Annotated in this window: 52 protein-coding genes and 3 tRNA genes (1 of these 55 cut by a window edge); 21 read left to right on the top strand and 34 right to left on the bottom strand. The window is 68.9% G+C overall.

Annotated elements, in window-relative coordinates; all coding sequences use genetic code 11:
• Together ftsE and prfB are read right to left on the bottom strand one after the other, a co-directional pair.
• A protein-coding gene (gene ftsE / locus VB080_RS09520) for a cell division ATP-binding protein FtsE (RefSeq protein ID WP_323418200.1) crosses the window boundary here: on the bottom strand, positions 1 to 238 show its 5' end (the start). The gene continues 449 nt to the left of window position 1, outside the view; 238 of the gene's 687 nt are visible here — the first part of the coding sequence; the start codon lies at positions 236 to 238; the stop codon falls past the left edge of the window.
• Between the two features lie 127 nt (positions 239 to 365).
• The gene (prfB, locus tag VB080_RS09515; RefSeq protein ID WP_323418199.1) at positions 366 to 1,475 is read right to left on the bottom strand and encodes a peptide chain release factor 2; all 1,110 of its coding nucleotides are present in this window, start codon (positions 1,473 to 1,475) and stop codon (positions 366 to 368) included.
• Between the two features lie 105 nt (positions 1,476 to 1,580).
• Here prfB and VB080_RS09510 point away from each other — a divergent pair, with 105 nt between their 5' ends.
• Positions 1,581 to 2,291, top strand: a complete 711-nt coding sequence (locus VB080_RS09510; RefSeq protein ID WP_323418198.1) for a histidine phosphatase family protein — start codon at positions 1,581 to 1,583, stop codon at positions 2,289 to 2,291.
• A gap of 6 nt (positions 2,292 to 2,297) precedes the next feature.
• Here the strand turns inward: VB080_RS09510 and VB080_RS09505 are convergent, their stop codons facing one another.
• Positions 2,298 to 3,077 (bottom strand): glycyl-radical enzyme activating protein, encoded by a 780-nt coding sequence (locus tag VB080_RS09505; RefSeq protein ID WP_323418197.1) that lies wholly within the window; start codon positions 3,075 to 3,077, stop codon positions 2,298 to 2,300.
• A 116-nt stretch (positions 3,078 to 3,193) separates the two neighbouring features.
• Between VB080_RS09505 and VB080_RS09500 the strand changes: the two genes are divergently transcribed.
• Genes VB080_RS09500 through ppgK form a run of 3 tightly spaced genes read left to right on the top strand, consistent with a single transcriptional unit; the run spans position 3,194 to position 7,260 of the window.
• Positions 3,194 to 3,976, top strand: coding sequence for a DeoR/GlpR family DNA-binding transcription regulator (locus VB080_RS09500; RefSeq protein WP_323418196.1), 783 nt, complete (start codon positions 3,194 to 3,196; stop codon positions 3,974 to 3,976).
• On the top strand, positions 3,976 to 6,414 hold the full coding sequence (locus VB080_RS09495; RefSeq protein WP_323418195.1) for a glycyl radical protein: 2,439 nt from the start codon (positions 3,976 to 3,978) through the stop codon (positions 6,412 to 6,414). The genes VB080_RS09500 and VB080_RS09495 overlap by 1 nt, the downstream gene beginning before the upstream one ends.
• Before the next feature lie 30 nt (positions 6,415 to 6,444).
• Positions 6,445 to 7,260 carry a polyphosphate--glucose phosphotransferase gene (ppgK, locus tag VB080_RS09490; protein WP_323418194.1) on the top strand — a complete coding sequence of 272 codons (816 nt, stop codon included), beginning with the start codon at positions 6,445 to 6,447 and terminating at the stop codon, positions 7,258 to 7,260.
• 14 nt (positions 7,261 to 7,274) lie between these two features.
• Here ppgK and VB080_RS09485 read toward each other — a convergent pair whose 3' ends face one another.
• The 7 genes from VB080_RS09485 to VB080_RS09455 all read right to left on the bottom strand — a co-directional run bounded on the left by VB080_RS09485 (position 7,275) and on the right by VB080_RS09455 (position 16,414).
• Positions 7,275 to 8,288 carry a LacI family DNA-binding transcriptional regulator gene (locus VB080_RS09485; RefSeq protein ID WP_323418193.1) on the bottom strand — a complete coding sequence of 338 codons (1,014 nt, stop codon included), beginning with the start codon at positions 8,286 to 8,288 and terminating at the stop codon, positions 7,275 to 7,277.
• Positions 8,289 to 8,360: 72 nt separating this feature from the next.
• A complete protein-coding gene (locus VB080_RS09480; RefSeq protein ID WP_323418192.1) occupies positions 8,361 to 10,838 on the bottom strand; it encodes a GH116 family glycosyl-hydrolase in 2,478 nt (825 codons plus the stop codon).
• Entirely contained in the window at positions 10,835 to 11,713 is an 879-nt protein-coding gene (locus VB080_RS09475; protein WP_323418191.1) for a carbohydrate ABC transporter permease, read from the bottom strand. The genes VB080_RS09480 and VB080_RS09475 overlap by 4 nt, the downstream gene beginning before the upstream one ends.
• A gap of 1 nt (position 11,714) precedes the next feature.
• Entirely contained in the window at positions 11,715 to 12,665 is a 951-nt protein-coding gene (locus tag VB080_RS09470; RefSeq protein ID WP_323418190.1) for a sugar ABC transporter permease, read from the bottom strand.
• Positions 12,666 to 12,746: 81 nt separating this feature from the next.
• The gene (locus tag VB080_RS09465; protein ID WP_323418189.1) at positions 12,747 to 14,129 is read right to left on the bottom strand and encodes an ABC transporter substrate-binding protein; all 1,383 of its coding nucleotides are present in this window, start codon (positions 14,127 to 14,129) and stop codon (positions 12,747 to 12,749) included.
• Positions 14,130 to 14,168: 39 nt separating this feature from the next.
• On the bottom strand, positions 14,169 to 15,329 hold the full coding sequence (locus VB080_RS09460; RefSeq protein ID WP_323418188.1) for a DUF4185 domain-containing protein: 1,161 nt from the start codon (positions 15,327 to 15,329) through the stop codon (positions 14,169 to 14,171).
• A 5-nt stretch (positions 15,330 to 15,334) separates the two neighbouring features.
• A complete protein-coding gene (locus VB080_RS09455; protein ID WP_323418187.1) occupies positions 15,335 to 16,414 on the bottom strand; it encodes a glycoside hydrolase family 172 protein in 1,080 nt (359 codons plus the stop codon).
• Positions 16,415 to 16,617: 203 nt separating this feature from the next.
• On the opposite strand from VB080_RS09455, the gene VB080_RS09450 reads away from it, so the two are divergent.
• Positions 16,618 to 16,690 (top strand) — tRNA-Val (locus VB080_RS09450).
• Between the two features lie 41 nt (positions 16,691 to 16,731).
• Here VB080_RS09450 and VB080_RS09445 read toward each other — a convergent pair.
• From VB080_RS09445 to VB080_RS09435, 3 genes are read right to left on the bottom strand one after another with little or no spacing between them, the layout of a single operon-like run.
• Positions 16,732 to 17,874, bottom strand: coding sequence for a lipocalin-like domain-containing protein (locus VB080_RS09445; protein ID WP_323418186.1), 1,143 nt, complete (start codon positions 17,872 to 17,874; stop codon positions 16,732 to 16,734).
• Positions 17,875 to 17,914: 40 nt separating this feature from the next.
• Positions 17,915 to 18,478: a TetR-like C-terminal domain-containing protein gene (locus VB080_RS09440; RefSeq protein WP_323418185.1), complete on the bottom strand. Its 564-nt coding sequence runs from the start codon at positions 18,476 to 18,478 to the stop codon at positions 17,915 to 17,917.
• Positions 18,479 to 18,507: 29 nt separating this feature from the next.
• Positions 18,508 to 19,662: a lipocalin-like domain-containing protein gene (locus tag VB080_RS09435; protein WP_323418184.1), complete on the bottom strand. Its 1,155-nt coding sequence runs from the start codon at positions 19,660 to 19,662 to the stop codon at positions 18,508 to 18,510.
• A gap of 140 nt (positions 19,663 to 19,802) precedes the next feature.
• On the opposite strand from VB080_RS09435, the gene VB080_RS09430 reads away from it, so the two are divergent.
• Complete coding sequence (locus tag VB080_RS09430; protein ID WP_323418183.1) at positions 19,803 to 20,177, top strand: hypothetical protein; 375 nt, start codon at positions 19,803 to 19,805, stop codon at positions 20,175 to 20,177.
• Between the two features lie 285 nt (positions 20,178 to 20,462).
• Here VB080_RS09430 and VB080_RS09425 read toward each other — a convergent pair whose 3' ends face one another.
• Positions 20,463 to 21,173 (bottom strand): type IV toxin-antitoxin system AbiEi family antitoxin domain-containing protein, encoded by a 711-nt coding sequence (locus VB080_RS09425; protein ID WP_323418182.1) that lies wholly within the window; start codon positions 21,171 to 21,173, stop codon positions 20,463 to 20,465.
• Between the two features lie 153 nt (positions 21,174 to 21,326).
• Here VB080_RS09425 and VB080_RS09420 point away from each other — a divergent pair, with 153 nt between their 5' ends.
• The 4 genes from VB080_RS09420 (at position 21,327) to VB080_RS09405 (ending at position 30,273) form a co-directional block, all read left to right on the top strand.
• Complete coding sequence (locus tag VB080_RS09420; RefSeq protein ID WP_323418181.1) at positions 21,327 to 21,902, top strand: hypothetical protein; 576 nt, start codon at positions 21,327 to 21,329, stop codon at positions 21,900 to 21,902.
• Between the two features lie 62 nt (positions 21,903 to 21,964).
• On the top strand, positions 21,965 to 22,522 hold the full coding sequence (locus VB080_RS09415; RefSeq protein WP_323418180.1) for a dihydrofolate reductase family protein: 558 nt from the start codon (positions 21,965 to 21,967) through the stop codon (positions 22,520 to 22,522).
• A 37-nt stretch (positions 22,523 to 22,559) separates the two neighbouring features.
• Positions 22,560 to 25,319 (top strand): helix-turn-helix transcriptional regulator, encoded by a 2,760-nt coding sequence (locus tag VB080_RS09410; protein ID WP_323418179.1) that lies wholly within the window; start codon positions 22,560 to 22,562, stop codon positions 25,317 to 25,319.
• Between the two features lie 145 nt (positions 25,320 to 25,464).
• Complete coding sequence (locus VB080_RS09405) at positions 25,465 to 30,273, top strand: DUF5979 domain-containing protein (protein WP_323418178.1); 4,809 nt, start codon at positions 25,465 to 25,467, stop codon at positions 30,271 to 30,273.
• A gap of 39 nt (positions 30,274 to 30,312) precedes the next feature.
• On the opposite strand, the gene VB080_RS09400 is transcribed toward VB080_RS09405, so the two are convergent.
• From VB080_RS09400 to aceE, 5 genes are all read right to left on the bottom strand, one after another.
• Positions 30,313 to 30,726, bottom strand: a complete 414-nt coding sequence (locus tag VB080_RS09400) for a VOC family protein (protein ID WP_323418177.1) — start codon at positions 30,724 to 30,726, stop codon at positions 30,313 to 30,315.
• A gap of 52 nt (positions 30,727 to 30,778) precedes the next feature.
• Positions 30,779 to 31,126: a helix-turn-helix transcriptional regulator gene (locus VB080_RS09395; protein WP_323418253.1), complete on the bottom strand. Its 348-nt coding sequence runs from the start codon at positions 31,124 to 31,126 to the stop codon at positions 30,779 to 30,781.
• A gap of 81 nt (positions 31,127 to 31,207) precedes the next feature.
• Positions 31,208 to 32,143, bottom strand: a complete 936-nt coding sequence (locus VB080_RS09390) for a tyrosine-protein phosphatase (RefSeq protein ID WP_323418176.1) — start codon at positions 32,141 to 32,143, stop codon at positions 31,208 to 31,210.
• A 25-nt stretch (positions 32,144 to 32,168) separates the two neighbouring features.
• Entirely contained in the window at positions 32,169 to 32,546 is a 378-nt protein-coding gene (locus tag VB080_RS09385) for a DUF3052 domain-containing protein (protein ID WP_323418252.1), read from the bottom strand.
• A gap of 131 nt (positions 32,547 to 32,677) precedes the next feature.
• A complete protein-coding gene (gene aceE / locus VB080_RS09380) occupies positions 32,678 to 35,440 on the bottom strand; it encodes a pyruvate dehydrogenase (acetyl-transferring), homodimeric type (RefSeq protein WP_323418175.1) in 2,763 nt (920 codons plus the stop codon).
• A gap of 341 nt (positions 35,441 to 35,781) precedes the next feature.
• On the opposite strand from aceE, the gene VB080_RS09375 reads away from it, so the two are divergent.
• From VB080_RS09375 to VB080_RS09355, 5 genes are all read left to right on the top strand, one after another.
• Entirely contained in the window at positions 35,782 to 36,864 is a 1,083-nt protein-coding gene (locus VB080_RS09375; RefSeq protein ID WP_323418251.1) for a helix-turn-helix domain-containing protein, read from the top strand.
• 177 nt (positions 36,865 to 37,041) lie between these two features.
• On the top strand, positions 37,042 to 38,022 hold the full coding sequence (locus VB080_RS09370) for an ACP S-malonyltransferase (protein ID WP_323418174.1): 981 nt from the start codon (positions 37,042 to 37,044) through the stop codon (positions 38,020 to 38,022).
• The gene (locus VB080_RS09365; protein ID WP_323418173.1) at positions 38,019 to 39,014 is read left to right on the top strand and encodes a beta-ketoacyl-ACP synthase III; all 996 of its coding nucleotides are present in this window, start codon (positions 38,019 to 38,021) and stop codon (positions 39,012 to 39,014) included. The genes VB080_RS09370 and VB080_RS09365 overlap by 4 nt, the downstream gene beginning before the upstream one ends.
• Positions 39,015 to 39,070: 56 nt before the next feature.
• Positions 39,071 to 39,313, top strand: a complete 243-nt coding sequence (locus VB080_RS09360) for an acyl carrier protein (protein ID WP_323418172.1) — start codon at positions 39,071 to 39,073, stop codon at positions 39,311 to 39,313.
• A gap of 143 nt (positions 39,314 to 39,456) precedes the next feature.
• Positions 39,457 to 40,713, top strand: a complete 1,257-nt coding sequence (locus VB080_RS09355) for a beta-ketoacyl-ACP synthase II (RefSeq protein ID WP_323418171.1) — start codon at positions 39,457 to 39,459, stop codon at positions 40,711 to 40,713.
• Positions 40,714 to 40,755: 42 nt separating this feature from the next.
• Here VB080_RS09355 and VB080_RS09350 read toward each other — a convergent pair whose 3' ends face one another.
• The 6 genes from VB080_RS09350 to VB080_RS09325 form a co-directional block, all read right to left on the bottom strand.
• Complete coding sequence (locus VB080_RS09350; RefSeq protein ID WP_323418170.1) at positions 40,756 to 42,819, bottom strand: 3-hydroxyacyl-CoA dehydrogenase NAD-binding domain-containing protein; 2,064 nt, start codon at positions 42,817 to 42,819, stop codon at positions 40,756 to 40,758.
• Between the two features lie 84 nt (positions 42,820 to 42,903).
• Positions 42,904 to 43,401: a DUF3145 domain-containing protein gene (locus tag VB080_RS09345; protein ID WP_323418169.1), complete on the bottom strand. Its 498-nt coding sequence runs from the start codon at positions 43,399 to 43,401 to the stop codon at positions 42,904 to 42,906.
• Between the two features lie 145 nt (positions 43,402 to 43,546).
• Entirely contained in the window at positions 43,547 to 44,509 is a 963-nt protein-coding gene (locus VB080_RS09340) for a VWA domain-containing protein (RefSeq protein WP_323418168.1), read from the bottom strand.
• Complete coding sequence (locus tag VB080_RS09335; protein ID WP_323418167.1) at positions 44,509 to 45,465, bottom strand: VWA domain-containing protein; 957 nt, start codon at positions 45,463 to 45,465, stop codon at positions 44,509 to 44,511. Before VB080_RS09335 ends, VB080_RS09340 begins: the two co-directional genes overlap by 1 nt.
• Positions 45,465 to 46,466, bottom strand: a complete 1,002-nt coding sequence (locus tag VB080_RS09330) for a DUF58 domain-containing protein (RefSeq protein WP_323418250.1) — start codon at positions 46,464 to 46,466, stop codon at positions 45,465 to 45,467. The genes VB080_RS09335 and VB080_RS09330 overlap by 1 nt, the downstream gene beginning before the upstream one ends.
• Positions 46,467 to 46,524: 58 nt before the next feature.
• A complete protein-coding gene (locus VB080_RS09325; RefSeq protein WP_416339631.1) occupies positions 46,525 to 47,787 on the bottom strand; it encodes an AAA family ATPase in 1,263 nt (420 codons plus the stop codon).
• A gap of 225 nt (positions 47,788 to 48,012) precedes the next feature.
• On the opposite strand from VB080_RS09325, the gene VB080_RS09320 reads away from it, so the two are divergent.
• The 5 genes from VB080_RS09320 to VB080_RS09300 all read left to right on the top strand — a co-directional run bounded on the left by VB080_RS09320 (position 48,013) and on the right by VB080_RS09300 (position 51,185).
• Complete coding sequence (locus VB080_RS09320) at positions 48,013 to 48,972, top strand: hypothetical protein (RefSeq protein ID WP_416339630.1); 960 nt, start codon at positions 48,013 to 48,015, stop codon at positions 48,970 to 48,972.
• A complete protein-coding gene (locus VB080_RS09315; RefSeq protein WP_323418166.1) occupies positions 48,969 to 49,763 on the top strand; it encodes an HAD family hydrolase in 795 nt (264 codons plus the stop codon). Before VB080_RS09320 ends, VB080_RS09315 begins: the two co-directional genes overlap by 4 nt.
• Before the next feature lie 74 nt (positions 49,764 to 49,837).
• Complete coding sequence (locus VB080_RS09310; protein WP_323418165.1) at positions 49,838 to 50,485, top strand: cytidylate kinase-like family protein; 648 nt, start codon at positions 49,838 to 49,840, stop codon at positions 50,483 to 50,485.
• 84 nt (positions 50,486 to 50,569) lie between these two features.
• Entirely contained in the window at positions 50,570 to 51,076 is a 507-nt protein-coding gene (locus VB080_RS09305) for a hypothetical protein (RefSeq protein ID WP_323418164.1), read from the top strand.
• Positions 51,077 to 51,112: 36 nt separating this feature from the next.
• Positions 51,113 to 51,185: transfer RNA gene (locus VB080_RS09300), tRNA-Asn, on the top strand.
• A gap of 21 nt (positions 51,186 to 51,206) precedes the next feature.
• On the opposite strand, the gene VB080_RS09295 is transcribed toward VB080_RS09300, so the two are convergent.
• Genes VB080_RS09295 through VB080_RS09280 form a run of 4 tightly spaced genes read right to left on the bottom strand, consistent with a single transcriptional unit; the run spans position 51,207 to position 54,746 of the window.
• Positions 51,207 to 52,325: a sodium ion-translocating decarboxylase subunit beta gene (locus tag VB080_RS09295; RefSeq protein WP_323418163.1), complete on the bottom strand. Its 1,119-nt coding sequence runs from the start codon at positions 52,323 to 52,325 to the stop codon at positions 51,207 to 51,209.
• Between the two features lie 2 nt (positions 52,326 to 52,327).
• Positions 52,328 to 52,810 carry a biotin/lipoyl-containing protein gene (locus tag VB080_RS09290; protein WP_323418162.1) on the bottom strand — a complete coding sequence of 161 codons (483 nt, stop codon included), beginning with the start codon at positions 52,808 to 52,810 and terminating at the stop codon, positions 52,328 to 52,330.
• Between the two features lie 10 nt (positions 52,811 to 52,820).
• On the bottom strand, positions 52,821 to 53,192 hold the full coding sequence (locus VB080_RS09285) for an OadG family transporter subunit (RefSeq protein WP_323418161.1): 372 nt from the start codon (positions 53,190 to 53,192) through the stop codon (positions 52,821 to 52,823).
• Between the two features lie 9 nt (positions 53,193 to 53,201).
• A complete protein-coding gene (locus VB080_RS09280) occupies positions 53,202 to 54,746 on the bottom strand; it encodes an acyl-CoA carboxylase subunit beta (RefSeq protein ID WP_323418160.1) in 1,545 nt (514 codons plus the stop codon).
• Between the two features lie 177 nt (positions 54,747 to 54,923).
• Here VB080_RS09280 and VB080_RS09275 point away from each other — a divergent pair.
• Positions 54,924 to 54,997 (top strand) — tRNA-Ile (locus VB080_RS09275).
• Between the two features lie 352 nt (positions 54,998 to 55,349).
• Here the strand turns inward: VB080_RS09275 and VB080_RS09270 are convergent.
• From VB080_RS09270 to VB080_RS09250, 5 genes are all read right to left on the bottom strand, one after another.
• Complete coding sequence (locus VB080_RS09270; protein ID WP_323418159.1) at positions 55,350 to 55,547, bottom strand: DUF3039 domain-containing protein; 198 nt, start codon at positions 55,545 to 55,547, stop codon at positions 55,350 to 55,352.
• Between the two features lie 494 nt (positions 55,548 to 56,041).
• The gene (locus VB080_RS09265) at positions 56,042 to 56,440 is read right to left on the bottom strand and encodes a helix-turn-helix domain-containing protein (RefSeq protein ID WP_323418248.1); all 399 of its coding nucleotides are present in this window, start codon (positions 56,438 to 56,440) and stop codon (positions 56,042 to 56,044) included.
• A gap of 291 nt (positions 56,441 to 56,731) precedes the next feature.
• Complete coding sequence (locus tag VB080_RS09260) at positions 56,732 to 56,890, bottom strand: type II toxin-antitoxin system YoeB family toxin (RefSeq protein WP_323418158.1); 159 nt, start codon at positions 56,888 to 56,890, stop codon at positions 56,732 to 56,734.
• Entirely contained in the window at positions 56,887 to 57,060 is a 174-nt protein-coding gene (locus VB080_RS09255) for a hypothetical protein (RefSeq protein ID WP_323418157.1), read from the bottom strand. The genes VB080_RS09260 and VB080_RS09255 overlap by 4 nt, the downstream gene beginning before the upstream one ends.
• A 71-nt stretch (positions 57,061 to 57,131) precedes the next feature.
• The coding region (locus VB080_RS09250) for a hypothetical protein (protein WP_416339629.1) at positions 57,132 to 57,400 on the bottom strand (269 nt) is incomplete at its 5' end.

Raw genomic sequence — 57,400 nt, 5'->3', positions numbered from 1 at the left:
GGCGCAGGCCGGGTACCTTCCAGCTGCGCAGCTTCGTCAGGTCCTTCCCGGCGACGTAGAGATGGCCGTCTGAGGGCAGGTACTCACGCAGGATCAACCGCAGGAAGGTCGACTTCCCCGAGCCGGACTGGCCGACCAGGAAGGCGAACTCGCCCTTGGCGATCTCCACGTTGACATTGCGCAACGCCGGCCTCGACTGGCCGGGGTAGGTCTTGGAGACGTCCTCGAATCTGATCACGATGCAGGGTGTGGCCGGGTTGACGATGCGGGAGTTTCCTGAGGATCTCTCAGGCCGACCTCATCTGGGAGTGTATGCGCTCGGTCGCCGTCGCCCCGAATCGCCACGCCGTGGGCGGCCTACCCGCTCACCTCGAGCCGGTCTGCCGGCGCCAGCGGATGCCCGCGTCGATGAAACCGTCGATGTCACCGTCGAAGACCGCCTCGGGGTTGCCCACCTCGTAGTCAGTACGCAGGTCCTTCACCATCTGGTAGGGGTGCAGCACGTAGGAGCGCATCTGGGCACCCCAGGAGTTGCCGGCGTCTCCCTTCAGCCCGCGCATCTCGGCCTCCTTCTCGGCCCGTGCCCGCTCCAGCAGCCGGGACTGCAGCACCTTCATGCCGGCCACCTTGTTCTGCAGCTGCGACTTCTCGTTCTGCATCGACACCACGATGCCGGTCGGGATGTGGGTCAGCCGGACGGCGGAGTCGGTCGTGTTCACGCTCTGACCGCCCGGGCCGGAGGACCGGAACACGTCCACCCGCAGATCCTGTTCGGGGATGTCGATGTGGTCGATCTCCTCGGTGACCGGGAAGACGTCCACCCCGGCGAAGGAGGTCTGCCGGCGGCCCTGGTTGTCGAAGGGCGAGATCCTGACCAGCCGGTGGGTGCCCTGCTCGACCGAGAGCATGCCGTAGGCGAACGGCTCCTTGACGGTGAAGGTCGCCGACTTGATGCCTGCCTCCTCGGCCTCGGAGGTCTCGTAGACCTCGGTGGCATAGCCGTGACGTTCGGCCCAGCGCAGGTACATCCGCAGCAGCATGGCGGCGAAGTCAGCGGCGTCCACTCCCCCGGCCTCGGACCGGATCGTGACCAGGGCCTCGCGTTCGTCGTACTCGCCGGACAGCAGGGTGCGGATCTCCAGCGCGTCGATGTCGGCCTTGAGCGACTTGAAGTCCTTCTGCGCCTCGGCCAGGGTGTCGGCGTCGTTCTCCTCCTGGGCGAGTTCGGCCAGCACCTGCAGGTCGTCGATCCGGCCATGCAGCCGCGACAGCCGGTCGACCTCGGCCTGCAGTCGCGACAGCCGCGAGGTCACGCGCTGGGCGTTCTCCTGGTCGTCCCACAGGTCGGGGGCTGACACCTGCTCCTCCAACCCGGCGATCTCCGCCCGGGAGGCGTCGGGATCGAGCACCGCCTCGATGGAGGTGAGGGTGCGATCGATGTCGGCAAGTTCGGCGAGCAGGTCAGCGGCAGTCACGGGCGATGATTCTACCGTTCGCCGGACGACCGGGCGACGCCGGCATCCGGCCCCGGCTGGCCGAACTCCGCCCGGGCACCGACCCCCTCATGCCATGATCGGGGGGTGTATCTGCTGCTCATCCGCCATGGCGAATCGCTGAACAACCGGGTCGAGGCCGAGACCGGTGTCGGCAGCAATCGGGTCCCCGATCCGGAGCTGACCGAGCTGGGGATCCAGCAGGCGGCCCGGCTCGCCGACCATTTCGCGGCGGGAGCGTTGCCCCGTCCGGACGTGCTGCTCAGCTCCCTGATGTACCGCGCGGTGGCGACCTCAGCGCCGATCGCCGAAGCCCTCGACCTGCCGGTGGAGGGCCACACCCTGCTGCACGAGGTGAACGGCGTCTATGAGGGCACCTTCACCGGCCACAGCACCAGGGGCGTCCCGCGACCGGGGACCGCGGCCTCCGTGCTGCAACGGGCGAATCCTCGTCTCGTGCTGCCTCCCCAGGCTGACGAGACCGGCTGGTACCGGCGTCCTTTCGAGACCCCGGGCGTGGCCGCCGAACGCGCCCGCGTGGTGCTGGCCGAACTTTCCGGACGGTTCGGCACCACCGAGCAGGTGATCGCGATCGTCAGCCATGCCTGGTTCATCCAGTACCTGCTGCGGGCGGCGATCGGCTGGGAGGTCGGCCCGGACGGCGAACTGGGCACCTGGCTGGAGTTCAGCAATACCGGGCACACCCTGCTGCGGTCGGTCCACAACCCGGACTTCTCCCAGGTCGTGGAGTGGACCAACCGGCTCGACCACCTGCCGGCGGACCTGGTCAGCCGCTGACCGGGATCAGCAGAAGGCGTGGATGCCGCCGTCGGCGAACGCCCGCCGGTAGTCGTCCAGGTCCTCGGCGTGCAGCGCCGGGACGCCGGCCATCGCGTACCCGCGGTCGAGCAACTCGTACTTGCGTTCGCCGAACTGGTGGAACGGCAGCAACTGGAGTTCGGTGACGCCCAGCGGCTTCAGCAACCGGCAGAACGCCGCAGCGTCAGCGAGACTGTCGTTGGCGCCGGGGATCACCGGGATCCTGACCAGCAGCGGTGTGCCGGCCGCGAGCGCCGCGGCCAGGTTGGCCAGCGGAAGATCGTTGCCGACACCGGTCCAGCGCCGGTGGAGCTCGGGGTCGTGGTGCTTGACGTCGATCAGCAGCAGGTCGACCTCGGCCAGTACCCGCTGGAAGACGGCGGGCGCGGCGTAGCCGGTGGTCTCCAGCGCGGTGTGGACGCCCTCCTGCCGCAACGCGTGCAGCAGGGTGCGGGCGAACCGGTGCTGGACCAGGGCCTCACCGCCGGACAGTGTCACCCCGCCGCCCGATTCCTGGTAGAACGGACGATCCTGCAGGCAGGTCTCGACCACCTCCTCGACCGTCCAGTCACGACTGTCGGGCACCCGGACGCCGGGATGCAGCGGATCGCGTACCTGCAGTACGCGGAGCTTCTGGGAACCCGGGTTGGAGCACCAGGCGCAGGTCATCGGGCAGCCTTTGAGGAAGACCACCGAGCGGATCCCCGGGCCGTCGTGCAGCGAGAACTTCTGGATGTCGAAGACCCGTCCGACCTCCGCGCTCATCGCCACACCTTCCGTTGCCAGCTTCTCAACGAAGCTACTTGATGTTTCATTCGAAAGTCTACTATCCTTCGTAGTAGCGTCAAGCCGTTGGCGGAACGCAGCGCTGGAGGAATGCCATGGATCGCCGGTCGAGAATCCTCGAGCATGTCATCGCCCACGAACGGGTGGACGTGAACGACCTGGCCGCGCACTTCGGGGTCTCCCAGGTCACCGTCCGCAAGGACCTCGACAACCTCGCCGATCGCGGTCTGGTCCGTCGCCAGCACGGCTACGCCGAGGCGATCGCCCCCGACAACCTGCTCAGCCGGCTCGCCGTCCACTACGACCTCAAGCGCCGGATCGCCGCGGCGGCGGTCGACCTGGTCCCGAACGGCGCCACCGTGATGATCGAGTCCGGTTCGTCCTGCGCCCTGCTCGCCGAGGCGATCGGACGCACCCGGCGCGGGGTGACGATCATCACCAACTCTGCCTTCATCGCCGACTACGTCCGGGGCTCGCAGGCATCGGTCGTCCTGCTCGGAGGCGACTACCAGCCTGAGTCTCAGGTGCTGGTCGGCCCGTTGGTCGAGCAGTGCGCGGCCTCCTTCTTCGTCGACCGGCTCTTCATCGGGATCGACGGCTACACCCCCGAAACCGGCTTCACCGGCGCCAACCACCTCCGCGCGGCGGCCGTCCAGGCGATGGCCCGGCGTGCCCGCGAGGTCGTGGTGCTCACCGAGTCGCTGAAGTTCCCACGCCGGGGCTCCGTCCCGCTGCTCGGGTTGGACGCTGTCGCGCAGCTGGTCACCGACACCGACCTGCCCGGCCCGCTGTACTCCCACCTCACCGGCGCAGGTCTCACCGTCCAGACGGTGCCCGCCGACCCCGTCACCGAACCCGCCACCCGAGAGGACATCTGATGAGCACCCTGACCGAACCGCAGACCGCCGCCACCGACCCGCACTTCGGCCGGCTCACTCCCCGGATGGCCGCCTGGCGCGAGCAACTGCTCGACACCCCGGCCTCGGTCTGCGTCGAGCGGGCGCTGCTCACCACCCAGACCTACCGCGAGCACGCCGACCAGCCGATGATCATCCAGCGCGCGCTGATGGTGAAGAACGTGCTGGCGAACATGTCGATCTACATCGAGCCGGCCACGCTGATCGCAGGCAACCAGGCCTCGGCCAACCGGGCGGCCCCGATCATGCCGGAGTACGCGATGGACTGGGTGATCGCCGAACTGGACGAGTTCGACTCCCGTCCCGGTGACCGGTTCACCATCACCGAGCAGGCCAAGCAGCAATTGCGCGAGATCGCCCCGTTCTGGGAGCACAACACGCTCAAGGAGCGTGGCCTGGCTCTGATGCCGTCGGCCAGCCGGCAGTTCTACGATCTTGGCATCATCCACCCGGAGGGCAACATCACCTCCGGCGATGCCCACATCGCCGTCTCCTACGAACGTGTGCTCGCCGAAGGGCTGGCCGGCTACCGGGCACGGACAGAGGAACTGCTCGCCGGACTCGACCTCACCGACGCTGACGGCCAGAAGAAGGCAGCCTTCTACCGCGCTGTGCTGATCACCCTGGACGCGGTGGTCGGCTTCGCCCATCGTTACGCCGACCTGGCCGCCGACCTGGCCGGGACGGAACCGGACGACGCCCGCCGCGCCGAGTTGGCACAGCTGAGCCGGATCCTCGCCACCGTCCCCGAGCAGCCCGCGTCCACCTTCCGCGAGGCGGTGCAGGCGGTGTGGCTGGTGCAGTTGTGCCTGCAGATCGAGTCCAACGGGCACTCGCTGTCCTACGGCCGACTCGACCAGTACCTCTACCCGTTCTACGCCGCCGACCTGGCGGCGGGGCGGATCACACCCCAGGACGCCACCGAACTGCTGACCAACCTGTGGCTGAAGACCCTGTCGGTGGCCAAGATCCGCAGCTGGTCGCACACCCGGTTCAGCGCCGGCGGCCCGCTCTACCAGAATGTCACCGTCGGTGGGCAACGCCCGGACGGTGGCGACGCGGTCAACCCGCTGTCCTGGCTGGTCCTGCGCTCGGTCGCACAGACCAGGCTGCCGCAGCCCAACCTCACCGTCCGGTATCACCACGGCCTGTCGGACGACTTCATGGCCGAGTGCATCGAGGTGATGCGGCTGGGCTTCGGCATGCCGGCCTTCAACAGCGACGAGGTGATCATCCCGTCCCTGATCGCCAAGGGGGTCTCCCCCCGGGACGCCCACAACTACTCCGCGATCGGCTGCGTCGAGGTCGCCGTTCCGGGCAAGTGGGGCTACCGCTGCACCGGGATGAGTTTCCTCAACTTCCCCAAGACCCTGCTGATCGCGATGAACAACGGCGTGGACCCCGCCTCGGGCGTCCAACTGGCCACCCCGGTGAAGCACTTCATCGAGATGACCGGCATCGACGAACTGCTGGCAGCCTGGGACGTCACCGTCCGGGAGTTCCAGCGGCACTGCGTCGCCCTCGACACCGCCTGCGACATCGCCCTGGAGGAGAACGTCGCCGACGTGCTGTGCTCGACCCTGGTCGAGGACTGCCTGGGCCGCGGCAAGCCGATCAAGGAGGGCGGTGCGGTCTATGACTTCATCTCCGGCCTGCAGGTCGGCATCGCCAACCTGGGCGACTCCCTCGCGGCGATCAAGAAGTGCGTCTTCGACGACCACACGGTCACCGCCGCCGAGCTCTGGGAGGCGCTGCTGAACGACTTCGCCGGCGAGCGCGGCGAGCAGATCCGCGCCCTGCTGCTGGACGCTCCCAAGTACGGCAACGACGACGACGAGGTGGACCGGCTGCTGGTGCGCGCCTACGACACCTGCATCGACGAGATCTACGCCCACCACAACACCCGCTACGGCCGCGGCCCGATCGGCGGCGGCTACTACGCCGGCACCTCGTCCATCTCGGCGAACGTGCCACAGGGCGCCTCCACCATGGCCACCCCGGACGGCAGGCATGCCGGCGAGCCCCTCGCCGAAGGCTGCTCCCCCAGCCACGGTGCCGACCTGCACGGACCGACGGCGGTGTTCAAGTCGGTCTCCAAACTGCCCACCGAGCTGATCACCGGCGGGGTGCTGCTGAACCAGAAGGTGAACCCCCAGCTGCTGGCCAAGCCGGAGGACCGGGCCAAGCTGATCATGCTGCTGCGCACCTTCTTCAACCGGCTGGACGGTTTCCACGTGCAGTACAACGTGGTCGACCGGGCCACCCTGCTGGACGCCCAGGCCCACCCCGAGCGCCACCGTGACCTGATCGTCCGGGTCGCCGGCTACAGCGCCTTCTTCACCGTGCTGTCGAAGGCCACGCAGGATGACATCATTGCTCGTACTGAACAGACCCTGTAGGCCACCGTCCGCGAGACTCAAGGAAGAGCCATGTCACCTGACCTTCTCGAGACGAGGCTGACCGACCGGCAGTCGTCCATCGCCGGACGGGCGCGGGGCATCGCCTTTGGCATCGACATCGGCGGCACCGGCATCAAGGGCGCTCCGGTCGACCTGGCCACCGGCCTGTTCTGCGAGCCGCGGCGCACCGTAGCGACCCCGTCACCGGCCACACCGCAGGCGGTCGCCCGCGCGGCTGCCGAGCTGCGGGCCGGGTTCGACGGGCTGGCCTCGGTGCCGGTCGGGGTGACAGTACCGGCGGTGGTGCGCAAACGGATCGTCCGGACGGCGGCCAACATCGATCCGAGCTGGATCGGGATCGACGGCCAGAGCCTGTTCGACGAGGCCTTCGGGACGCCGGTCGCGCTGCTCAACGACGCCGATGCCGCCGGGCTGGCGGAGGTCACCCGCGGTGCCGCGCAGGGTGAGCCCGGGGTGGTCTTCGTGGTCACGCTGGGCACCGGGATCGGTTCGGCGCTGTTCGTGGACGGCAGGCTCGTTCCCAACACCGAACTCGGGCACCTGCGGATCGACGGCTTCGACTGCTGCCCGTGGGCGTCCGCCGCCGCGCTGACCCGGGACAACCTCTCCTGGGCCGACTGGGTGTCGCGGGTGCAGGAGTACCTCGCCTTCGCCGAAAGCCTGATCTGGCCTGACCTGATCGTGATCGGCGGCGGTATCAGCGCCGAGGCCGAGCGTTTCCTGCCGCTGCTGCAGCTGGACGCCCCGGTGGTGCGGGCCCGGATGGGCAATGACTCCGGCATCATCGGCGCCGCGTACGAGGCCCACGCCGCGGCCCTGCGCTGAGCGCCCCAGAAGGCTCAGCGCAGGGTGCTGGCCCGCACCCGCAGCACCGGATCGAGGAAGACCCGAGCGCTCTCGACCTGGCTGCCGCGGGCCCGGGAGGCCAGCAGTTCGCCGGCCCAGGCGCCGAGCTGCTCGGACGGCTGCTCGACCACCGACACCTGTGGTTCGACCATGCTGTTCCAGCGGTCGTCGTCCACCCCGATCAGCCCGATCTCCGGGCCGATCCGGCGGCCGAGGGTCCGCAACGCGCTGTAGACCGCACCGGTGAGGGTGTTGGTGGTGGCGAAGACCGAGTCGACGTCGCCATGGTCGACCATCACCTCCGAGATCTCCAGCGGGACGTCGATCTGGAACGGCAGGTGGACCACCCGCTCGGGATCGACCGGATACCCCGCCTGGGCCATCTCGGCACGGAAGCCGACCTCGCGCTCCTTCATCGGCGAGATCGCCAGCGAGTGGTTGACCACCAGCGCCCGGGTCCGGCCCTGTTCGACCAGGTGACGGGCGGCCAGCCGTCCGATCAGGGCGTTGTCGACCGAGACGGTGTCCCCCCAGAAGTCGGTGACCTTGCGGTCGATCGTGATCACCGGGATGCCCGCCCGCTGCAGCGGCACCAGGCGCGACAGGTGCGGGGACGCGGCGGCGATGACCACCCCGGACACCCGGTGGGCGATGACCGCCTCGATCGAGGACTTCTCCAGGGCTAGATCCTCGTGGGAGTTGCACAGCACCACCGAGTAGCCCGCCGCGTTCGCGCTGCGCTCGAAGGCCTCGATCAGCCGCACGAAGAAGGGGTTGCGGACGTCCGGCACGATCGCGGCGAGCAGGTCGGCCTTCTGCCGGCGCAGCGCGCGCCCGGCCGCGTTGGGACGGTAGTTCACCTGCTCGGCCGCGGCCTCGACCCGTTTGACCAGGTCGGGCGCCACCCGCGGGTGGCCGTTGAGCACTCGGGAGACGGTGGCTGCGGACACCCCCGAGACCCGAGCCACGTCCAGGATCGTGGCCTCTTTCGCCAGTTCAGCGTCCATGATCCTCCTCTCTGGACGGGCCAACCCCTGCGGTGCCATCCAACACGATCTCGGCCCCGTCCGCTTCTCGCGCTATCCGGTGGACGCCCGCTTCACAGCGAACTCAGCTGTGCCTTCCACGCACCTGAGGTCGGCACCCTCATCACTCACGGTGACGATCCCGTAGCCGGTCGAGCTCATCCACGGCCAGGATCCGGGCCGCGAGACCGTCATCACCCCGGTCGACTCGTCCACCCGCACCCCGCTGCGCGCCTGCAGGACCGTCCAGCCTGCCATCGCGCGGGCGTAGTGGTCGCCGCACTCGATCTCGTTGTACGGGTTGCGGCGGGTGCCGTCGTAGCGGTTCCACAGCCCGTCCAGCACCTCCTGTCCCAGTTCGTCGAGCCCCTCGAACAGGCAGTGCGCGGCGACCTGCCACTCGATGCCGGTCCAGACCTCGTCGGCGTAGCGGGTCGGCACCTCCGGGCGCCCGCCGTCCGGCCAGGAGCACATCAGCAGGCCCACGTCGCTGGCGGCGTCGGCGTACACCCGGTAGGGATGGACGAAGTCAGCGAAACCGTGCCGCAGGTTGGTGGTCACGACATGCCGCAGGGCGCTGCGGACGTGCTCCGGCGGCAGGATGTAGCCCAGTCCCAGTTGGTGCGCCCACCACTGCCCGATCACCTGGTCACTGAGCGTGCCGGTCAGCCACTGGAAGTCGGTCGGGTCGCCCTCGTCGAGCAGCTGGATGTACTGCCGACCGTCAAAGAGCAGCTCGTCATAGCGCCGGGAGCCGGCCTCGAAGCGTTCCCGGACGCTCGCTGCGAGTTCGGTGTCCCCGACCTTTCCGGCCAGTTCCTCCAGCGCGCGTAGCGCAGCCAGCCAGAGCGTCCCCATGAACGGGTTGACCCCGGCGAGGTCGATGTCGTGGGTACTGGGCTGGATGCCCCGCAGCACGCCGTCCCCGTCCGCGTCCCATGTCCCGGCGATGTGCTGGTAGAGCCGGACCACGGCCGGCCAGCGGCGGGCCAGCCAGTCCTGCCCCGCACCGTGCTGGACGTCGCGGAGGGTCTTCAAGATGGTGGCGAGCATGCCGTCCAGCGCCGGCTCCTCCGGACCGCCGATCGCTTCCTGCCACAGCTGCGGCAGGTAGGCCGGCACCCGCAGCCGGTGCGGGATCGCACCGTTCGGTGCCTGCATCACATCGAACTCGGTGTCGCGCATGGTGCGCTCCAGCGACGGCCACAGCCCGGCCAGCGCCGCCTCGTACTGCCACACATGGGTGCAGTTCAGTGGGCAGGAGCCACCGAACCTCCCCGACCACATGGTCGTGGAGGCACCGAGCGAGCCCTCGTAGCCGTAGAACCTGCCGTCGGCGCCGATGAAGCAGGTGGGGCTGCGCAGGTAGCCGGCCTGGGCGGCCAGCCGGTCGGCTTCGGTGGGGTCGAGGCTGGAACCGGTGAGGGTGGAGGTCCAGCGCAGGGTGCGGGAGACCCAGGTCTCCCAGTTGGCCTCGACGGCGGTCTGGACGTCGAGCGCGTCCAGGTAGCGGTTGGCGTACTGGTTGCCCAGGAAGAACCGCGACGAGCCCCACTCCGGCCGCGGTACCCCGAACTGCTCGATGTCGACCATCCGGTTCGGGAACCACCAGGCCAGACTGAACCGGATGGTGCGGGACTCCCCCGGTTCGAGGGCGAAGCCGACGCCGACCACGCCGAGCCAGCTGCGGCCCCCAGGGCTGGGCCCCTCGCCGCCGATCGGCGCGTTCAACTGCGGATCCCCGACGGTCGGGCTGACCGCGAGCCGGGACCGTCCGTCGTTGCCGGCCCGGGATTCCAGGAAGGCGCGCAGGTGCTCCAGTCCGCTGCACCGGGTGAGGACGGCTGCCGACTCGTCGTCGGCGGCCAACACCAGCTGCCCGGCCAGCCGGTCGGCCTCGTCCAGGCCGACGTTGTCCATCGCGACCCGCGACCAGCCCCTGCCCCGGCGCAGCCGGTTGACGTTCCCACCCAGGCCCGGGGTGTGCGCACCGATCGGTGTGATGCCGTCCCAGCCGACGGTGTTCAGCAGCGAACCGGCCAGCGTGCCGTGGACGGGGATCGGGCCGGTGTTCACCAGGGTGAACTCGAACAGCCCGGCCGGGACCGAGCTCAACTCGACGTCACCGGGAGCCAACGGGTTGAGCACCCGCATCGACACCGCGAGCGGATGACGGTCGTCAGTCAGGTCCAGCTGGGCGACCGGATAGGTGCCACTGAACCGTGCGTGAGCGAAGGTGCCGAACCTGCCGGCGGCCTGGCGCATCCACTCCGGCACCTCGCCGTCGGTCACCAGCGGTGCCGCCGGGTCATCGACGAGCGGACCCTGCACCATCGCGAGCACGTCCAGCGGCGGCTCCACCTGCGTCACCCGCAGCCAGAAGCCGGTGCCGGGCATCGCGCCGCGGTGGTTGGGCATGCCGGTCAACTGCCACTGCCGCAGCGAACCGTCCGCGTTCACCGCGAAGCCGCCGGTGCCGATACCGCCGACCGGCATGGCGAGAGCGGGATGGTCGCGCGCGTCGAGTGTCACTTCATGCCGGCCATCTTGATATTGCCGATGATCTGGCGCTGGAAGATCAGGAACAGGATGATCACCGGTGCGGCCGCCAGGGTCGAGCCGGCCATCAGCAGACCGAGTTCGCTGGTGCGTTCGGAGCGGAAGGTGGCCAGGTACTGCTGCACCACGAACCGTTCGGGGCTGACGATGGTCAGGATCGGCCAGACGTAGGAGTTCCAGTAGGCCAGGAAGGCGGTGATGCCCATCACCACGAACGGCGGCTTCGACAGCGGCAGGAACAGCCTCACGAAGATGCCGAACCGGCCACAGCCGTCCAGCATCGCGGCCTCCTCCAGGCTGGAGGGGATGCTCAGGTAGAACTGCCGGATGAAGAACACGGTCGCCGCGCTTGCCGCACCGGGGACGACCAGCACCGTGAGCGTGTCCAGCATGTGCATCCTGGTCACCACGATGTAGCTGGTCAGCAGGATCGTCATGCCGGGGATGAACATGGTGGTGATCACGATCACCCACAGCGCCCGCTTGAACCGGAACTCCAGCCGGGCGAACACGTAGGCTGCCATCGAGTTGACCGTCAGGCTGAGCGCCGTGAACAGCACCGCACCCAGGAAGGTCCACGCCAGCGTCCGGACGAAGGTCGGATCGCTGAGGATCTGCACGTAGTTCTCCCACTTCCACACCTCAGGGAAGAACTGGAACGGAGTCTGGATCACCTCCTTGCGGCTCTTGAAGCCCGCGATCACCATCCAGGCCAGCGGGAACAGCGCGGCGACGATGAACACCGCTGCCGCCAGCCCCTTGCCGGCCAGCACGAGGTAGTAGCCCGGACGACGCCGGCGCCTGCGGCCCGCGACCCGGGTCGGAGCAGCTTCTGCGATCGTCTCCATGTCAGTCCACCAGCTTCTCGGAGTTGAAGATCCGGAACACCAGCGACGACACCGTACCGAGGACGATGAAGAGCAGCAGGGCCGCAGCGATCGAGTAGCCGACGTTCATGTCATTGCGGAAGTGGTTGAAGATGAACAGGTTGGGGGTGGTCGTGGAGTCAAGCGGCCCGCCCTTGGTCATGATCAGCGGTAGTTCGTACTGCTGCAGGGCGGCGACGAAGTCGGTGATGAGCAGGTACAGCAGGACGTTCTTCATCTGCGGGATGGTGATGTAGATCGTCTTCTGCCACCAGTTCGCGCCCTCCATCGCGGCCGCCTCGTAGAACTCGCCGGGGACGTCGACCATGGACGCGACCATGATCAGGGAGGTCAACCCCATGCCCAGCCAGATCGCCGGGACGGCGACCGAGACCAGTGCCCAGGCCGGGTCGCCGATCCAGGCGATCGGGTCGACGTTGAAGACGCCGAGCGCCGCGTTGAGCAGCCCGCCAGAGTAGTCGTAGATCAGCACGAAGACGATGGACGCGATCACCGTGGAGATGATCGTGGGGATGTAGATGCTGACCTTCAGGGTGCTGGCCAGGCCGCGGGAGACGCTGACCACGAGGTTCGCGAACAGGAAGCCCAGTACCAGCATCAGTGGCACCGTCATGGCGACGAACAGGAAGCCGCGCCGGACGGTGGCCCAGAACAGTGGATCCTTCAGCACGTCGGAGAAGTTCTTCCAGCCGACGAACACCGGGTCCTTGTAGAAGCTCCAGTCGTGGAAGGAGAGATAGCCCGCGTACACCGTCGGCCAGAGCACGAAGATCCCCAGCAGCACGACCACCGGCGCCAGCATCAGCCAGGCCACCTTCGTGTCCCGGTAGCGCGGATCCCCACGATGGGTACGGTCGGGTTGCCGACCGCCGGCCGGCAACTGCCCGACCGTGGCAACGGATGCGTCGGTCATCCTTCTCCTACCTCCCGGAAAGGACTCAGGGCCGGTGGTGCCGACAGCCGGGTCGGGGCTGCCGGCACCACCAGCGACGAGCTACTTGGCTACCTTGGACGGTAGGTTCTCACGATCGATCACCGTCTGGATGGCGGCGGTGGCCGTCTTCAGGGCGTCGTCGACAGAGGACGCGCCGTTCATGCCGGCTTCCATCGCCGTCCCCACTGCCAGCGAGACATCCCACGGGTAGGTCGGCTCCGGGATCGCGGTAGGTGCGATCTGGTTGGTCACGATGTCCGCCCAGGGCGCGTTGGCCGCTGCGGAGTCGGCTGCGACAGCCTCCTGCACCGACGTGCGCACCGGCACCTTGGTGAACTGCGTGTTGACGAAGAACGGCACCAGGTTGGCCGGGTCACCGGCGAGCGCCCAGCTCAGGAACTTCCCGGCGGCCTCGGGGTTCTTGCTCTTGGCGTCGATGACCCACTTGAAGTTGCCCAGGGTGGTCGCGGTCCGTCCGTTGGCGTCGGGCGAGTTGGGCATGGCGCCAACGCCGGTCTTGGTGAGCATGTCCGGGTAGTCCGAGCCGATCTCCGACATCATCCACGAGCCCGAGACCTTGAACGCGCCCTTGGCCTGACCGAAGTCCGATCCCTCGACGTAGGGTGCAAGCGCCTGCTTGGGCATGTACTCCTTGTCCCACAGGGTCTTGTAGACGTTGATCAGCGCCTTGTAGCCGTCGGTCTCGACGTCCGGCTTGGTCCAGTCGTCGGACAGCGCGGTGTGGCCGTTGAAGTTCCACTGCTGGCCAACGCTCGACCAGGCGAAAGTCACCGCGTCCTGCGCGGGCAGGATGCAGTACGTCCCCTTCTTCAGGGTCGGCTTGATCTTGGCGCACATGTCGAGCAGGTCCTGCCAGGTTGACGGGCCCTTCTCCGCGTCGAGACCGGCCGCGGTCAGCATGTCCTTGTTCCAGAACAGGACGGCCTGCGCCTCGAGCAGCAGCGGGTAGGCATAGTAGGTGCCGTCAATCTCGGAGACCGGCTTGGCGGCGTCGATGATCTCGTTGAGGGCATCCATCGGCACCACCTTGTTCAGCTCGTACAGCTGACCGGCGTTGACCGCGTCCTGGATCGATCCGGGGTGGGTGTAGATGTCGGGCGCCGTCCCGGCGGCCTGCGCGGCCTTCATCTTCTGGTCCCAGGCATCGGCCGGGATCTCGGTGCCGACCACCTTCACCTCGGTCTGGGCGGCGTTGAACTTGTCGATGATGTCCTCGTACCAAGTGTTCTCCACCGGGGTGAAGGTGCGGTGCCAGAACTGGATGGTGGTGGGCTCGGCCGCGCTGCCACCGGAGGCAGAGCTGCTGCCACCGGCCGACGGCGCCGCCTCTCCCGGCGTCCCCGAGCCGCAGGCGGCCAGGCTGGAGACCATGGCGAGCACGGCGCCCACGCCGAGCACCCTGGTCAGGAATGAGTGTTTCACGGGTTTTCTTCCTCTCAAGCGGGCTGCAGCAGCGCAGCATCAACCGTTCTGACTGGCGGACGCGCCCTCGGTGGCGCTCCCGACGAGGTCCATCGAGTACCAGAACACCTGGTACGGACCCCATACCGACAAGGTGAAATAGATCCGGCGACCGTTGTCGGAGACGTATCGCGGGGTCATGTAGGGGGCATAGAGCCCCGGGGTCTCGGTCTGGGTGGTGATGGTGTGCGGCGGGCTCCACGGGCCCCACGGGGAGAGCCCTTCGAACACCACCGCATCGGCGTTACCGGCCATGGTGGTCAGCAGCCACCGTTCCAGGTGGGTCGACCACATCACCGACAGTTCACCGACCGGGCCGTCGAGCACGGTGACAGCTTCGGCTTCGCGGGGGCTCCATCGGGGAGCCTCGCTGTGGGTCCCGGCGAAGTACTCGTAGGACGCGGGGTCGGCCACCGCGTCGTCGCTGGCCGGCACCCGCATGAGCTTCACCGACCCGAACCGGCCGGACGGAATCCCCCACAGGTAGATCCAGTCGCGCCCGTCGGCGGTCAGTGGAACCTGGGCCAGCTGGACGAAGTTCGACTCACCCGACCAGCGCACCCCGGGCAGGATCTCCCAGGTCTGGCCGAGGTCCGTGGAGCGGGCCAGCCCGGCGTGGTCGGCCGTCCAGACCCCGGGCGCTCCCCAGTGCAGCACCGACATGTAGCCGAGGTACATCACCTGGCCGACGGTGAACAGCTGGGTGGGGATCTTCGTCGTCTCCCCCTCGACCTCGTTCGGCTTGTGGTCCCCGGGCAGCAGTTCCTTGACCTGGCCGAGTTCGTCCAGGATCCAGCCGTCAAAGACGATCCCGTCGCTGGGGTCGTCGCTGGTGCTCCACGCCATGGCGTTGGACTTCCAGATCTCGCCGGTGCCGCCGTAGGCCTCGGGGTCACGCTCCCCGAAGTTGTCCCCGAAGACGAAGAAGGTGCGCTCACCGAGGGTGGTCATGTGGCCGAGGTCGGCGCCCGCCAGCAGCACCGACGCCGTGTCGTTGACGGCCCCCGGACCAGTGAGTTGCGCGATCCTGGTCACACCGGCCACCCCGGCGAGCCGGAACCCGCCCCGGACCCGCTCGGCGGGCGGAGAAGAGGCGAGCAGGCCGCAGCCGCCGAGCAGGGCCACCGCCCCGCCGGCCGCCAGCACCGCACGCCGCGACATCAACGTCACGCCCGCCGGGGAAGCCGCTCGGTCACCGGCGGCAGGGTGAGGGTCGGGTCGATCCGGTCGAGGTACCAGTACGCCACCGACGAGATGTCGTCGCTGCGAGCGTTGTTGTGGCCGTGCTCGATGGTGACCCGGATCGACTCGGAGAAGGTGACCGGATCCTCGATGTGGAAGCGGTACAGCGAGATCTGGCCGGACCAGTTCGGACCGCCGGCCAGGGTGATGCCGTGGTAGGGCCCATGGAACTCCTGGGAGGGGCACCAGGCGGTGTTGAAGTAGTCCTCGGTGCCGGTGCCGTGGATATTGGGCGGCCAGGCCTCGCCGTCGACGAAGATCATGTCATCGCCCTCGCCGTACCAGTTCCACGCCTCGGTCTGGCGCAGGTTGGTGACATTGAAGGTGCAGCCGACGTAGTGCCCGCGTCCGGTGGTCTGGAGGATGACGTAGTTGCCGTCCCCGGTGATGTTCTCGCCGCCGAACAGGAACTCGCCGTTGCTGCGCTCGCCCTGCTCGATACCGTCAGCGGGGTTCTCCCGGCGCCAGTTGGCGTGGAACCGGCCGATCCCCTCCTCCAGTTCGTCGAAGGCCTCGTAGTCGAGGTAGTAGTAGAACCACAGCACGAGGTCGTCGCACTCGCTGGTGATCTCGAACCGCGCGCCGTCGGCGAAGGGCATGTGGAAGAAGGAGTTGAAGGCTTTGCCGTCCTCGGGGCTCATCTGCAGCGGCAGCGAGGCGAAATTCGTGGTGCGCGCATGGCCGACACCGAAGAAGTCGCCCAGCGGCACCAGGATCGACGGGTGCTCACTGCCGTCCCAGTAGGCACGCAGCACCAGCTTGCGCAGGAAGTCGTTGTCGGGGGTGTCGGGGTCGGTGGGACCGGCCGGTGCCACCGTCATCCAGATGTGGTTGATACTGCCCGCACCCGCGATGTCGGCCAGTTCCACGGTCTCACCCGGACGCAGGGTGACCCGATCCTCGTTGCCGCCACTGCGGTCGTAGGACGAGACCCGGCGGCGCCGGGTGTCGCGCAGCCGGGGCAGGTCACGCAGGCTCGAGCCGTGGGAGCCGTAGTTGGTCATCAGACCGTCCCTTCACCTGATCGTCCGGGAAATCTCTGGGAATCGTTTTCTTACCGTATCTTGGAGACCCTCACGAGGTCAACAACCGGGTAGGACCGGCGGGTTTCAACCAGCGACGACCGTCGCAGGCCCTTCACCGACCTGACGATGCGGGGATTTCGGCGCGCTGCTGCCACAATGGTCGCCGCGACTCATCGTCGCCGGGACGCGTAGCTCAGTTGGTAGAGCGTCGGCCTTACAAGCCGTTGGTCGTCGGTTCAAGTCCGGCCGCGTCCACAAACGAGGTTCAAGCCGCCAACCTCGCAGCTGCGCCGGTCCTATCGTCCTTCCTTGAACTGGGCGGCTGGGAACAGGTACTCATAGATCAGTTCGCTCTCGCGGACTGTGGTTTGATCACCGCTGGTGAGGATCATCTCTCCGTGTGCGCCGTAGCGGGTGTAGGAAGGGTGGAGTCCCTGCTTGCGGAACTTGGATTGGACGAGCTTGGCCGGGATCCAGGAGAAGAGCGGGCCGAGGACTTTACCCATTCTGCTCTTGAGGACGGCAGGGAGTTCCTTGTAGATGTCGCGCACTTCGAGCCTTTGGTCCGCGGTCAGCGTGTATTCGAGCTTCTGGTCGCCGTGGTCGAACACGTAGTGGGAGATCTCGGGGTAGGGCTTGCCTGATACGGGGTCGATATAGGACTTCACGATCTCGTGCTCGACCCCGTGGTGGCTCTCGAAGATCGTCGCCCCGTCGTCGCCCTGGACGAAGACGATGGGGAACCTGGCGTTGTCGTAGAGATCACTCGCGATAAAGTCGAACAGGAGCAGTGAGTGGTCATCGAAGCTCTGGCGCGCCCAGAGCCAGTGGTTCCAGGTCTCCATTGCGTTGACGTTGAGCCACTGGTGGTCGTGGTATCCCGTTCCGTGGACTTCGCGAGTGACGCCATCGAGGGTGATCGTGCCCGTGACCTCGCCTCGGGGTACCACGCAGAACCAGGTGAAGAAGTCCTTGTCATCGTCGCCGAAGCCGATGTAGCCGGTGCCGGGGCGGTAAGGGGAGCCGAGGCTGTGGAGTTTCAGGTCGGCGCCGAGGCCATTAGTCTTGCCGTCCTCAGTTGAGATGTGGATGGTGTAGTCGTACAGGTCGCCGACGAAGGAGTGGGGTCCCACATGGACATCGCAACCGGCGGTGCTGAATGAGGATTCCGCGGCCGCGTAGTTGGCCTCCACTGGATGCTCGGAGCCGTCGGGTGGGGTGATACGGATTTGGATATCGGGGTGGTCCTCGGTGTCCTTTTGCTTGGATTGCGGTGAGGTGTGGAAGACGATTGCGACTTTCGTGCCGTCGTCCATGATGGCGTCGAAGTACCACCACTCGAAGGCGCCGGCCGTGGGTGGCATGCGCCGGCCGTCTTCCCAGGGCTCTATCGTGTCGGGCTTTAGTCCGAACCTCTCGTAGTCGGCGGGGGTGTCCATCAAGCGTGAGCGTGTCATAGTGTCAGTCCTTTCGTGTGGGTTACTGCTCTGCCTGGTTGTGGGACCAGAGCCTGTAAAGCGGAATCGCGACGGTGTCGATGACCTCGTCGAGGTATCCAGGGGGCATGTCCTCTTCGAGGACCTGGGTGCGTAGCAGTCCGACGGGTGCCAGTAACGCAGGGCGTGGGATTGGGGAGGGCCCTAGTTCTCCTCGACCCCGGGCGTGATCGACGATGCTGAGCAGCATGTCGATGGCCGGGCGTTGGTCGCCATTGATGATCAGCGATGCGAGTTCGTCGTCGGCCTCGCCCATAAGTGCACGCAGGACCCGGGCGCCGACCATTCGGCTGGGTGCGACGACGAGCGAGAAGAGGCTGTGCAGGTCGGCCCTGAGCGGGCCGGTAGGCTTCTGCGGTTCCATTCGCCGAGTGCGTAGGTCCCCGAGCAGCGCGTCGGCGACCATGTGCGCGCGGGTTGGGTAGCGGCGGTACAGGACGGGCTTACTGGCGCGCGCCCGCCGGGAAACCCCCTCGTAGGTGACGGAGCCGTAGCCCCCGTCTGCCAGGTCGTCGAGAACCGCCTGCCGGATCGCCTGGGTGAGCACCGCTCCGCGGCGGCGCGTTGTGGGCGCTGTCATTGCTCTGCGGTGTAGGACATGCCGGGGTACATGAACTCGTAGATGAGTTCTCCAGACCGTTGGATCTGTGGCGCATCTGCCGGGATGAGCGTGAGCTCTCCGTGCCCGGCGTAGCGCGCGTACGAGGGAGCGATGCCCCGTTTCGCCATCTTGGAGCTGGCTACCTTCACCATCAGCGGTGTGACCCACTTGGCGAGCGTCGCGCCCACCTTGGCCCTGAGCTGCTCGCGGACCACGCTGCGAACGTCCATGGTCTCGATAACCGAGTCCTGAGTCAGGACGTACTCCGCGTGCCCCATGGGGTTGTCGAAGACGTAACGGGCGTCTTTCGGGTACACCTTGCCGGAACTGGGGTCCGTGTATTCCGATTCGACCGTGTAGTCGACCTGCTGGGTGTTTTCGAAGACCACATTTCCTTCGGAATCCTGGACGAAGCACAGCGGGAACCGGGTGAATCCGTACTCCGCTTGGGTCGTCATGTCGAAAACGAGGATCGCGTGGTCGTGGAAGCTTTGGCGTGCCCAGGTCCAGTGATTCCAGGCCTCCAGTACGTTCATGGTGCCCCACTGGTGGTCGTGGTATCCACGGCCGTTGACCTGGTGTGTCACTCCGTCGTAGGTGAGCGTGCCCGCCACGTCACCGGCGGGCACCACGCACAACCACGTGTAGTACTTCTCATCGTGATCGCCGAACGCGAAGTACGCGGTGCCCGGACGGAACGGCTTCGCGGTGGAGTGCAGCACGAGGTCAGCAGACAGCCCTTCGACATCGGCGACGCGGATGCGGTATTCCGTGAGATCGCCGCGAAACACGTGCGGTCCAAACGTCACGTCGCACCCGTCGGTGCCGTAGCTCGCCTGCTCGGGAGCCACCTCGACTGTGCCGTGGTGCTTTGTCCCGTCCGGGGCGGTCAGAGTGATCTTCAGGTTGGGATGGGCCTCGGCCGTATCGATCTTCGAATTGACCGTCGTGAAGAACTGGATGACCGCCTGCGAGCCGTCGTCCAACATCGCATCGAAGTACCACCATTCCCAGGTCCCGACGGCATCTTCGGTGCGCCTACCGTCCTCCCACGCCTCCACGCCGCCCGGACTGACGCCCAGCGACTCATAGTCCTCCGCCCGGTCCATCAGTCTCACACGTTGCGTCACCGTGTCGCCCCTTGCTCAAGTCGAAGGTCTCTATCCGTCACCCAGTTTAATATACGCACCGTATACTAACCGCAGCAAGACCGACGACCTGCCGAACGTACGGTCCCACCGCACGAGACGATGGCGGACCGCACAGCGTTATGGCTGATGCCGAGCTCGACACCAACCTCAACCAAGGTGAGGCCGTCGGCATACCGGCGAGCCGCCTCTTCACGAATCGCCTGTGGCAAGGTCGACAAGCGGGGTTCGATACCGGCCCGTCTCGCGATCTCGCTGACAGTGCCGCGATGCACCTTGAAGTAGGCGGCGAGCTGGCGAACGGGCACGCCGTCGGCGTATCCGGCCAGCAGTTCGGCTCGATTCGAGGCACTCAAACGGGTTTGAGTCTGAACCGAATTTTCGCGCATTGGGCCGCGCTGATCGATGACCCGGGCGTGCCGGGGGATGCCTCGACCGCGCCGCGACCCCTTGATAACGCGGGAAATGAGGGTTTTCAGCGGCTTCCGGGGGTTTGAGAAGCACCCACGGAGGACCACCAGATGGTCGTTGTTCAGACCAATGACATTTCCGGTTTGACGCCCAGATTCCGTGGTCTGGTGCTGTCGCGTGGCGGTCCTCGGCCAGCAGGATCCCGCCCTTGAGAACAAAGCCCTCGGCATGGCCGGTGCAAGTGAGGCGAGCCAGGACCGACTCCAGCGCGTGGCGGATCAGATACTCCTGCGTCGGCGCACCCGTCCCGGTCTTCGCTGCTGCCGAACGTGCCGCCGACTGGGGACGGCGGAACACCTCCTCGCCCGCGCTCACGCCAGCATTTCCAGCGCATGCAGGACCGGGGACTTCGCGCGGGGAAGGCGAGAGACGATCTCCATCAGCCGGGCAGGTTTCCCGCCACGACGCAGCCACTCCTTCAAGGCCTCCCGCGCCAACTCATACCCGACTTCGCCGCGCAGGCGGAACGCGTCCGCGATCGACCGCTCGGGTGAGTAGATCCCGATCAACTGATCCGTACCCGAAATGGGCATCTCGTCTCGGCCGATCTCGAAAGTGGCCCGATCGAACTGATGCCACGCGATCGCGCCCATGCTCGCCGGTGTGCACGACCCGCGCGGGATCGCGACATCCAACGCGGTGGGGATCGCATCGGTCAGCTGATGGTGCGTGAGCGCCGACGTCAAGCAGATCGTCGCATCCGGGCGACGGGTGGCCGCCTCTATCCAATCCCAATCCGCCGCTGAATCGTCCGCGGGCAGGTAGATGCCCCGAGCGATCCGCTCCAGCCGCCCCTCACGCGCTGCACGATACAGCCCACTACGTGATAGGCCCGCCTCCTCGGCCATGCCCGGCCTTAACGCAGACATCACCGCCACCTCACTACCAGGATGAAACGTATACACGTAGGCATATCTGATGACGAATCGTTCCGGCAGGTAGCCGTCAGCACTCACCGCAATCCACGGTGTCGACGTTTGAGAAGTGGACAGTTTCGACGGTGAACAGTGAACGCTCGACACGATCGGAGTCTCAGTAGCGGCCAGAGCCCTGGCGAACCCCCGAGCCCCACCAGCGATGCAGGAACGAGCGGCCGTCAGCCCCTGGTTCAACTGGAGATGGCCCTACGATCCTTCGTGTCGCCTACTGGAAGTGCCGCCGATGAAGTGCCGCCGATGAACCCCTACTACCTCGTGATGCCGCGGGACGGGTTCGGTACCGCCGCCCCAATCGACCAGGCCACCGACCAAGCAGCCACCGAACTTGAACGCCGTCTTGGCGAGCCCGGGACGATCACTGGTTGTCGCCAGCTGACCTGGATACGCACCGATGACCGCCCGGCGCCCAACTGGCAGTGGGGGCTGGGCTATGTACCGCTACTGTCAACGTCGTTCCGCGACATCCTGGACACGCACAAGTCCAGGCAAGACGCAATCCAGTGGCTGCCCGCCACCCTCGCCCTCACTGACGGATCGATCCAGGAACGCTGGATCCCCCACTTCACCGTGCAACACGACGTGCTCGACACCGCCGCCACGACATGGGGCCCCTCAGGCCTGCCCCTTCTGTGGTTCCTCGACCCCACCAAACTCGACGGACTCAACATCCTCATGATCCCCGGCATGACTGGGGACCTCATCGTGAACGCCGAGACCATGCGAGCCCTCCGACGCGCCAAAATGACCGGCCACCAAGTCCTACGCGCACGACTCACACACGCCACACCACACGAACCTCCCACGCAGAACTAAGCCTGCGGCATGCGCTGAGCGTCCGCGATAGCGCAGCGTTACGCCGCTCCTAGAGTGTCGCCATGACACGGATCATCTTCGATACCGCGACCAGTCTCAACGGCTGGATCGCCGACGAGGCCAACTCGCTGGAGTGGCTGTTCGCCGTTGACGAGAGCGGACTGCCCCAGGACCGCCTTCTCCCGGGTGGAGCGACGGTCCTGGTCGAGGGCTCCACCACCTACGAGTGGGTGCTCCGGGAGGAGGCCCTGCTGGAACAGCCCACGAAGTGGCAGGAGTTCTACGGACACAAGCCGACCTTCGTCTTCACCACCCGGACACTCCCCGTCCCGGACGGCGCCGACGTGCGGTTCGTCTCCGGTCCGGTTCCAGAGGTGCTGCCACAGCTGCGGGCAGCAGCCGGCGATGGCGACATCTGGGTGGTCGGCGGCGGTGACCTCGCCGGTCAGTTCCTCGACGCCGGCGCGCTGGACCAGATCGGCCTCACCGTCGCGCCGGTCGCGCTCACCGGCGGCGCTCCGCTACTCCCCCGCCGGCTCGAGTCGGACCGGCTCCGGCTGGTCTCGGCGGCTGCCTACGGGCAGTTCGCGCGGCTGGTCTACGAGGTGCTGCCCTTGTGACGGCCTAGTTGCGGGGATTACTCTGCAGCCCACAAGGGTGTCCACTCCCGAAACCGGTTTCCAGGTGTCACAGGCTCTGCCCGCCGATCACAGTCGCGTCCACCCCACGCGCCAGGGGCGCCGCGGCGAGACAGCATGCATCGGGCGTGACCGCGAACTCGACACCGTGCGGCAAGCCAGACGCACCGGCCGGCACAGCGTCGTCATCGCCGGGCAGGCCGGGGTCGGCAAGACCCGGCTCGCCCGAGAGGCACTGGCTGAAGCCGAGGCGGCGGGGGCCGCCGTGTTCTGGGTGCGCGCCACCGCCTCGGCGGCCGCGCTCCCGCTGGCGGCAGTGGTTGACCTGCTGCCACTCGACCGGCTCCGGGGTGACCCGCTGCGCGCCTTCCACGCCGGCTACGACATGTTGCGGGAACGGGCCGGCGGCCGTGACCTGGCCATCGGAGTGGACGACGCCCATCTGCTCGACCCGGGTTCGGCCGCCTACGTGCTGCACCTGGCCCGGCGTGGTGCCTTCGTCCTGGCCACCGTCCGGGCCGGCGAGAACCTGCCGGACGCCGTCACCGCGCTGTGGAACGGCGACGATGCCGTCCGGGTCGACCTCAATGCCCTGGCAGCGGAGGAAACCGCGGCTCTGCTGGAGGCCCAGCTCGGCGGGCCGGCCGAGGCGGTCGCCACCGAGTGGGCCTTCTCCATGAGTGCGGGTAACCCGCTCTACCTGCGCGAACTGGTCGCGGGGGCGGTTGCGGTGGCAGCACTCTTCCAGGACCATCCGGGTGGCCTGTGGCGGCTCGGCCGCAGACCCACGCCGAGCGTGGCCCTCGCCGAGTTGATCACGACCCGGCTCGACGGCATCGGCGCAGCCGGCCAGACCGGTCTCGCGCTGCTGCGGATCGGCGAACCGCTCCCGGCCTCGACGGTGGCACAGCTCTGCGGTGACCAGACCATCGGACTGCTGACGTCCCATGACCTGGCAGTGGTGGAGACCACAGCGGGCGAACGGATGGTCCGACTCGCCCATCCGCTGTACGGCGAGATCGCCCGGCTGCACACCGCCGACCACCGGCTGGCCGAACTCCGCACACACCTTGCCGCGGCGGTGCGTGACCGCGGCCTCCAGGCCGGTGACGCTCTCCGGGTCGCGAGCTGGCTCCGGGACGCGGGCGCCGGGATCGACACCCAGTTGCTGCTCGACGCTGCCATCGAGGCATACGAGGCACGCGATCCGGCACTGGCCGCCGAGTTCGCCGAGCGGGCCGAGGCGGGATCCGGCGCCTGGCAGGCAACCCTGCTGCGGGGACGCGCGCTCGCCGCGCTGGGTGACCATGCCGGGGCCGAGGCGACACTGGCCGGACTGGAAGGACGGTTGCCGGCCGCAGCCGACGCGGCCGAGTATCTGTTCGCCCGCATCAGCAACCTGGTGTGGGGCCTGCACCTGGGGCCAGCGGCACGTGCGCTGGTGGAACGGGCGGCAGACTGGTGGCTGGATCCGGCCTGGCAACAACACGCCGCAGGCCTGCGGCTGATGGTCACCAGTGCGATCGGCGAGTTGGCCGAGGCGACCGCCGTCGCCGACTCGCTGACGGCCCGGCAGGAACTGTCGCCTCCGGCAGCGGCCCTGGTCGCCACCAGCGGTGTGATTGCCTGGCTCCACAGCGGGCGAACCGCTGCTGCCATCACCGCTGCCGAGCGTGCCCTCCCGCCACCGCCACGAGACGAGAAACCCGGCGACCGCGAACTGGCCGGGCTGATCTCCTGGTCCCTGGCCAGGATCGAGTCCGGGCATGACTGGGAGGCGGCCGAGGAACGGATCGCCCGGGTCCTGCGGGTCGCCCTGACCCGAGGCGACCGGGTCACCGCCGGCCCGGCAGCCGGACTGCTCGGGCACCTGGCGCTGGTCAGCGGCCGGCCCGTGACTGCCGACCGGCTGCTTCGTGACGCCGTCGGGCATCTGGAACTGCACGACCCGCGTGGCCTGTCGGTGGTGATCGTCGCGCAACTGGCCAAGGCCGCTGCCCTGCGAGGTGATGCCGTCCATGCCGACGAAGCCCGCGAACAGGCCTGGGAGTTGCTCGCCGGACGACCACCGGCCTGGCACGAGGCGCCCGTCCTCGCCGGCACCGAGGCGTGGACGCTGGCGGCGCACGGCAGCACGACGGCGGCGTGGGAGTTGCTGCTCGACCACGCCGCCGGTCTGGCTGCCCTGCCGGTGCTGCAGACCCACCTGCTGCAGGATGCGCTCAGCCTGGGCGCCCCACCGGGACGGATCGCCGACCTGCTGGGCGCCATCGCCGGGCACTGCGACGCCCCGATCGTGGCCGCAACCGCCCGACACGCGGTAGCGCTGCGGGCGTCGGACGGCCCCGCCCTCCTCGACGTGGCCCGCGAACTCCAGGTCATGGGGGCCCGCCTCGCCGCGGCCGAAGCGGCCACCGAGGCGGCAGCCGCCCACGCCCGGGCGCACAACACGACCGGCACGCGGCGCGCGTCCGCGCTCGCCCAGCGACTCCTCGCCGGCTGTGAGGGTGCCTCCACCCCGGCGCTGCGAGCCTCCCGGCCCGGCAGCGCCGACCTCACCGCGCGCGAACGCGAAGTCGCCGAACTCGCCGCCACCGGGCACAGCAATGTCCAGATCGCCCAGCTGACCACCGTCTCGGTGCGCACCGTCGAATCGCACCTGTACCACGCGATGGTCAAGCTCGGGATCAGTTCCCGCAGCGAACTGGCTGCTGTGCTTCGGGCGGACGCCAGCCCAGAACTGCCCGCCGCTGCGCCCGCCGCCGACCAGACCGGCTAGCGCTCAGCCGGTCGTCTGGCCACGGCAAACCAGTACCGACTACTGATGCGCTGCCCGGGGCCTGCCCGCGAGGCTGGGCCGGTCGGCACAGGTGTCGCAGCCTGCACCCGACTGCCCGCTTCCGCCACGATGCCCCGGAGTGTTCATGCGCCCCAACGCAACGTTCCCGTCCACCCACCCGCTCGCCGCGGGTGCCAGCGCGCTGGCCATCCTCGCGGCCGCGGTCGTCGCCAGCGTGGCAGGTCCGCCAGCCCCGGCAGCAGCCGCACCCGACCCGACGCCGGTGAGCCAGTGCGATGCCATCGCCGCCGGGGGTTCGTGCACGCTGGGCCCCAGCGCCGACCACACCCCGTACACCTGGACGGTCCCGGCCGGGCTCACCCGGGTCCTCGCCGTGGTGCGTGGCGCTTCGGGAGCGGTCGGCTCCCACACCGGGACGCCCGGCGCCGGCGGGATCGTCATCGCTGAGATCCCGGTCACCCCTGGCCAGGACCTGACGCTGTGGGTTGCCACCCAGGGCGACTCACACATCGGTGGACGGGGCTGGGGCACCGGCGGCTACGGCGGCACCAACTCGATCCCCGGCCTGCACGACGGTGCGGGCGGCGGCGGAGCCAGCGCGATCGTGGACTCCCACGGCAAACAGGACCCGCTCGTGGTCGCTGGCGGCGGTGGTGGAGCCGGTTCGACCTTCGACGAGTACAACCTGGTCGGCGGCGAGGGCGGGGCGGGCAGCCCGGACGGCGAGGACGGCGAGGACGGCGACGAGTACTCCGACGGCGCGCCTGACAACGGCGGCCGCGGCGGCTACACCAGCGGCCACGACGGCGAGAGTTCCGGAAGCGACCAGATCAACCCGCCCGGTGGCGGCGGTGGCGGTGGCTACCGGGCCGGCGAGTCTGGCGGGATCGGGGTGTTCGTCGGCTTCAACGACGGCCCCGAGGACGCCGACCAGTACCACCAGGCCGGCGGCGGCGGGGGCGGCGGGTCAAACCACGTCCGCAGCGATGCCACCGAGGTGTTCAACGGCACCGGAGCGATCGCCACCGGCCAGATCCAGCTGCTGCCCACCGGCAAGCAGGTCAGCTTCAGTTGCCAGCCGGGGTCGCACACCCATGACGTCCCCTGGCAGCACTACAGCCCGCCCGAGGGCACCGAGATGATCGCGATCGCCATCGGCGGCAACGGCGGACGCGGTTCGAACGCCAACTCGCCGGCCCGCGCGGCACTCGCCATGGGCACCTTCGACACCCTGCCTGGTGAGGATCTCAGCATCGCTGTGGGCTGTGCCGGGGACAACAGCCGTAACGGCTACGGCTACGGCGCCGACGGCGGCAATGCCTCCGGGGCACCCCATGACGGTGGTGGCGGTGGTGGTGGCACCGCGATCATGGGCGGCGGCAAGCTGCTGCTGGTTGCAGGTGGTGGCGGCGGGGCCGGCGGCCACGCCGACGACATCGATCAGGGCGGCGACGGCGGCGAGGCCGGGCTGGGGTGGGGGAGGGCCGGTGCGGGCAGCGGCAAGGACACCGGATCCTCGGGCGGCTGCGGCGGCTGTGAACGCAACGATGACGGCAGCGCCAAGAACTCCGGCAGCCTGGGCCACAGCGGCGATCCCGGCGGCGGCGGAGGCGGCGGGGGCGGCGGCTACCAAGGTGGCGCCGGCGGCAACGGCGGCGGGCTTGGCCTGGGCGGCGGCGGGGGCGGCGCCGGCTCGTCCTACTACGACGCCACCCGGGTGCGCGACCCGCAGGTCGCCCCGAGTTCGGCCCTTCACTTTGCCGGCAAGAAGCACAACGACGGCCTGGTGATCCTCATCCTGGTGCGCCAGACCGCCCAGCTGAGCGTCTTCGTGCCGGTCGACAAGCCGGCCGACTACCTCTACCCGGTCGGACCGTTCCAGATCGACAGCAACTGCACCTATGGCGGCCAGACGGTGCTCGACACGTCCGAGCAGGTGCAGGCCGACGGCCAGCTGCACTACCCGGGTTTGCCGATCGGCGCCAGCTGCACGGTCAGCGAGCCGGCCAGCGGGGACGGGGACGCTGCGGTCCGCCCCGACGCTCAGACCATCGAGATCGTCGCCGGCGACAACGCGGTGGCGATGCGCAACAGCTATGCGCTCACCTCCGCCGAGATCACTGTCCAGGTCGCCGGCGCCTCCCAGTTCTCCCGCGGCAATATCGTCGAACAGTTCTCCTGCACGATGGGCGGCAAGCCCTTCCTGCTGCCGCTGCCGCCGCCCTACAACCACGGCATGCTGGAGTTCTCCGAGATCGGCGGCGCCCTGATCATCTCCGACCTGCCGCTGGGTGCGGTGTGCTCGCTGGCGCAGTCCGGCGGGTCGGCGACGAAGGTCGAGTACTCCGTCAGCGACCCGGACGTGGCAACCTCGACCGATCCGCTGACCGGTATCGTGCTCGGCACCCTCACGAAGTTCGTGGTGACCGACACCTGGCAGACCAGCACGCTCACCGTGGCGAAGCAGGTGATTGCCGAGGGCCCGAACTTCCCCTTCGACACCGACTACCAGATGCAGGTCGACTGCCGGTTCGGCAGTCGTGCGATCAGCTCCGACACCATCACCGTGCGGGCCGGCAACCAGGTGGTGCAGGACGAGATCCCGGTCGGCGCCAGCTGTGAGGTCACCGAGAACGACACCAAACAGGCCACCTCCACCACCTTCTCCCCCGCCCGGACGGTCACCATCGCCGCGGACGGGTCGAGCAAGGTCACGGTCACCAACCTGTTCGCCGACGGGTCGCTGGCCCTGACCAAGGTCGTCACGGGCACAGGCACGCAGTTCGCCACAGCGCCCTCCACCGCCGAGCTCAGCTGCGTGCTGGGCGACGACCCGGCTGTCGTCGAAGAGGTCCAGTTGCCGGCCGGCGGCGGGTACGTCATGGCCGACGACGACATTCCGACCGGCTCGGTGTGCACGGTGCGTGAGACCGATACCGGCGGGGCAACGTCGACCTCCTTCACCACCAGCAACGACCCGACCGGAACCACCGACGACGACTCGGCCACGGTCACGATCGGCGAGCAGACCACCGTCGGGGTCACCATCGAGAACACCTTCGATGCCGCGCCCCTACAGGTCGAGACCCTCGCCGACGGGGACGGCCTGGTCTTCGCCGGCACCACCGACATCGAGGTGACCTGCCGGTTCAATGGCGACGAGGTCGACTCCACCACCTTCACCTTCGGCCATGCCGCTGGAGCAGCGCAGGTCCCCCTCCTGCCGGTCGGCGCCCGCTGCGACGTGGTCCAGGCCGACAACGGTGGCGCCAGCGTGGTGACCCCGTCCGCGACCAACGCCGGCAACCCGACCGAGATCGACGGCGGGCTGCGGGTGACCGTCCAGGCCCCGGACGCCGACGGTACCCCGACCACCGTCCACTTCGACAACGACTTCGTCACCTCGCAGCTGACGGTCACGACCACCGTCGACGGGTCGGCGGCCTATGCCGCCAACACCGACTTCCGGATCCAGCTGGAGTGCACCCTGGACGGCAGGCCGCTGTTCACCCTCGGCACGCTCGGCGGCCCGGTCTTCACCGTTCCGGCAACCGGAGGCTCGTTCGCGGTGACAGTGCCGGGACGGGCGCACTGCACGGTCACCGAGCCCGGCGACGGTGGGGCGAGCACGGTCACCCTCGACCCGGCCGACGCGGCGGTGGTCGTCCCGGCCGACGGCAGCGATCTCGCCGTCACCGTGGCCAACACTTTCGATGGAGCCGACCTGCACATCGCGAACGTCCTGGCCGGTAACGGCGCCGACCTGCACGCCGACCTGGAGTTCCCGATCCAGACCGAGTGCAGGTTCAACGGCCGGCATCTGGTCCCGGCCGGAAACCCGCCGACCTCGTTCGCGCTGGCCGGCGGCCAGGACGCGACCATCGTCAACCTCCCGGTCGGAGCGAGCTGCACCGTGGCCGAGACCTCCGACGACAACGCCAGCAAGGTGAGCTACCGCGCCACCGACCCGAACGCCACGATCACCGACTCCTCGGCGCAGATCACCGTGCTCGCAGCAGGAACCCCGGTGAATCGCCGGGTCGGCGTCCTGGCCGTTCCCGCCGGGGCCGCCAACGTGGTGACCATCACCAATACTTTCGAGGTCGGCAACCTGACGGTCACCGCCCAGCTCACCGGCCCGGGAGCGTCCGTCTACGGGGCCGGCCGGAGCTTCCGGGTGCAGGTCGCCTGCCGTCAGCAGCTCGACAACGGCTGGGTCACCATGCACCTGCCGGACGGCGGGCGACTCACCCTCGATCCCGCCGGCAACCTGGCTGCGGGGATCGACGACCTGCCGGCCGGCTGGACCTGCGCCCTGGTCGACGCCGACACCGGGCTGGCCACAGGGATGGTGCTGGGTGATCCCGCCGTGATTCCGGTGGACGGCACGGACGCCTTCGAGATCACCTACGACTGGGAGCTCGGCAGCGTGGCGGTCACCAAGCAGGTCAAGGGCGAGTCGGCGGTCCCGGAGTTCGGCTTCACCGTCGGCTGCACCGCTCTCGACCGGGACCAGTCACCGGCGGCCACCGTCGTCATTGCGCCGGTCGGCGCCCCCGATTTCAGTCTGGCCGAGGGCGAACACCAGTCGGTGACCGCTCTGGCCGGAGCGGAGTGCACCATCGCCGAGACCGACTCCGGCGGCGCTCGGACCATCACCTACCGGCTCGGCACGGCTGACCCCGCCCCGCTCGGCGACGGCGTGGTCCTGCGCCTCTCCCAGAACAGCACACCGACCCTCACCGTGATCAACAGCTTCGCCGCTGTCGGCCCGACACCGACCCCCAGTCCATCGCCCACCCCGACGCCGACGCCCGATCCCGACCCGAATGTCCTCCCGATCACAGGAGCGACCATCGGCGGGCTGGTGCTGCTGGCGGTCGCGCTGCTCGGCCTGGGGCTGGCGCTGCGACGAACCGGACGCCACCAGTAGCGCCTCTGGCCTGGCGGCGTCGGTGCCCGAGCGGGCCGGTCAGTCGCGGGCCTGGTTGATCCGGATGTGATTGCCGGCGGGGTCGCGGAAGGCGCAGTCGCGGACGCCCCAGGGCTGGGCCATCGGCTCCTGCAGTACTTCCGCGCCGGCAGCCTGCGCGCGCTCGAAGGTGGCGTCGAGATCGGCAGCGAAGAACACGTACGGGCCGGGCCCGGAGCCCTTGGCGACCAGGCGGTGCAGCGCCTCCCCGTCGTCGGGCGAGCGGCCGGCGGCGGGATCGGAGAGCACCAGGGCCGGGCCGGTGGGGCCCCCCGAGCCGAGGGTCACCCAGCGGTGGCCGTCGGAGGCGACGTCGCTGGTGACCTCGAGGCCGAGGGCATCGCGGTAGAAGCCGATGGCGGCGTCCACGTCGTCCACGGTGATCGGGCAGTAGAGCAGGGAAATGTCTGTCATGGCTGCCACGCTACGTGTCCCGACCGCGAGTCGCTTCTCCGATCCTGCTCGATCACCGGAAGCGAGCGGGGCGGGTGAGCAGCTTCGCCAGACAGGGCGGCATCGCCTCCAGTGCCTCGTGCGGGCGTGCCCGATAGCCACTCGGGGTCTCGCCCACCAGGCGCGTGAAGGTGGAACTGAACGAGCCGAGCGAGGTGGCGCCGACCGCCATGCAGGCATCGGTCACCGCCCAGCCGTCCCGCAACAATGCCATCGCCCGCTCCACCCGCCGGGCCATCAGATAGGCGTACGGGGTCTCGCCGTAGGCGATCTTGAACTCTCGCGAGAAGTGCGCGGGCGACATCAGTGCCTGCTTGGCCATGGTCGGGACGTCCAGCGGCTCAACGTAGGCGCGATCCATCAGGTCGCGCGCCCGCCGCAGGTGGGCCAGGGTCGCCGGGGACTGCGGTACCGATGCCACAGGGGAAGTGTACGGATGCTCTCAGCCGGCCCGGAGCTGCGTGCGCAGCGACATCACCGTCGACGTCGACAGCCCCAGGCCCTTGGTCAGGTAGCGATTCAGGCTGCCGTAGCGCTTCTTCAACTCGCTCAGCCCGGCCTTCAGGTAGCTGGCGTCGACCTGCACCAGCGCGCGCTTGATCGCCGCCGCCTTCGCACCGCCGGAGCGCTTGGCCTTGGCCACGTCCTGCTCGATCAGCGCCTTGCGGTAGCTGTTCGACAGCAGGTACTCACCGATGACGGTCTTCTCGCTCGCCCCCGCGGTCAGTTGCAGGATCGCCGAGATCCAGCCGGTGCGGTCCTTGCCCTCGGTGCAGTGCACCAGGACGGGGCCCTTGTCGCCGGCAATGCCGCGCAGCACCCGTCCGATCGCCTTGCGCTGGGCGGGATCGCTGACGAACCTGCGGTTGACCGACTTCATGTGCGCCTTCGCCTTGGCCACACTCGCGGGTTTGACCGCCGCAGTGGCCTTGACTGCGAAGATGTTGGAGGCGTGCCAGGTCGCCCCCTTGATCGCCGGGTCGGGGGCCTTCTTCACCACCGCCGGGGTGCGCAGGTCGTAGATGTCGGTGATCCCCGCCTTCTCCAGCCGGCGTTTGTCGGCGGCCGAGATCGGCTTCAACCTCGCCGAGCGGTAGACCACCCCGACGGCCATCCGGGTGCCGTCGGTGAGCTTCAGTCCGGGGCCATCGCCGGCGACATCGCGGAAGTTGGCGACACTGGTGATCCGCGGGCCGGGCGCCGAGGGACCAGAACGGACCGCCAGCGGCGCGACCGGGAGCACCCGGCCGGACGTGGCGACCGGGGACGTCACCGGCGGCGCGGCCTGCGTGACCTGTCCGGGGACCGGTCCACCACACCCGGCAAGCAGCGCGATCGCGGCGGCCGCCGCAACCAGTCGCTGTCGAGGTCCGATCATCAGGCCAGCCTCTCCGCTGTCGGCTTCAGCGCCGGATGCCCTTGGGGCGGACCAGTTTGTGCGCCTGCCACCGGTCTGACACCGAGGCGGGATTGGCCAGCGCCAGGCCAGCGGCCAGCGCCGCTTCAGCAAGCTCGGCGGGATCGACATAGCCCTCGCCCCCGACCTTCGGGGTCAACAACCAGATCCGGCCGTGATCGGCCAGGTCGGTCAGCGCATCCATCAGGCCGTCCGCGAGGTCGCCGTCCTCGGCGCGCCACCACAGCAGCACCACGTCCACGGCTTCCAGCGCCTCGTAGACGAACTCCTCGCCGATGAGATCCATGACCTCCTCGCGGAGTTCCTCATCGACGTCTGCGTCCCAACCGAGTTCCTGCACGACCGCGCCACTGGCGAAGCCCATCGCCGAAGCTCGGTTGGTCGGACCGGGCGCGGTGCTCACGCGCGTAACCCCTCTTTCACGTCACTGGCTGCTCGTTGGCTCAAGCCTGCCAGATTGCCGCGCCACTGCAAAGAAGCCCGTGCACTCCCGGCTCAGGAGTCCCCGCCGACGGCGCCGGAATTGCCGGCGGTGATGTCGAGCAGCCGGTAGCGTTCGGCGGCCTGGGCCGGCCAGCTCGGGTCCACCTCGCCGCGCCGGGCCAGTTGCTGCAAGGTGCGCACCACGATCGACGGGCCGTCGATGTGGAAGAACCGGCGGGCGGCAGCGCGGGTGTCGGAGAAGCCGAAGCCGTCCGCACCGAGCGAGGCGAAGTCGCCGGGCACCCAGTTGATGATCTGGTCCTGAACCTGGCGCATGTAGTCGGAGACCGCTACCACCGGGCCGGGACGGCCCTGCAGCTTCTGGGTCACCCACGGCACCCGGGCCGGCAGTTCGGGATGCAGGAAGGTCTGCTCGTCGGCCTCCAGCCCGTCGCGGCGCAACTCGTTCCAGGAGGTGACGCTCCACACGTCAGCGACCACACCGAAGTCCTTGCGGAGCAGTTCCTGGGCTTCCAGTGCCCACGGCACGCCCACGCCCGAGGCCAGCAGCTGGGCGCGGCGGGCATCGGGGTTGACGCCATCGAACGACCCCTCCTTGAGCAGGTACATGCCCTTGAGGATGCCCTCGACGTCCACATTCTCCGGCTCTGCCGGCTGCGGCATCGGCTCGTTGTAGACGGTCAGGTAGTAGATCACGTCCTCCGGCTTCTCGCCGTACATCCGGCGCAGGCCGTCCTCCATGATGTGGGCGATCTCATAGCCGTAGGCCGGATCGTAGGCGACCACCGCCGGGTTGGTCGCGGCCAGCATGTGGCTGTGGCCGTCCATGTGCTGGGTACCCTCGCCGGTCAGCGTGGTGCGTCCGGCAGTGGCGCCGATGAAGAACCCCCGGGCCAGCTGGTCGCCGGCCGCCCACATCGCATCACCGGTGCGCTGGAAGCCGAACATCGAGTAGAAGATGTAGATCGGCACCATCGGAATCCCGTGGGTGGCGTAGGACGAGCCCACCGCCTGGAAGGCTGCCACCGAGCCGGCCTCGTTGATGCCGGTGTGGATGATCTGGCCGTTCTTGGCCTCCCGGTAGGCCAGCATCAGCTCGTGGTCGACCGGGGTGTAGCCCTGCCCGTGCGGGGAGTAGATCTTGATCGTCGGGAAGAACGAGTCCATGCCGAAGGTGCGGGCCTCGTCCGGGATGATCGGCACCACGTGCGCGCCGAACTCCTTGTCCCGGATCAGGTCCTTCAGCAGCCGCACCCAGGCCATGGTGGTGGCCACCGGCTGCGCGCCGGAGCCCTTCTTCACCCCGTCGTAGGCGCGGGCCTGGGGCAGTTTGAGCGGCTGCGGCGAGTCCCGCCGCTCCGGGACGGCACCGCCCAGGATGCGCCGGCGCTCCAGCACATACGTGATCCGGTCGTCGTCCGGGCCCGGGTTGACGTACGGCGGCTGGTACGGGTCCTCCTCCAGCACCGTGTCCGAGATCGGCATGTCGAGCCGGTCGCGGAACTGCTTGAGGTCGTCCAGCGCCAGCTTCTTCATCTGGTGGGTGGCGTTGCGGCCGGCGAAGTGCGAGCCCAGGAAGTAGCCCTTGATGGTGTGGGCCAGCACGACCGTCGGCGCGCCGGTGAACTTCGTGGCGGCATCGTAGGCGGCGTACACCTTGTGGTAGTCGTGGCCGCCGCGGGTGAGCGCCCAGATCTGGTCGTCGGTCCAGCCCTCGACCAGCTTCGCGGTGCGCGGATCCCGGCCGAAGAAGTGCTCCCGGACGTAGGCGCCGTCGTTGGCCTTGAAGGTCTGGTAGTCGCCGTCGGTGGTGCTGTTCATCACGTTGAGCAGCGCACCGTCCCGGTCGGCGGCCAGCAGTGGATCCCAGCCGCTGCCCCAGACCGCCTTGATGACGTTCCAGCCGGCACCGCGGAAGAAACTCTCCAGTTCCTGCATGATCGTGCCGTTGCCGCGCACCGGGCCGTCGAGGCGCTGCAGGTTGCAGTTGATCACGAAGGTCAGGTTGTCCAGCTGTTCGTAGGCAGCCAGCTGGAGCGCGCCGCGGCTCTCCACCTCGTCCATCTCACCGTCGCCGAGGAAGGCCCACACCCGCTGCTGCGAGGTGTCCTTCAAGCCGCGGTTGTGCAGGTACTTGTTGAAGTGGGCCTGGTAGATCGCCGCGATCGGGCCCAGGCCCATGGAGACGGTCGGGAACTCCCAGAAGCCCGGCATCTGCCGCGGGTGGGGGTAGGACGGCAGGGCGCGTATCCGGCCGTCGACCAGGTGGCTCTTCTCCTGCCGGAAGCCGTTGAGTTCGTCCTCGGTCAGCCGGCCCTCCAGGAAGGCGCGGGCGTAGATGCCGGGCGAGGCGTGACCCTGGAAGAAGACCTGGTCGCCGCCGCCGGGGTGGTCCTTGCCACGGAAGAAGTGGTTGAAACCGACCTCGTACAGGGTGGCCGAGGAGGCGTAGGTGGAGATGTGCCCGCCGACGCCGACCCCCGGTCGCTGGGCGCGGTGCACCATGATGGCGGCGTTCCAGCGCACCAGCCGACGGAACTTGCGCTCCAGGTCGACATCGCCGGGATACCACGGCTCCTGCTCGGCCGGGATGGTGTTGACGTAGTCGGTCGCGACCAGGGAGGGCACACCGATATGCCGCTCGCGGGAACGCTCCAGCATCTTGAGCATCAGGTAGCGGGCACGGTTTCGCCCGTCGGTGTCGATCATCGCGTCCAGCGAGTCGAGCCACTCGGAGGTTTCCTCGGAGTCGATGTCCGGCAGGTTCGTGGGCAACCCGTTCAGGATCGGCCCCTTCGGTTCGCGACTTGGCATGCTTTCCTTCCCCTCGTTCCCGGCGACTCCGTGGGCTTGTGGCCCGTCGGAGCAACCTACCAGCCATCATCGCCTATTCCCGCGCCCCGGCCTATCCCCTGCACACTGGGCAGGACAGGGGTGAGAGGCCGGGCCGGCGAGGTGGTGCCGTGCTGGTCGCCGCGCCTATCGTGTGGCACACAGACCCCGCGGCGACCGGATCGCCGCCACGTCGGTGGGAATCGAAGAGAGGTGATCCTGTGGCGGCAGCACCGGACGGACCGTGGTGGCCGTCGGAGAGCGCCCGAGCCCACCTGGCCCGGCAGTTGCGGGCCTCGGCCGCCAGCCTGACCACCGCGGCGATGACCCGGATCGCCGAGCAGCACCCCTGGTTCTCCGAACTCGAGGCCGAACCCCGCTCCTGGATCACCATTGTGGCCCGGTCGGGCATCGACGGCTTCATCGACTGGTTCGCGGACGGCGGCAACGCTGCCCCGCCGCGCAGCATCTTCGACGCCGCCCCGCGCGCGCTGACCCGCCGGATCACCCTCCACCAGACGGTCGACCTGGTGCGGACCACGATCGACACCGTCGAGACCGAGATCGCCCAGCTGCCCGACGACGACCAGCCGCCGCTGCAGTTGGCCATCGTCCACTACTCCCGGGAGGTGGCCTTCGCCGCGGCGGAGGTGTACGCCCGGGCGGCCGAGATCCGCGGCGCCTGGGACGCCCGGCTGGAGGCGCTGGTGGTGGACGCGGTGATCCGCGGCGACGCCGACGAGTCGGTGGTGTCCCGGGCCTCGACGCTGGGCTGGTCGTCTCCGACCGGACTGGCGGTGGTGATCGGCCCTGCTCCGGACAATCCCGGCGCCGCGATCGAGACCATTCGCGGGATCGCAGCCCGGCACGGCTTCGAGGTGCTGGCCGCTCCCCAGGGCGACCGGCTGGTGGTGGTGATCGGCGGCGAGCTGGCCGGTTCTGACCAGTTGGTCACGCTGGTCGGCGAGTTCACCGACCAGTTCGCGCCCGGGGCGGTGGTGGCCGGTCCGATCGTCGACAGCCTGGCGGACGCCGCCCGCAGCGCCCGCTCGGCGCTCTCCGGCATCCGGGCGGCCCACGCCTGGCCGGAGGCGCCCCGGCCGGTGGCCTCCTCCGACCTGCTGCCCGAGCGCGTCCTGGCCGGGGACGGCCACGCCCGACGGCTGCTGGTGAGCTCGATCTACTCCCCCCTGGTGGAGGCCGGCGGCGATCTGATCGTCACCCTCAACGAGTTCCTCGCCCAGGGCGGCTCGATCGAGGCGACCGCCCGCGCCCGCTACATCCACCCCAACACCGTCCGCTACCGGCTGCGCCGGATCCAGGAGATCACCGGCTATGCCGCCGGAGACCCCCGGGATGCCTACGTCCTGCAGTTGGCGCTGACCCTGGGGCGGCTGCTGGACTGACGCCGGTTGGGGACGAATGGCTCAGCAAGCTCTCAGGAACAGCCGACCCCCACAAGCCGACTTGCGTTGTCCGCGCGGGTTCCCGGATGAGCATTGTGGAAACCCTACAAAACCTGCCACCCTGTTTTCGTGACGTCATCGCCCACAACCGGGGTCGGCACGGGCCAGAGTAGAGGCGTGCTCGCAATCGTCGCTCCCGGGCAGGGAGCCCAGACCCCCGGTTTCCTGACACCCTGGCTGGCCGAACCCCGGTTCGCCGATCGGCTGGCCTGGTACTCCGCCGTCACCGGCCTCGACCTGGCCCACTACGGCACCGAGGCAGACGCCGAGACCATCCGGGATACCGCGATCGCCCAGCCGCTCCTGGTCGCCGCCAGCCTGGCCACAGCCGCCGAACTGAGCACGGACGTCACCGCGCAGGCTGGGGTGCTGGCCGGCCACTCGGTCGGCGAACTCGCCGCGGCCGCCCTGGCGGGCGCGCTGAGCGCCGAGCGGGCGCTGGTCCTGGTCCGGGAACGCGGGGCACAGATGGCCGCCGCCAGCGCGGTCCGTCCCACCTCGATGATGGCGGTGGTCGGCGGCAACGCCGACGAGGTCCTGGCCGCCATCGACGCCGCCGGCCTGACTGCCGCCAACAACAACGGCTCGGGTCAGATCGTGGCCGCCGGGACGGTCGAACAGCTCGCCGAACTGAGTGCCGCTCCCCCGGCCCGTGCCCGGCTGATCCAGCTCAGCGTCGCCGGCGCCTTCCACACCGTGCATATGGAACCGGCGGTCGCCCACCTCACCCGGCTGGCCGGCGCCATCCAGACCGGTCGGCCGCGCACTCGGCTGTTGTCCAATGCCGACGGTGCTGTGGTGGACAGCGGCGCGGACTACCTCGGCCGGCTGGTGAAGCAGGTGGCCAACCCGGTCCGGTGGGATCTGTGCATGCAGACCATGGCCGACCTCGGCGTCACCGGCCTGCTGGAGTTGCCGCCGTCCGGCACCCTGACCGGCATCGCCAAGCGCAACCTCAAGGGGGTCGAACTGTTCAGCCTGAACACCCCCGACCAGATCCCCGACGCCCGCGAGTTCATCGCCCGACACAGTGTTGTTGACCAAGACAGTGTTGTTGACCAAGACAGTGACCCGGCCACCCCAGGAGCAGCTTCGTGACCACCCTCAAGGCCAGCACCGGATCTCCTTACGCGCGGATCCTCTCGGTCGGCTCCGCAGTCCCCAGCCGCGTGCTCGACAACGAGTACATGTGCCAGTTCATCGACTCCTCCGACGAATGGATCACCCAGCGCACCGGTATCCGGGAACGGCGCTGGTTGGCCGAGGGCGAGAGCCTGGAGAGCCTCTGCCTGGACGCCGCCACCACCGCCATCGCACGGGCAGGGCTGACCGCGTCCGAGATCGACGCCGTCCTGGTCTCGACCGTCTCCTGGTACCACCAGACTCCGGCCCTGGCACCCTCGCTGGCTACCAGGCTCGGCATCACCGACGCCGCCGCCTACGACATCTCGGCCGCCTGCGCCGGCTTCTGCTACGGGCTGGCCCAGGCCGAGGCCCTGGTCCGTGCCGGGCAGGCCCGGCACGTCCTGGTGATCGGCGCCGAGACCCTGTCGCAGATGACCGACATCACCGATCGCGCCACCGCCTTTCTGTTCGCGGACGGGGCGGGCGCGGTGGTGGTCGGCCCGAGCCAGACCAACGGCATCGGCCCGGTGGTCTGGGGCTCGGACGGCGAGCAGACCGATGCGATCTGGCAGACCAACGACTGGAAGCACGCCGTCGAGCAGGGCACCTGGCCCTCGCTGGGCATGAACGGACGCGCGGTCTTCAAGTGGGCGACCAGCTTCATCGCGGGAGCGGCCTCGACCTGCCTGGAGCGGTCCGGCATCACCCCCGAGGAACTGGACGTGTTCATCCCGCACCAGGCCAACAACCGGATCACCGACACCCTGTTGCGCTACCTCAAGCTGCCGGAGAAGGTGGTGGTCGCGCGCACCATCCAGCACTACGGCAACAACTCCGCGGCCTCGATCCCGATCGCGATGGACGCCCTGCTCTCCTCCGGTGAGGCGAAGAGCGGGCAGACCGCCCTGATGATCGGCTTCGGCGCCGGCCTGGTCTACGCCGGCCAGGTCGTCACCCTCCCCTGAACCCCCGGCACCGCCGGGCCCAGCCACGTCAACCCCAGAAGGAGAAACCAGACAACATGGCTACCACTGAAGAAATCCGCTCCCAGCTCGCCGAACTCGTCAACGACGTCGCCGGCGTGCCCGTCGAGGACGTCCAGCTCGACAAGTCCTTCACTGACGACCTCGACGTCGACTCGCTCGCCATGGTCGAGATCATCGTCGGCTGCGAGGAGAAGTTCGGCGTCACCATTCCCGACGAGGAGTCCAAGAACCTCAAGACCGTCGGCGACGCCGTGGCCTACATCGAGGCGCACAGCTGACCCTGGCCTCGGCCGGAACCCTGGCTCGGGCGGCACCGCCGACCCCGGCCAGCACCGCTGGTCGAGCCGACACCCGCTGGCCGACCCGCGGGTGAGGCTCGGCCCACCCTCCCATCCCTCCCTTTGACGTACTCGGAGCAACAATGACGCAGGTTGTGATCACAGGTCTGGGCGCCACCACCCCGCTGGGCGGCGACCTCGCTTCCACCTGGCAGGCGATGCTGGCCGGCACCCCCGGGGTACACGCGCTGACCGAGGATTGGGCGGCCGAGCTCCCGGTGCGGATCGCCGCGCATGTGCTGGTCGATCCCTCCGAGGTGATCGACCGGGTACAGGCCCGCCGGCTCGACCGGGCCACCCAACTGGCGCTGATCGCCGCCCAGGAGGCGTGGACGGACGCCGGCTTCACCTGGCAGGGCCAGGATCCGGAGGTCGATCCGCAGCGGTTGAGCGTCTCGATCGGCAGCGGCATCGGCGGCCTGCACTCCCTGCTGAACAACTGGGACACCCAGCGTGACAAGGGTCCACGCCGGGTGAGCCCGTTCACCATCCCGATGCTGATGGCCAATGCGCCGGCCGCCAACGTCGGGCTGGCCGTCCATGCCAAGGGCGGGGTGCACACCCCGGTCTCGGCCTGCGCCTCCTCGAACGAGGCGATCTCGCTTGGTCTCGACCTGCTGCGGCTGGGCCGGGCCGATGTCGTGGTCGCGGGCGGCGCCGAGGCCACCATCCACCCGTTGCCGATGGCCGCCTTCGCCCAGATGCAGGCGCTCAGCAAGCGCAATGACGAGCCGGAGCGCGCCTCCCGTCCGTGGGACCGGGGACGCGACGGGTTCGTCCTCGGCGAGGGCTCGGCGGTGCTGGTGCTGGAGACCCTCGAACATGCCCTGGCCCGCGGCGCGAAGATCTACGGCACCATCGCCGGCGCCGGGATCACCGCCGACTCCCATGACATCGTGCAGCCCGACCCGAGCGGCGAGGGCCAGTCCGGGGCGATGTTGAAGGCGCTGGCCGACTCCGGCCTGCAACCCTCCGATATCGTGCACGTCAACGCCCACGGCACCTCCACCCCGCAGGGCGACCTCACCGAGGCGCACTCCATCCGGGTCGGCCTGGGCGAGGCCACCGACCAGGTGGTGGTCACCAGCACCAAGTCGATGACCGGCCACCTCCTCGGTGGCGCGGGCTCGCTGGAGACCATCGCCTCGCTGCTCGCCCTGCGCGACCGCCTGGTACCGCCGACGATCAACCTGGAGGATCCCGAGCCCGACCTGGAGATCGACGTCGCCACCAGCCCGCGTCCGCTGCCGGAGGGCGACCTGGCCGCGATCAACAACTCCTTCGGTTTCGGCGGGCACAACGTCGCCGTGGTGGTCACCAACGCCAACGCCAACTGCTGAGGACGGCAGGGACTGCCACCAGCGCGACCGCGGCGATGACCGTCAGTCGAGGGTGACCGTGCCGCGCGGGTGGAAGCGGCGTCCGGTGACCCGTTCGCTGACTCCCCAGCGGTCCAGGGCCGGCGTGATGCCGCCGAGTTCGCGTGGCCAGTTCGCGCCCAGCAGCACCGCGAAGTCGATGTCGGCGGGCTCGGCGACCACACCCTCGTCGAGCATCAGCCGGACCTCCTGCGCCAGTGCCTCGACGGCCTCGGTCAGCAGACCGGCGGCGTCGGCCTGCTCGGCTGGCGCCGGCAGCAGGGCGGCAGCCTGAGGGCTCAACCGTCCGTCCTCGGCCAGGACGGTACCCAGGCCCGCCTCGACCACCCGTCCCAGCCACACCGGCAGCCCGAAGCGCTCCGGGAAGGCCTGGTGCATGGTCTGGCTGACATGCAGCTGGACGGCCGGGCCGACGAAGTCGAGCAGCTGCAGCGGGGTCATCGGCAGGCCGAGGCCGTCCAGCGAGCGGTCCACATCCGCGGCGTCACAGCCGGCGTCCAACGCCTGCAGCGGGATGTCGAACATCCTGGTCAGCAGCCGGTTCACCACGAAGCCCGGGGCGTCGGCGGAGAACACCACCGAGCGGCGCAGCCGGGTGCCGAGGTCGAGGGCGGTGGCCACCACGTCGGGGCTGGTGCGGGCCCCGGGAATGATCTCCAGCAGGGGCACGACCTCCACCGGGTTGAAGACGTGGAAGCCGATCACCCGCTCGGGGTGGGCCAGCGGTTCGGCGATCGCGGTGATCGACAGCGAACTGGTGTTGGTGGCCAGGATCGCGTCCGGCGCGAGCTGCCGCTCGGCGGCTGCGAAGGCCTGCTGCTTGGCCTGGAGCTCCTCGAAGATCGCCTCGATGACCAGGTCCGCCCCGGCGATACCCGCCGGGTCCGCGGTGGCGGTGACCAGATCCGCGATCTCGGTGGCCGCGGCCTCCGACAGCGCCCCACGGGAGACCTGACGAGACAGCCGCCCACGGACCAGCTCCAGCCCGCGCGCGGCGCGCTCGGCGTCCAGGTCGGTCAGGACGACCGGCACCCGTGCCCGGCCGGCGATCAGGGTGGCGAGCTGGGAGGCCATCAGCCCGGCGCCCAGGATCCCCACCCGGTCAACCGGACGGGCCCTGCCCCTGGACAGCGCTGACGGCACCACCGGCCGGCGCCGGGTGAGCCCCTGGGCGTAGATGCTGGCCCGCGCCACGTCGGAGTAGAGCAGGTCGCCGAAGGCCAGGCTGGTCTCCTGCTCGGCGGTGTCGAGGTCCTGTCCCGGGAGCTTCGCGATCAGCTCCAGGGTGACCTCGGGTGCCTGGCTGGAGCGTGGCCGGCCGGCGCGCAGCCGTGCTGCGGCCGCCTCCACCACCGCCCGCCAGGCGGCCTCGTCCACCGGCACGGGCTCCGGCCGCTTGCCGGCATCGACCCGTTCGGCGACCCAGACCAGCCAGTCCCGCTCCCAGCTTCCCGCCGGCAGTACCGCGTCCACGACTCCGCGTTCCAGGGCCTGGGCAGCGCGTTGCGTCCGGCCGCGCATCGAGTCGTCGACGGCGGTCGCGATCGCCGCCTGCGCTCCAGCCAGGCGTCCGAGCTGCCAGGCACCGCCCCAGCCGGGCAGGATCCCCAGCCCGACCTCCGGCAGGCCGATTCCCCCGGTGTCGGACCGGGCCACCCGGTAGTCGGCGAACAGCGCGAGTTCCAGCCCACCGCCCAGGGCGTAGCCGGTGATCAACGCGAAGCTCGGCACCGGCAGCGCGGCCAGCGCACGGAAGGACTGCCAGCCGAGGTGTGCCGCTCGTTCGCCCTCGGCCCGTGAGTTCACCGACGCCAGCACGCCGAGGTCGGCACCGCTGCCGAAGGAGTGCTCGTTGCCGGCCAGCACCACCGCCTCCACATCCAGCCCTGCGAGGTGTCCCAGCGCGGCCTGCAGGTCGAGCAGGCCCGGCAGCGTCCACAGCACCGGACGGCGCGGCTCGGTGGTGCCCAGCCGGAGCACGGCGGTGGCGCGGTGGCGTCCGGGCAGGACGGTGGTGGCGACCGTGATCGAGCCGAATCGGGCGGGTTCGGCAGACTGGGTGGTCATCGGGCGCTCCGTTCTGGTCGGGGTCAGTCCAGGAAGAGGGCGGGTTGCAGGTCGGTGATCCCCGCCGGCGTAGGTAGCCGGCGGCTACCCGACGGCGTGCAGCCAGCGGACGGGAGTGCCCTCGCAGGCGTGCCGGAAGACCTCCAGTTCGTCGTCCCAGCGGGTGCCGAGCAGTTCCTGGAGCGCCTCGGCCAGTGGCTTGCCGCCAAGCGCCTCGGCCGTGATCGCGCGCTTGAGGCGGTTCTCGTGCACCATGATGTCGCCGGTCGGCCCGGTGGCGGCGGAGAAGACGCCCAGCCGCGGGGTGTAGGCCCAGCGCTGCCCTTCGGTGGTGCGGGTGGCGTCCTCGGTCACCTCGAAGCGGGCACGCTGGCAGCCGGCCAGGGCACTGGCGATCGCGGCGCCCGACCCGACGTCGCCCGACCAGAGGTGCTCGGCGCGCATGGTGCGCGGCTCGGCGGGCTGGGGCGTCCAGTCGAAGCGGATGACGCTGCCGGTGGCGGCGCTGACCGCCCATTCCAGGTGCGGGCACAGCGCTGCTGGCGCCGAGTGGATCAGGATGACCCCGCGCGTGATGTCCATCTGTTCCCCTTCGCTGAGATGTGCCTTCCCCAGCAACCTCAGCCCCTCAGGGGATGCCTCATTGTGCCCCACCTGCCACAGCAGCACCAGCGGCACCGGCGTGTCGCCCGCTGACGCGCCGTCCGCCACGAATTGGCCTGGTCGATCAGGGCCAGCGAGCGGCCAGCGACATCAGCGACAACGACGCCACGATCGCGAACAGCAGGGCGTAGCCGGCGTACCGCTCGGTGACCTCCTGGTCAACCTTCACGTAGCCGACCGTGTTGGCGATCGACTGGTAGACCTGCTTCAACTCCTGGCTGGAACCGGCCGAGAACTTCTTGCCCCCCGAGATCCGGGCGATCTGCTCCAGTTCGGCGTGGTTGACCGGCACCGGCTCACGCCGTCCACGGTTCTCGACGTACCCGCCCTGAGTGCCGTAGGCGATGGTGTAGATCGGGATCTTGTCCGCCTTGGCCTCCCGCGCAGCCGAGGCGGACGACCGGCCGACATTGGTGTAGCCGTCGCTCAGCAGCACGATCGCGCCCGGGGCGGGCTCGTCGGGATGGTCGGGATCGGGCGGAGCCTGGGCCATGGCGTCCAGGGCGGCGAAGATGCCGTCCCCGATGGCCGTGGACGGCGCCACCTGCAGGTTGTCGATCGCCGCCGCCACCATGCCGCGGTCGGTGGTCGGCGGCACCACCACCGCGGCGGTGGCAGCGAAGCTGACCAGGGACACGTTGAATCCGGACGGCAGCAGGTTCAGGAAGTCCTTGGCAGCGGCCTTGGCCGCGTCCAGCCGGTTCGGGGCGACGTCCTCGGCGATCATCGAGCGGGAGACATCGATGGTGAGCACGACCGTCGCGCGGTCGCGCGGCACGTCCACCTCGCCCTTCGGCTGGGCGTAGGCGACGTTCAGCGCGGCCAGGCTCAGCACCGCCGCGCCGACGGCGATATGCCGCTTCCATGCCTGCTGCTTGGGAAGCACCCGGTCGAGCCGGTCGATTCCCCGGCCGCGGGCCCGCCGCCGGCCGCGCCACAGCAGCCCCAGGTACAGCAGCACCAGGGCAGGAATCAGCAGCAGCCACCACAGCCGCTCCGGACGCATGAACGCCAACCAGCCGTCCATCACGGCCACCTCGCTCCCAGCGACACCGCGGCCAGCGCCGCCACCACCGCGAAGGCCAGGCCGTAGCCGGCCCACAGCGCGGTGATCTCCTTCTTCACCGGCATGTAGCCCACCTCGCTGCGGATGTTGGTGTAGACCCGGTCGAGCTGGTCGAGGCTCTCGGCGGAGTAGCTGGCGCCGCCGGTCATCGACGCCAGGGTGCGCAGCAGGTCGGTATCCGGCGGCACCGGTTCGCGCTTGCCGTCCAGGTCGACGTAGCCGTTCTGCGTGCCGTAGGCGATGGTGTAGATCGGCACCTTGGCCTTGGCGGCCTCGTTGGCGGCCTGCTGGGGCGAGCGTCCCGCGGTGTTCTGGCCGTCGGAGAGCAGCACGATCGCACCGGGCGCGATCGAGCCGTCGTCACCCTTGGGCGCCATCTGCAGGGCGGTCAGCGCGGTATAGATCCCCTCGCCGACGGCCGTCGTGTCCTGCACCTTCAGGCTGTTGATCGCCTGCTGTGCCATCACCCGGTCCAGCGTCGGTGGCAGCCGGACCGACGGGCTGCCCGACAGGCTCACCAGCGCCAGGTTGTACTTCTCCGGCAGGCTCTTGACGAAGGTGATCGCTGCCTGCTTGGCAGCGTCGAGCCGGTTGGGCTTCACGTCGGTGGCCAGCATCGAGTTCGAGATGTCGATCACCAGCACGACCGTTGCGCGCTCCCGGGGCACCATCTCGACACCGTTGGGACGGGCCCAGGCGAACGACAGCGACACCAGCGCCGCCACCGACAGTGCCACCGCCAGGTGCCGTCGCCACTGCGACTGCTTGGGTACCACCCGGGACAGGATCGTGGTGTTGGTGAACCGCATGCCGGTCTTCTTCTTGCGTCTCACCGCCCAGACGTAGGCGGCGATCATCAGCGGCACCAGCACCAGCACCCACAGCCGCTCGGGGTTGAGGAAGTCGAGCCCGAACATCAGGTGCTCACGCCCTGGGGAGGCTGGTGCAGCATGGCAGCCGTCCGCCGGTAGGAGAGCACGAAGCGCGCGATGTCATGCACCCAGTCTCTGTCGGTACGCAACTGGATGTGCGCGGCCCCGGCCCGCCGCAGCGAGGCCCGGATCCGTTCCCGCTGGGCGGCGCTGGCGGCGTCCATCCGACTGCGGGCGGCCTCGTCGCTGGTGTTGACGTAGCGTTCGAAGTCGGTCTCGGGATCGCGGATCAGCAGGTCACCGACGTCGGGGAAGCCGATCTCGTGGGAGTCGACCACCTCGACTGCCAGCACCTGATTGCGAATTGCGAGGTGCCGCATCGCCCGCTCCCACTCGGTGGGGACGTTCGCGTCCAGTTCGAAGTCGCCGGGGGTGAGGAAGTCGGAAACCACTACCCGCATGCCGCGGCGGCGTTCGGTGCGGGCGAGCCGCTCGATCCCCTCGGCCAGCGAGTAGGGGCCGGTGGTGTGGTCGGAGACGATCGGCTCGGTGAGCATCCGGCGCAGCAGGCCGTAGAGGGCGGTCCGGCCGGAACGGGCAGGGAGCCGCTTGATCATGTCCGGGCGCATGACCAGCCCACCGAACCGGTCGCCCATCTTCTGGGACAGGAAGCCGATGGTGGCGATCGCAGCGATCCCCAGATCACGCTTGGTGACGCCCTCGGTGCCCCAGTTCATCGACGGGGTGACGTCCAGCAGCGCCCAGACCTCCAGTTCCCGATCGGCGATGGTGTCGCGGACGTGTGGGACGGTGGTGCGCGCGGTGACCGCCCAGTCCATCTTGCGGACGTCGTCCTGGCCGGGGACGTAGACCCGGGCGTCGGAGGACTCCGAGCCGGGCCCGGGCAGCAGCCCCTGGTGGTCACCGTGCAGGAAGCCCTCCAGCCGCCGGACGATGGTCAGCTCCAGCCGGCGCAGTGCAGCCTCGGGGGCCAGCTTGTGCAGCGGCAGGGTGGGGGCGGTGGGTTCGGCCACCACCGAACGCACCGCGCCGAGGTCGTCGGGAGGTGGAGCGAAGCCGGGATGAGCGGTCACGAAGCGGCCTTCAGTTGGTCCCGTCCGGCGCGTAGCGGTGCTGGGAGTGCGAGGCCTGCCGCTGCTGCTGGTTCCACACCGGTGTCGGCGGCGGCACCATGGCGACGATCCGCTCGATGACCTGGGCCGGGGTGATGTTGTCGGCGACGGCATCGAAGCCGAGCACCAGGCGATGGCTCATCACGTCCTTGGCGATCGCCTGGACGTCGGTCGGCAGCACATAGTCGCGGCCGTGGATGAGCGCGAGCGCCCGGGCGGCGGAGACCAGGCCCAGGGTGGCCCGGGGAGAGCAGCCGACCTGGATCACCGGCACCAGGTCGGGCATGCCGAACTCGTCGGGGGTACGGGTGGCCAGCACCAGCCGGACGATGTACTCGGCCACCAGGTTGTGGACGAAGACATTGGACGCCTGGTCCTGCAGCCGCTTCACCTTGTCGGGGTCGAGGACCGGGCTGGCCTTCGGCGGGGTGACGCTCATCCGGCGCAGGATCTCGAACTCCTCATTGCCGCGCGGATAGGGCACGTCCACCTTGAGCAGGAAGCGGTCGCGCTGCGCCTCGGGCAGCGGATAGACGCCCTCGGACTCGATCGGGTTCTGGGTGGCGATCACGATGAACGGCTCGGGCACCGGGTGGGTGATGCCACCGATCGAGACCTGCCGTTCGGCCATCAGTTCCAGCATCGCCGACTGCACCTTGGCTGGCGCGCGGTTGATCTCGTCGGCCAGCACAAAGTTGACGAACACCGGGCCGAGCGCGGTGTCGAACTTCTCCTGGGACGCGGAGTAGATCCGGGTACCGACGATGTCGGAGGGCACCAGATCGGGGGTGAACTGGATCCGGGCGAAGTCACCGCCCACCACGGTAGCGAAGGAGCGGACGGCAAGGGTCTTGGCGACGCCGGGGACGCCCTCGAGCAGGACGTGGCCCTTGGCCAGCAGGCCGACCATCAACTGCTCGACCATGTGCTCCTGGCCGACGATCACCCGCTGCACCTGGGCGATCGCCTCGCCCAGCAGCTTCGCCGCCTCAGCGGTCTCGGGCGTCGAGGGAGTGTTCGGCGTCGGCGGCTGCGACGGCGGCGGATAGCCACCTGGCGCGGCCTGACCGGACGGCGCCCGACCGGATGCCGCCGGCGCTGTCGGGTAGGCCGCTGGACCGGCGGGCGCGGGATAGGCGGGCTGCCCGGTCGGCGGCGGGTACGCGGCCGGTCCGGTGGGCGGAGGGTATCCCCCCTGTGACGGTCCCGTCGGAGGCTGACTCGGGTTGGTCACACGCTTCTCCTGCTTGCTCGCGGCTGGCTGACAGTGCGACCACGATACCGCCCGCGCCTAGGAGCATTCTGGGCACCAACTGACCCGGCCCGGCGGGCGGTGGGACGAACCCGGCGCGAGTCGGGCCAGGAGGGGCTCGTCGTGGCCCGAGGAAGGGTTGGGAGCTGGAGCTGTCTCACGGCCTGAAGCTGACCGGCGCCGGGCTGCTTCAGCGGGACTGGCACAATGGGCGCCGTGACCACACCCGAGCCGCCCGCCGACAACGGCGCCGACCCGGGTGCGCCGCGCCTGAGCCCGTTGTGGCGGGACGACCCGCCCAAGGTCGGTGACTTCTGGCTGGACGCCCGGCTGACCGCCTCCCCGTCCGGAGTGGCCTACGTCGGCCATGACGACCAGGCCACCCCGGTGATGCTGATCCTGCTGTCCGCCGGGGCGGCCGCCGACCCGGCAGCCCGCGAGCGGCTGGCCGGCACGGTGAACCAGATGCACATCGACACCGTGATCGCCCGCGGCGGCCACGGCCAGGACGAGGGCAGGCTGGGTCACCGGATGCGCCCCGAGGACGACGACCCGGTCGGCCCCGACGACGCCCCGCTGGCGCCCTGGGTGGCGCTGGCCTACGACGCCAGCCCGGCAGCCCTCGCCGAGGCTGAGCGGGTGCTCTCCGAGGTCGACCTGTCGCGGCTGGCGCTGCAGGGCACCCCGTCCGGGCCCGACTACCGCCTGCACTGGATCGACCGGACCCGGCCGGGGATCTCGCGGCTGTGGCCGCTGCCCTGGCCCGGACGGCACGACCGCGCCGGCTGGCTGAGCATTCTGGCCTCCTGGCTGCTGATGATGCTGCTGGCGGCGCTGGGCGTGCTGATCGCCATCCTGATCTTCCAGCAGGCCCCCCAGGTGCAGCCGCCACCCCCGGTGCCACCGACCGGATCGCCGCCGCCCAGCAGCGGCTCTCCCCCGCCATCGTCCGGCTCGCCGCCACCGAGCTCTGGTTCGCCGTCCCCCTCCTCGGGGTCACCGTCCCCGTCGTCCGGTTCGCCCTCACCAAGCTCTGGTTCGCCGTCCCCCTCGCCCAGCGAGTCGTCCGGCTCGGCCTCGCCGACGCCGACCACCGGGGCGCCGTCCCCCGGCGGCAGCCCGTCCTCGGGCGCGCCCGGCTCGCCTACTCCGAACTCGCGGCTGTGACCCGCCCGCGGCTGATCGTCAGCGACCTCGACGGCACCTTCCTGCGCCCGGACGGGACGATCTCGCCGACCAACCAGACCGCGGTTGCCCGGGCGGCCGAGTTCGGGATCCCGTTCGTCGCGGCCACCGGACGCCCGATCCGCTGGCTGGGGCCGGTGACCGAGTGCGGCTACGCGCACCCGCTGGTGATCGCCTCGAACGGCGCCGTGCTGTGGGACAGCGCCGCGGGGAAGGCGGTGGAACACTCCGGCATCGACCGCGACTGTGCTCGGCAACTGGTCGAGCGACTCCACGAAGGCATTCCGGGCCTCAGCCTCGGACTGGAGACCGTCAACGGTTTCCGTTGCGAACCCGGCACCCCCACCTACGAGCCGGAGCCCGAGATCGCCGCCACGCCCGACCTGCTCGCTACCACTGAGCCGGTTCTGAAGATCCTCGGCTTCCACCTCGAACTCGGCTCGGCGGCGCTGGACGAGCGCGCCACCGTGCTGGTCGGCGACCTCGCCACCGTGACCCATTCGGCGGTCGACTTCCCCGGGCTGATGGAGATCAGCGCGCTCGGGGTGTCAAAGGCGTCGGCGCTGGTCCGGCTCTGCGAACGGCTCGGGATCGACGCCAGCGAGGTGGCAGCCTTCGGCGACATGCCGAACGACACCGCGATGCTGACCTGGGCAGGGATGCCGCATGTGGTGGCGAACGGCCATCCGTCGCTGCTGGCCGCCGGCTTCCCCGTGGTCGGCTCCAACGCCGAGGACGGCGTGGGACGCCAGATCCTGGCGCTGCTGGACTGATCGGCTGGCACCCCTGTTGCACGACGCCCCCGGGCACTAATGTCAGGTCAAAGTGAAACTGACAGGAGCAGCACATGCCCGCCATCACCATCTCACGCCAAATGGGCGCCAAGGGCCCCGGCATCGCGCGTGCGCTGGCCGCGGAACTCGGCTGGGATTTCGCCGACAAGGACACCGTCAACAAGGTCATCCGGCAGTACGGTCTGATCCGGCTCAACGAGTTCTACGACGCGCCGCCGAAGATCCGGGAGTTGTTCAAGCAGGACAGCCAGTTGACGATCGAGATGATGAACCAGACCATCGCGGCGATCGCCGCGCGCGGCAATACCGTCATCATGCTGCGCGGCGGGTTCGTCGTCACCCGCGGACTGGTCGACGTCCTCAACGTCTTCATCAAGGCACCGCTCGATGTCCGGGTGGCCCGGATCGCGAAGCGCGACCATCTCAAGCCGGAGGAGGCGGCCGAGAAGGTGCGCGCCGACGACAAGAACCGGCGCAAGTTCGATCGGCTGTACTACGACGCCGACTGGACCGACCCCGACTCCTACGACCTGGTGGTCAACACCAAGAACCTGACCTCCGCCCAGGCGGTCGAGAAGATCATCGAGGCCTACCACGCCCTGCCGTCGCGCAGCACGGATGCGCCCACCGCGGAGACCCTGGCGATCGACCCGGTGCTGGCTGCGACGGTTGAGGAACTCTGGAACCCGGCCCGCCCGTAGTCGGCCGGACCGTCCGGCACCGACCCACACCGTCCAGCACGCCGGGCGGGGCAGACCGTTCGCCCACCTCGGCACAATGGAGGCATGGCCTTGCTGACCGCTCGTCTCGACCCGTCCGTCCGCACCTCGCTCGCCGACCGCCTCGGTGAGCGTCCCCGCATCCTCGCCTGGGCCCGGACGGCCCACGGCTGGGCGGTCGGCCTGCCCGGCACGCTGGCCGTCCAGACCGATGGTGAGTGGACCTTCCAGCCCTGGCACGAGATCGGGCACGGTGGCTGGGACGCCGCCACCGGCAGGCTGCGGTGGGAGGACGTGGACGGCGGGCAGCACGAACTCGTCCTCCAGCGGGCGGGCCGGTTTCCTGACCTGTTCAACGAGCGGGTGACCAGCAGCATCGTCTTCACCCGCCGGGTGCCGGTGGGGCGCGACCGTCATGCCACCGTGACCCTGCGCCGCGACCTCGGATCGGATGCCGGGGCGACCACCTGGCGGGTGACCCCGGGCCCGGGCGTCGATCTCACCGACGCTGCGGTGAGTGAACAGCTTGAGGCCGCCCTGCAGGAGGCCCGGAACGATTTCAGTATCTCCTGAGGTTGCTGGTAACGTTCTGGTCCGCGCCCAGCGCGATCCCCTGTAGCTCAATTGGCAGAGCATCTGACTGTTAATCAGAGGGTTACTGGTTCGAGTCCAGTCGGGGGAGCCCCAGGTGGGCAGTGCCTTCTCAGCCTGCCATCAACGCCAGCAATACCCCGCCGGCCACCACCGAGGCGATCTGCCCTGCCGCGTTGGCCCCCATCGCGTGCATCAGGACGAAGTTGGAGTAATCCTCCCTGGCAGCCTCCTTCTGCACCACCCGGGCCGCCATCGGGAAGGCAGAGATGCCGGCGGCACCGATCAGCGGGTTGAATTTTCCCCCGCTGACCAGGTTCATCAGCTTGCCGAACAGCACGCCGGTGGCGGTGTCGAGAACGAAGGCCAGCAGGCCCAGCCCCAGGATGGCCAGAGTGGAGGGCTGCAGGAAGCTCTCCCCCACCATCGTCGAGCCGATTGCCAGCCCGAGGAAGAGGGTCACGATGTTGGCCAGCTCGTTGGACGCGGCGTGGGTGAGCCGTTCGACCACCTTCGACTCGCGCATCAGGTTGCCCAGCATCAGGCAGCCGATCAGTGGGGTGGCGAATGGCACCAGCACTCCCACCACGATCGTCACCACGATCGGGAACAGGATGCGGGTGCGCTGCGAGATCTGCCGCTGGGTGTAGGGCATCCGGATCTGCCGCTCGGCCCTGGTGGTGAGCAGCCGCATCACCGGCGGCATGATGATCGGCACCAGCGCCATGTAGCTGTAGGCAGCAACAGTGATCGGCCCGAGCAGTTCTGGTGCCAGCATGCCGGAGACGTAGATGGACGTGGGCCCGTCGATGGCTCCGATGATCCCGATGGACGCCGCCTGGTCGCGGGAGAAGCCGAGCAGCAGGGCGAGGATCAGGGTCAGGAAGATGCCGAACTGCCCGGCGGCCCCCAGCAGCACCATCTTCGGGTTCTCCAGCAGCGGACCGAAGTCGGTGAGCGCCCCGATCCCGATGAAGATCAGCAGCGGGAACAGTTCGTTGCCGACGCCGACGTCGTAGAGGATGCGCAGCAGCCCGTCCTCACCGACCAGCGGTGAGAGTGGCAGGTTGGTCAGGATCGCCCCGGCACCGATCGGCAGCAGCAACAACGGCTCGTACTCCCGGGCGACCGCCAGGAAGATCAGCAGGCCCCCGATGACGATCATCACCACTGACTGCCAGGTGACCGCGGTCACCCCGGCGAGCAGTTGGTCGAGACTCTCCGAGCCCATCGTCAGGCCTCGAACTCCAGCAACAGATCACCATGCCGCACCTGGTCGCCTGCGCTGACGTGAACACCGGCCACGACGCCGTCTCGGTCGGCCTTGAGGTCGTTCTTCATCTTCATGGCCTCCAGCACCAGTAGGGTCTGGCCACGGCTGACGCTGGCGCCGGGCGCCACCTCCACACTCAGCACCACCCCGGGCATCGGCGCGGTCATCGCCGCGGCGCCACCCCGGGGCACCGTGCTCCGGGCGGTTCCGACTGCCGCCGGCGGCACGGGCCGATCGGCCACCATGGGCGCAGTGCCCGTCGAATGTGGCTGCGGCACCTCCAACTGGGGGGTGATCACCGCCTGGGCGAGATCCTGGTGATCGGTGAGCACCACGTCCACCAGCCGGCCGTCGGCCAGATGCACCGTGAAGGTGTCGTGTGCGAGTTCCTCGACGTCGAGGACGTGGTCGGTGTCGTTGATCCGTACCGTATAGCGACGCATGGCCGGCTCCTCACTTCCAGGGCTTGTTCTGGTAGGAGCGGCCGACGGCCACCCAGCGGCTCGCGAAGAGGTGGCTCCCGGGCTGCACCTGTCGCATCGCCGGCGCCGCCTGGCCGCGCCGTACCCGGACGTGAGTGATCACCGCGATGGTGATCGCGGCCACCAGTTCGGGCGACAGTTCCCCCGGATGGGCCTGGTCAGTCGCGGAGCGACCCTCGTCCGGGTTGCCGACCGGTTCGGGACGGGCGTCCGCGGGCCGCCGGCGCCGCCGTCCGTCCAGCCGTCCGATGCCCTGCAGCAGCACCATGAGCAGCAGGAGCATCACGAACACCGTGCCCATGCCCACGGCGGTGATCCACAGTCCGAAGTCGATGTCTGCCACGACGACCGCCTAGACCGGGAAGAGCCCGTGCTTCTTGGCGATCACGGGCTGCACCTTGGTGCGGAGCACCTCCAGCGAGCGGATCAGCCGCAGCCGGGTCTCGCGCGGCTCGATCACCTCGTCCACCTGGCCGACATCGGCGGCGTGGTAGGGGTTGAAGAGCTGCTCGCGGTAGCTGGCGATGAACTCCTGTTCGGCGGCCTGCGGGTCATCAGCCGCCGCGATCTCCTTGCCGTGCAGCAGCCGGGCGGCGCCCTCGGGGCCCATCACCGCGATCTGTGCGGTGGGCCAGGCGAAGGCGATGTCATTGCCCATCTGCTTGGAGCTCATCGCGACGTACGAGCCGCCGATCGCCTTGCGGGTGATCACCGACAGTTTCGGGACGGTCGCCTGGGCATAGGCGTAGATGGTCTTCGCGCCGTGCCGGATGACGCCGTTGTACTCCTGGTCGACTCCGGGCAGGTAACCCGGGCAGTCCACAAAGGTCACCAGCGGGATGTTGAACATGTCGCAGATCCTGACGAACCGCGAGATCTTGTCGCTGGAGTCCAGATCGAGTGCGCCGGACAGCACCGCCGGCTGATTGGCCACGATCCCGACTGACTGGCCGTCCAGCCTGGCGAAGGCGGTGATGGCATTGGCCGCGTAGTGTTCGTGGCTCTCCAGCAGGCTGCCCTGGTCGACCACGAGCTCGAGGACGTGCCGCATGTCGTAGGGGACGTCGTCCTCCTGGGGCATGATCGTGTTGAGTTCCTCTGCCAGCCGGGCCGGGTCGTCGTAGGGAGTGAGCGCCGGCGGATCCTCGGTGTTGTTCTGCGGCAGGTAGCCGAGCAGCAGTTTGACCAGGCTGAGCGCGGCCTGGTCGGAGTCGGCGGAGAACTGGGAGACACCGCTGCGGGTGTTGTGCACCCAGGAGCCGCCGAGTTCCTCGGCCGTCACCTCCTCGCCAGTGACCGCCTTGATGATACCCGGGCCGGTGAGGAACATATTGGACGTGCGGTCGACCATGATCGTGAAGTCAGTGAGCGCCGGGGAGTACACCGCACCGCCCGCGCAGGGTCCCATGATCACCGAGATCTGGGGGACGACGCCCGAGGCCGCGACGTTGCGGTAGAACACCTCCCCGTAGGCGGCGAGGCTGCGGACCCCTTCCTGGACGCGGGCGCCGCCAGAGTCGTTCAGCCCGATCAGCGGGACGCCGGCCTGCAGGGAGAGGTCCATCATCCGGCAGATCTTCTGCGACTGGACCTCTGAGAAGGAGCCGCCCAGCACGGTGAAGTCCTGGGCGAAGACCGCCACCCGGCGGCCGTTGACCTTGCCGAAGCCGGTCACCACGCCGTCCCCGGGATACTTCAGCTTGTCCATCCCGAAATCGGAGTTGTGGTGGGTGGCCAGCGCACCCAACTCCTGGAACGAGCCCTCGTCCAGCAGGATCGCAAGCCGCTCCCGGGCGGTCAGCTTGCCCTTGGTGTGCTGGGCTTCGATGCGCTCCCGTCCCCCGCCCCGCAGTGCCGCCTGGCGCTTGGCGCGCAACTGTTCGAGCTTGTCGGTCATCGCGGCCTCATCAGGCCCTGCTGCCGGCTGCCGATCATGAGGGTTCCCCTCCGCGCGTGGTCGTCGGTAGGCACGACGCTACCTGACGCAGGTTCACCCGTGGGGAGTTGCCGGCAACGACGTGCATTTGGACAGCCGGTTCACGGGCAGAGTACGTTGGCCGACGACCTACCACCGGGGGCGGTAGCTCAGCTGGTCAGAGCAGGGGACTCATAATCCCTGGGTCGCGGGTTCGAGCCCCGCCCGCCCCACTAGAATCGCTCTTTGGCTAGGGGTTTCACTACGAGTCGACCTAAGGACGCGTTTCCCGTGGTCGCTTGGCCGGGTGCCGACCCCCGCCAGTTACTCAACCACAGGCTGACAAGGGAGTTCATCCGCGGCGACCCAGAGGCGCCGACGAAGGGCACCAATCAGTCTGGGCGCCGGAGGTGCAGGGAAACGGCACGTAGGCGGCACGAAATCACCACGGGAAACGTCGTCCCTGGGCCCGCCCAGACTGCCCCCAACGCGCCTCGCCGCGGGCGGACGTCCGGGGCCACACGGTCGCTCCGCATGGTCGGGAGTGGTTCGGCTCGACTGAGCACCGCGAGCAAGGATCACCGGTCAGGACGGGAGCTCGGCCAGACGTTCTTGACAGATCGGGCAGCAGGGCATTGCGTCGTGATCTTGGGTGGGAACGAAGTAGACGCCGCACAACCCCCGGACAGCCTTGCCATCGATCGTGTTGCCGGCGAGGTGCTGGCGGTGGGTGTAGTGGGCGAACTGCCCGGGTTCGGACTCGGCGAGTTCATTGTTGGCCACCAAAGCGTCGAGTGCGGTGACGCGGGTGGCGAAGTACCCGGGCTCAGCGATATTGGCCTAGGAATCCTTGTACCGGTCCCATCCCTGTTCGGGAGGGCTGAGCGTGATCAGCGCCCGGATCGTCAGTTGCCAGACCAGAGTGCTGCCGGTGACAGCGCGATCGGGCGACACATCGAGTTCGATCTCGTCGGCCTGGTAGTCGTCCTCGCGGACCGTAGTGATCGTGATCGTGAGGGTGGCGAGCTGTCCACGACCGGGAACCGGGTGCGCAACCTCGACCCGTGCGCTGCCGCCTTCGCGATGAGCGGGTGTGGCAACTCACTCAACGGGTGCAGCTCATCGACCCGGCCCTCCTCCAGAAGGCGCCTTGGGCGAGGTGACGCCCAGCCGTCCGCCAGGTCCTCCGCAAGCACGCGAAGGATGGGACGGGCGCGACGACTGTGCACCCAACGATCATGCCGGATCCGGCAGACAGCCGGCGCGGAGACGCGCGATCAGAGGAGGTCTGCGATCTCGTCGATCACATCGCCGCGGGTCTGGCGCTGCTTCGCAAAACGCTCAGCAAGCCCGCGGCGGTCACGCTGGCGCTGCTCCTCGAACGCGACAAGATCGGTGACGCGAATGCGGCGGTCACGTCCGACGCGGTGCGACACGATCTCGCCTCGATCCAGCAGCTTGTACAGATGGGTGCGGCTCATGCCCAGACGCTCGGCAACCTCGGCAGGAGTGAGGGTGGCGGCGTCCTCAGCGACAACAAGATCGACACCCTCACGGACGCAGCGGCCCACAGAGAGCAGCACATCACGCAGCTCGGGACCGGCGGTGTCCTCGGCAAACTGCGCGAGCGCCTCAAGCTGAGCAACGGGGACGTTCGAAGTCTCAATGGTCTGCATCACGGGAACCCATCATAGATGTCACAGCTGACGTAAATGTCACAGATGACCCTACCCGGGAGATGGGCGACTGGACAAGCCGGGACTCGGCACCCGCCCCGATGACCTGAGGTTCTCCCAGGTGCGCGACCCACGGTTGATCCGCACCGGGTCCGGCCGCCACCGAGGCGGTTTGCACCGTAACGAGGCCGAAAGCTGAAGTACCTGACCGAAGCGAACGGTGCGCATCCGGCACGTTTCGGAAGCTGCTCGCTAAACACCCTAGTCAGACAATGTTTTACAGGGAACTCATCATCCTTGGGTCGTCAGCGGCTCAGGCTTGCCGGTGCCCTCGAACGGCGTCCGCAGGACTTCCTTGATCAGGGCGCCGACCTTCTTGTAGGTCGCCTGATCCTTGTCGGCCCAGTAGTTCAGGTCATCCCACCCTGTCGGGGTGAAGGCGAGATTCACTCGTCACCTTCATCGTCCTCAGGCAGGGCCTTGGTGAGCAGTTTGCCGTCGTGCCATTCCTGGATCGAGTCCAGCAGTCGGCGTGCGTTCGCCGGCGTGGAGAACAAATGGCGCGTGTGACGGCCGGTGAGGAGCCCGCCGATGAAATGGAGATGGTGGAACCACCCCACGGGAGCCGGCCCACTCTTCGAGCGGTGCTGAACTGGCGCGGACCACTGGCGGGCTCCGCCTGGAAACCCGGCTACAGCTCGTGCTCGCGGCAGTAGACGGCGTACATCCGCTCGAAGGCCGCCTCCGTGACCACCGGAACGCCGTAGCCACGGGCTTTCTCCGCCTTACCCGAGAGCGAGTCGGGGTCGGCAGCGACCAGCACCCGGGTGGACTTCGTCACTCCGCCGTGCTGCAGGCCGGCAGCCAGCAGCAGGGAGATCCACTCGTCCCGGGAACGACGCGTGTCGCCCGTGATCACCACCCGATCGCCGGGGTGAAGCTGGATGCCCTCGGCAGCGA

Source organism: Propionicimonas sp., assembly GCF_034927565.1.
Taxonomy (GTDB): Bacteria; Actinomycetota; Actinomycetes; order Propionibacteriales; family Propionibacteriaceae; genus Propionicimonas.
The sequence above is the reverse complement of the archived record's forward strand: the minus strand, read 5'-3'. Positions and strand labels throughout refer to the sequence as shown.

Coding starts and splice junctions, on each gene's coding strand:
- VB080_RS09500 (WP_323418196.1), top strand. CDS start 3,194: ATGGATCGCCGGTCGAGAATCCTCGAGCATGTCATCGCCCACGAACGG.
- VB080_RS09280 (WP_323418160.1), bottom strand. CDS start 54,746: ATGACCGACAAGCTCGAACAGTTGCGCGCCAAGCGCCAGGCGGCACTG.
- VB080_RS09345 (WP_323418169.1), bottom strand. CDS start 43,401: ATGGACATCACGCGCGGGGTCATCCTGATCCACTCGGCGCCAGCAGCG.
- VB080_RS09475 (WP_323418191.1), bottom strand. CDS start 11,713: ATGGAGACGATCGCAGAAGCTGCTCCGACCCGGGTCGCGGGCCGCAGG.
- VB080_RS09460 (WP_323418188.1), bottom strand. CDS start 15,329: ATGTCGCGGCGTGCGGTGCTGGCGGCCGGCGGGGCGGTGGCCCTGCTC.
- VB080_RS09355 (WP_323418171.1), top strand. CDS start 39,457: ATGACGCAGGTTGTGATCACAGGTCTGGGCGCCACCACCCCGCTGGGC.
- VB080_RS09305 (WP_323418164.1), top strand. CDS start 50,570: ATGGCCTTGCTGACCGCTCGTCTCGACCCGTCCGTCCGCACCTCGCTC.
- VB080_RS09360 (WP_323418172.1), top strand. CDS start 39,071: ATGGCTACCACTGAAGAAATCCGCTCCCAGCTCGCCGAACTCGTCAAC.
- VB080_RS09445 (WP_323418186.1), bottom strand. CDS start 17,874: ATGGACACCCCCGCCGACTACGAGAGGTTCGGACTAAAGCCCGACACG.
- aceE (WP_323418175.1), bottom strand. CDS start 35,440: ATGCCAAGTCGCGAACCGAAGGGGCCGATCCTGAACGGGTTGCCCACG.
- VB080_RS09495 (WP_323418195.1), top strand. CDS start 3,976: ATGAGCACCCTGACCGAACCGCAGACCGCCGCCACCGACCCGCACTTC.
- VB080_RS09455 (WP_323418187.1), bottom strand. CDS start 16,414: ATGACCAACTACGGCTCCCACGGCTCGAGCCTGCGTGACCTGCCCCGG.
- VB080_RS09385 (WP_323418252.1), bottom strand. CDS start 32,546: ATGGGCTTCGCCAGTGGCGCGGTCGTGCAGGAACTCGGTTGGGACGCA.
- VB080_RS09505 (WP_323418197.1), bottom strand. CDS start 3,077: ATGAGCGCGGAGGTCGGACGGGTCTTCGACATCCAGAAGTTCTCGCTG.
- VB080_RS09485 (WP_323418193.1), bottom strand. CDS start 8,288: ATGGACGCTGAACTGGCGAAAGAGGCCACGATCCTGGACGTGGCTCGG.
- VB080_RS09320 (WP_416339630.1), top strand. CDS start 48,013: ATGGGCGCCGTGACCACACCCGAGCCGCCCGCCGACAACGGCGCCGAC.
- VB080_RS09415 (WP_323418180.1), top strand. CDS start 21,965: ATGACACGGATCATCTTCGATACCGCGACCAGTCTCAACGGCTGGATC.
- ppgK (WP_323418194.1), top strand. CDS start 6,445: ATGTCACCTGACCTTCTCGAGACGAGGCTGACCGACCGGCAGTCGTCC.
- VB080_RS09295 (WP_323418163.1), bottom strand. CDS start 52,325: ATGGGCTCGGAGAGTCTCGACCAACTGCTCGCCGGGGTGACCGCGGTC.
- VB080_RS09390 (WP_323418176.1), bottom strand. CDS start 32,143: ATGATCGGACCTCGACAGCGACTGGTTGCGGCGGCCGCCGCGATCGCG.
- VB080_RS09405 (WP_323418178.1), top strand. CDS start 25,465: ATGCGCCCCAACGCAACGTTCCCGTCCACCCACCCGCTCGCCGCGGGT.
- VB080_RS09290 (WP_323418162.1), bottom strand. CDS start 52,810: ATGCGTCGCTATACGGTACGGATCAACGACACCGACCACGTCCTCGAC.
- VB080_RS09395 (WP_323418253.1), bottom strand. CDS start 31,126: ATGGATCGCGCCTACGTTGAGCCGCTGGACGTCCCGACCATGGCCAAG.
- VB080_RS09335 (WP_323418167.1), bottom strand. CDS start 45,465: ATGTTCGGGCTCGACTTCCTCAACCCCGAGCGGCTGTGGGTGCTGGTG.
- VB080_RS09350 (WP_323418170.1), bottom strand. CDS start 42,819: ATGACCACCCAGTCTGCCGAACCCGCCCGATTCGGCTCGATCACGGTC.
- VB080_RS09340 (WP_323418168.1), bottom strand. CDS start 44,509: ATGGACGGCTGGTTGGCGTTCATGCGTCCGGAGCGGCTGTGGTGGCTG.
- VB080_RS09430 (WP_323418183.1), top strand. CDS start 19,803: ATGGCTGATGCCGAGCTCGACACCAACCTCAACCAAGGTGAGGCCGTC.
- VB080_RS09265 (WP_323418248.1), bottom strand. CDS start 56,440: ATGCAGACCATTGAGACTTCGAACGTCCCCGTTGCTCAGCTTGAGGCG.
- VB080_RS09310 (WP_323418165.1), top strand. CDS start 49,838: ATGCCCGCCATCACCATCTCACGCCAAATGGGCGCCAAGGGCCCCGGC.
- VB080_RS09470 (WP_323418190.1), bottom strand. CDS start 12,665: ATGACCGACGCATCCGTTGCCACGGTCGGGCAGTTGCCGGCCGGCGGT.
- VB080_RS09420 (WP_323418181.1), top strand. CDS start 21,327: ATGAACCCCTACTACCTCGTGATGCCGCGGGACGGGTTCGGTACCGCC.
- VB080_RS09400 (WP_323418177.1), bottom strand. CDS start 30,726: ATGACAGACATTTCCCTGCTCTACTGCCCGATCACCGTGGACGACGTG.
- VB080_RS09375 (WP_323418251.1), top strand. CDS start 35,782: ATGACCCGGATCGCCGAGCAGCACCCCTGGTTCTCCGAACTCGAGGCC.